Source organism: Dokdonella sp., from assembly GCF_019634845.1.
In the GTDB taxonomy this organism is placed as follows: domain Bacteria; phylum Pseudomonadota; class Gammaproteobacteria; order Xanthomonadales; family Rhodanobacteraceae; genus Dokdonella_A.
Window position 1 is genome coordinate 1 of the sequence record NZ_JAHCAQ010000010.1, and the last position, 56,328, is coordinate 56,328.

The following is a 56,328-nucleotide window of genomic DNA, read 5'->3' on the forward strand; positions in this document are numbered from 1 at the left end:
GCGCTGAGCGAGATTGCCGTGGCCTACACCGGCGAACAGTGGCGGCTCGGCACAGCAGGCCGCAGCGACCGGCTCGACTTCCAGTACAGCCTGAATGCAACGTCGCTGACCGACAACAACGCGACCTGGATCAATGTCGACGCACTCGACTTCAGTTCGCCCGTGACCAGCGGCACGATCGGCGCGCTCAATGGCAACGCCAGCGCCAACCGCGCGCTCGTGAGTGGCTCGATCACGGGCCTCAATCTCGCGCCGGGGGCATCGTTGTGGGTGCGCTGGTACGACTACAACGCGACCGGGGCCGACGATGGACTCGCGATCGACGATGCCTCGTTCGCGGTGGCCGGCGGGCCGCCGGTCGACAATCCGCCACAGCTGCTGTCGACGACCCCGGCCTCGGGCGCCGTGCAGGTCGCCCTCAACGCGACGCTCGCCGCCGTGTTCAACGAAGCGGTCACGCTCGGCAGCGGCTGGTACAACCTCGCCTGCACCGTCTCGGGCGTGCACACACTCGGCGCCAGCAGCGGTCCGGCCAGCTACAGCTTCAGCGTCACGCCGGCCTTCGCCCAGGCCGAAAGCTGCACCTGGACGCTGTACGCCGCGGCGATCACCGACCTCGACGGCACGCCCGACGCGCTCGCCGGTGGCGACGCCACGATCACGTTCACGACGTTCGATCCGAGCAACCTCCCGCCGCCGACCGTGCTGTCGACGATCCCGGCCAATGGCGCCAGCAACGTGCCGCGCGGCTCCGACATCCGCATCACGTTCAGCGAAGCAGTGGTCACCGAGGCCGGTGCCTTCGCCCTTGCCTGCGGCGGCAGTTCGCGCTCACTCATCGAAAGCGGCAGTGGTGCCAACCGCACGCTCACGCCCGACCAACTGCTGCCGGCCGGCGCCAGCTGCACGTTCACGCTCGACGGCGCCCACGTGCACAACGGCAGCGGCATCGCGCTGGCCGGCGTGCTCACGCTCGACTTCACGGTGGCCGACAGCAGTTCGCTCGACACCTACTACCAGCATGTCAACACTTCTTCGCCCGCGCAGCTGCGCTGCTCGCTGCACGAGACGATCAAGGGCCACACCGTGTACCCGTACAGCGGCGGCAGCCAGAACGTGTGGACGATCCTCGAGATCGCGCAGCAGGTACCCGGCAACCCGAGCAAGATCATTGACGTGTACCGCAACCGCGCCTACAACGCGGTCAGCGATCGTGCCGGCACCGGCAGCGGCATCACCTACAACCGCGAGCACACCTGGCCCAACTCGCTCGGCTTCGCCAACAACAGCCTCGCCGCCTACACCGACACCCACATGCTGTGGCTGTCGGACACCGCGCAGAACGCCTCGCGCGGCAACAAGCCCTACGGCAACTGCGGCAGCGGTTGCACCGAGCTGCCGACCGAGGTCAATCAGGGCGTCGGCGGCCCGGGCCAGTCCAACTGGGTCAAGACGCCCGACGGCAACGCCGGCACCTTCGAGGTCTGGAACCACCGCAAGGGCGAGATGGCGCGCGCGATGTTCTACATGGCGATCCGCTACGAGGGCATCGCCGCCGAGGACGCGCACGACGGCAACATCCCCGATCTCGAGCTGACCGACAATCGCAGCCTGATCGTCATCACGAGCAACACCGCGGCCAAGGCCTACATGGGCCTGCTCACCGACTTGCTGGCCTGGCACCTGGCCGATCCGCCCGACGCCGAGGAAGTCGCGCGCAACAGCGTCATCCAGACCTTCCAGGGCAACCGCAATCCATTCGTCGACCATCCCGAGTGGGTGTCGCGCGCGTTGTTCGAGTCGAGCCAGCCCGCCACCTGCGAACTCGCTCAACCCAGTGACGTGATCTTCGAGAACGGCTTCGATATCAACTGAGGACTCGTCGCCAGCGCCACCGCCCGGCCGCGAGCAGGCCGGGCGGCAGCGCTGCCGGCGGGACAGCGCGATTGGGCGCAGCGCCAGGCCCGTTCCGCTGCCTGCCCTTGGTGAAGCACCTGGCGACGGCGGGCGCTCCGTCGTCGATCGACGCCGCGCCGCATGCCCTGCGTGCCGGCGGTGCCGTTGGCAGCACGCGCATTGGCCCGACCCCGCGCCGATGTGCGACCATGCCGGGTTGTTCCGATCGGCTGCCAGTCCCATGTCTGCCCTGCTCGTGCATTGCACCTGTCCCGACGCGGCGAGCGCGCGGCACATCGCCGAAGTGCTCGTGGCCGAGAAATTGGCCGCCTGCGTGCAGGTGCTGCCCGAGATGCTGTCGATCTACCGCTGGCACGGCGAGGTGCAGCACGATCGTGAACACCTGCTGCTGATCAAGACCGCTGCCGACCACTGGCCGGCGCTGGCCGCGCGTATCCCGCAACTGCATCCCTACGACACGCCCGAATTGCTGGCATTTGCGGCAGTGGACGGCAGCGCGGGCTATCTGGCTTGGCTCGCCGACCAGGTTCAGGAACGGTGAACATCGTGCAAGTTGTGTGGTCAAAGCGCGGTCTTGGGTGGCCATCACCCCGTTTTCCGGAGCATCGCCGCATGTTGAAGTGGCTGGGAGCCTGCGCGACCGCATTGTTGTTTGCGGGTGTCGCCGGCGCGCAATCGCAGGACGACCTGCTGCCGGTCGAGCAGGCATTCCAGGTCAAGGCCAGCCTCGCCGAGCCGGGCCGCATCGCGCTGCGGATCGACATCGCGCCCGACTATTACCTCTATCGCGGCCGCATCAAGGCCAAAACGGCGCAGGATGGGCTCGAGCTGGGCACGCTCGACCTGCCGCCCGGCATTCCCGAGCACGACGAATTCCAGGGCGACGTCGAGATCTACCGCGGCAGCGTCGCGGCCAGCCTGCCCTACACGCTCGCGCAGGCCACCAGCAGCGCCAGCGTCACGCTCACGGTGCAGGGCTGCCACGAGGTCGACCCCAAGATCTGCTACCCGCCGCACCCGACCACATTCACGCTCGATCTGCCGGCCAGCGCCACGCCTGCGGCGGCGGCCGCAGGGGCTGCGCCACCCGCCAGCGGACTGGTCAATCTCGGCGGCGCAGGCGGACTCGTGCAGGGCAGCGCGCCGCTGCCGCCCGAGCAGGCCTTCGTGTTCGAGGCGATCGCGCTGTCGCCGACGCGCGTGCTCGCGCGCTGGAGCATGCCCAAGGGCTATTACCTGTACCGCGACAAGAGTGACGTCGCGATCGCGCAGGGCGATGGCGTGGTGCTGGGCGCACCGCAGTGGCCCAAGGGCACCGACCACACCGATGAGCACTTCGGCACCGTGCCGGTGTATTTCGGCGAGGTCGAACTGCCGCTCGACCTCGCGCGTGACAACGGAGCGGCGCAGGCGATCACGCTGCATGCCGAGTACCAGGGTTGCCAGGATGACGGCCTGTGCTATCCGGTGCTGCAAAAGGACGTGGTGGTCAATCTGCCGCCCGCGAACGCGGCCGAGCTGGCCGCGGCGAAGGCCAGTCTCGCCGCGCCAGCGGCGGCGCCGCGTCGCGCCGTGGCCGACGCCGCGCCAGCGACTGCAGCCACCGCGCCGGCGTCGCCGGCTGGGCTCGCCTTCGCATTGCTGCTCGCGCTGCTCGGCGGCGTGATCCTCAACCTCATGCCCTGCGTGCTGCCGGTACTGTCGCTCAAGGTGCTGGGCCTGGCGCAGAGCGGCGAGAGTGCCGGCACGGCGCGCCGCCATGCGCTCATCTACAGCGCCGGCGTGCTGGTGTCGTTCGCGGCGGTCGGGCTGGCGGTGGTCGGCCTGCGCGCTGCCGGTCATGCCCTGGGCTGGGGCTTCCAGCTGCAGCAGCCACTGTTCGTGGCCGTGCTCGTGTACGTGATGTTCGCGATCGGCCTGAGCCTGTCGGGCGTGTTCAATCTCGGCGCCGGTCTGGCCGGTGTCGGCAGCGGGCTGGCCAGCCGCAGCGGCGCGGCCGGCGATTTCTTCACCGGCGTGCTCGCGGTGGTGGTGGCCAGTCCGTGCACGGTGCCGTTCATGGGCTCGGCGCTTGCCTACGCATTCACGGCCTCGCCGTGGGCGGCACTGCTGATCTTCCTGGCGCTGGGCCTTGGCCTGGCGCTGCCGTTCCTCGTCATCGGCTACGTGCCGGCCCTTGCGCGGCGCCTGCCGCGGCCGGGTGCATGGATGGAAACGCTCAAGCAGTTCCTCGCGTTTCCGATGTACCTGACCGCCGCATGGCTGGCCTGGGTGCTCGGCAACCAGCGCGGCATCGACGCGGTCGGCTACGTGCTGGTCGGCGCGATCGTTCTCGCGCTGGGCCTGTGGTTGCGCGAACACGGGCGCTCGCGCGGACTGGCCGTGCGCGCACTGGCCGCGCTCGTGCTGCTGGCCGCACTGGTGCCGCTCACGCGCATCGACGCACTCGCGCCGGCGAGCAGCACGACAGCCAGCCGTGCCGAGCCCTACTCGGCGCAGCGGCTGGCCGAACTGCGCGCGCAGGGACGCGGCGTATTCGTCGACATGGGCGCCGACTGGTGCGTGACCTGCAAGGTCAACGAGCGCGCGGTGCTGCACACCGATGCGTTCCGCGACCTGCTCGCGCGCAGCAACAGCGTGCTGATGACCGGCGACTGGACCAATGCCGACCCAGCGATCAGCGCCTTCCTCAAGGAGTACAAGGCTGTCGGCGTGCCGCTGTACGTGGTGTTCCGACCGGCCGAGGATGGGCCGGGGCAGGTGCTGCCGACCCTGCTTACGCACCGCATCGTCGCCGATGCGCTGGCGCCGCGCTGAGCTGGTCCGATGCGACGTTCACCCGGTTGGATCGTCGTCCTCGCCCTGCTCGGCGCCACCGCCGGCATGCTGGCCGGGCGCTGGTTCAAGCCCTCGGGCGGCGGCGAAGGCTACAGCCAGGTCGGTGCGCCACGCGCGGCCTTCGTGCGCCCCGATCCCGAGGGCAAGCCGCACGACATCGCCGCCTGGGACGGCAAGCTCATCGTGCTCAACTTCTGGGCGAGCTGGTGCGCGCCCTGCCGCGCCGAAATGCCCGCGCTCGATCGCATCGCGCAGCGCCATGCCGGACATGGCGTCAGCGTCATCGGCGTGGCCGTCGACGAGGCCGCGGCGACACGCGACTTCCTGCGCGAACATCCTGTCGGCTATCCGATCCTGGTCGATGACCCACAAACGAGCGGCGAACTGTCGACAAGTTACGGCAACGAGCGCAAAGTGTTGCCCTACACGGTGCTGATCGGGCGTGACGGGCGCATCCTTGCCCAACATTTCGGCAGTTTCGACGAAACGGCGCTCGACAACTGGCTACGACTACATTTGTAGCCAATCTCGGCAAAATCCCCTCGAACATCGCCGAACTGGACAGGCCGGGCAGGCTGGTCCAGACTAGCCGCCCCGCTTTGGCAGCACCGGCTCCGTGGCACATATCCTCGTCCTGCACGGCCCCAACCTGAACCTGCTCGGCAACCGCGAGCCGCAGACCTATGGCCACGCCACGCTGGCCGAGATCGATGCCGGCCTCGTCGAACGCGCCACCGCCGCCGGCTGGCAGCTCGACAGTTTTCAGTCCAACGCCGAGCACGAGCTGATCGAGCGCGTGCAGCGCACGCGCGGCGACGGCACCGCCTTCGTCATCATCAATCCGGCCGCGCTCACCCACACCAGCATCGCGCTGCGCGACGCCTTCGCGGCGGTCGGGACGCCATTCATCGAGGTGCACCTGTCCAACATCCACGCCCGCGAGCCGTTCCGCCAGCACAGCTACCTCAGCGACCTCGCCAGCGGCGTGATCGTGGGCCTCGGCCCGCTCGGCTACACCCTGGCACTCGACGCCGCGATCGCGCGGCTCGGCCACCCGACCTGACCCCGCGCACCGGCCTGCGCCGGCGCCCACACGAGAGACTTCCATGGATCTGCGCAAGATCAAGAAACTCATCGACCTGCTCGAGGAATCCAACCTCGCCGAGCTCGAAATCAAGGAAGGCGAGGAAATCGTGCGCCTGTCGCGCCTGCCCAAGGGCATGATCGCCGCAGCGCCCGCGCCCGTGCAGCAGGTCCGCATGGACGCACCGGCAAGCGCCGCCGCGGTGGCTGCGCCGGTTGCGAGCGCGGCGCCGGCACCCGGCGGCAAGACGTTGCCCGAAGGCACCGTGGTCAAGTCGCCGATGGTCGGCACCTTCTACGTCTCGGCCAATCCCGATGCACCGCCGTTCGTCAAGGTCGGCCAGAGCGTCAAGCCGGGCGATACGCTCGGCATCATCGAGGCGATGAAGATGTTCAACCAGATCGAAGCCGAAGTGGCCGGTGAAGTGGTTGCGGTGCTGGTCCAGAACGGCCAGCCCGTGGAGTTCGACGAGCCACTGTTCGTGATCCGTCAGGGCTGAGCGACGCACGCCAGCGCGCCGCCTCGGCTGCCTCACCGCTCCCGCCACCCAATCCTTCGCTCTCTCCAACGACCGCAGCCCATGCTGGAAAAAATCGTCATCGCCAACCGTGGTGAAATCGCGCTGCGCGTCCTGCGTGCCTGCCACACGCTCGGCATCCGCACCGTGGCCGTGCACTCCACCGTCGATCGCAACCTCAAGCACGTCGGCATGGCCGACGAGGCGATCTGCATCGGGCCGGCCGCGTCGGCCGACAGCTATCTCAACATCCCGCGCATCATCGCGGCGGCCGAAGTGACCGATGCGCAGGCGATCCATCCCGGCTATGGCTTCCTGTCCGAGAACGCCGATTTTGCCGAGCGCGTGGAAAAATCCGGCTTCATCTTCATTGGCCCGACCGCCGACGTGATCCGCCTCATGGGCGACAAGGTCGAGGCGATCAAGGCGATGAAGGCCGCCGGCGTGCCCTGCGTGCCCGGCTCGGGCGGGCCGCTCGGCGACGATGTGGTGGCCAACACCAAGATTGCGCGCGAGATCGGTTACCCCGTGATCATCAAGGCGGCCGGCGGCGGCGGCGGGCGCGGCATGCGCGTGGTGCACACCGAGGGTCACCTGTCGAGCGCGATCCAGATGACCAAGTCCGAAGCCAAGGCCGCCTTCGGCAATGGCGAGGTCTACATGGAGAAGTACCTGGAAAATCCGCGCCACGTGGAAATCCAGGTGCTCGCCGATGGCCAGGGCAATGCGATCCACCTCGGCGAGCGCGACTGCTCGATGCAGCGCCGCCACCAGAAGGTGGTCGAAGAAGCACCGGCACCCGGCATCACGCCCGAACAGCGCGCGGCGATCGGCAAGGTGTGCGTGGAGGCCTGCAAGCGCATCGGCTACCGCGGCGCCGGCACCTTCGAGTTCCTGTACGAAGATGGCCGCTTCTACTTCATCGAGATGAACACGCGCATCCAGGTCGAGCACCCCGTGACCGAGCTCGTGACCGGCGTCGACCTCGTGCGCGAGCAGCTGCTGATCGCCTCGGGCCAGAAGCTGTCGCTGCGCCAGGAGGACATCGTGCTCGATGGCCACGCGATCGAGTGCCGCATCAACGCGGAGGATCCCGACACGTTCCTGCCCTGCCCCGGCACGATCAAGCGCTTCGAGGCGCCCGGCGGCCCGGGCGTGCGGGTGGACACCCACATTTACGACGGCTACCGCATCCCGCCCAACTACGATTCGATGATCGGCAAGCTCATCGTGCACGGCCGCGACCGCGACACCGCGATCGCGCGCATGCGCATCGCGCTGTCGGAGCTCGTCATCGAAGGCATCAAGACCAACGTGCCGCTGCAGCAGCGCATCATGGCTGATGGCGGCTTCCGGCACGGTGGGCAGAACATCCACTATCTCGAGAAGCGCATGGCCGAGATGCGCGAAAAGGCGATCGGGATCGCCTGACCTCGTCGCGCGCGGCGTCACGCTGCGCGCGGTGGCCGGCATCGACGCGCCCGGCCGCAACCGCGGCGCCATCGGCGCCGATCGCATGCCGCCCGCGCCGCGCACTTGCCAACACCCATTGCCCGCTTCCATCCTCACCGCCATGCCCTTCCTCGAACTGTCGCTCGCGATCGCGCACCATGAGCAGGAACGCATCGAGCTCGCGCTCGAAGAGGCCGGCGCGCTGGCGGTGACGCTGCTCGATGCCGAGGTCGACACGCCCAACGAACAGGCGATCCTCGAACCGGGCGTGGGCGAGACGCCACTGTGGCAGCGCATCGTGCTCAGCGCGCTGTTCGCCGCCGACGCCGATCGCGTCGGCCTGCTCGCGCTGCTGGCCGAACTGCTGCCAGATCTCGCCCCCGAGGCGATCACCATGCGCGAGGTGGCCGACCAGGACTGGACGCGGGCGTGGATGGACGACTTCAAGCCGATGCGCTTCGGGCGCCGGCTGTGGATCTATCCGTGGAACATCGAGCCGCCCGCCGACGCGGGCGATGCGGTGGTGGTACGGCTCGACCCGGGTCTGGCCTTCGGCACCGGCACGCACCCGACCACGGCGCTGTGCCTGGAATGGCTCGATGGCCTCGACCTCGCCGGCAAGCACGTCATCGACTACGGCTGCGGCTCGGGCGTGCTCGCGATCGCGGCGCTCAAGCTCGGCGCCGCGCGCGTGAGTGGCGTCGACAACGACCCGCAGGCGCTGCTCGCGAGCCACGACAACGCGCAGCGCAACGGCGTCGCGCAGGGCCTGCAGCTGTTCACGCCCGAGGCGTTCACCGCCACGCCGGCCGATGCATTCGTCGCCAACATCCTCGCCGGTCCGCTGGCGCAGCTCGCCGAGCGCTTTGCCGCCTGCACCAGCCCCGGCGCACCAATCGCGCTGTCGGGCATCCTCGCTGGCCAGGAGGACGAGTTGCTGGCGATCTATGCGCCGTGGTTCGACGGGCTCGTGGTTAGCCACAGCGGTGACTGGCTGCGCATCAGCGGGCGACGCCGCAGATGACCGGCTGCCGTCAGCGCGATCGGCGCGCGTAGAATGCAGCCCTGCCGCCTGTCGACGAGGTGTTCGTGAATCCGCTCGCGTGGCTCGGCCACCGACTCGCACGCTACCTGTCCAGGCCGCGCGACCGCGACTCGATCCGCACCAGCCGCTCGGGCCTGCTGGCGGCGACCCTGCACAAGGGCGACGTGCTGCTGGTCGACGGCACCAGCCGCTTCGCCGGCGCCGTGCGCTACATCACGCAGTCGACCTGGTCGCACGCCGCGCTCTACGTCGGTGACGCCCTGTTGGCCCGCCAGGGCAGTGCGCAGATGCTGATCGAGGCCGATGTCAGCGAAGGCGTGCGCGCCGTGCCGGTGGCGCGCTATGCGCACGTGCACACGCGCATCTGCCGCCCGGTCGGCCTGCAACCGTCCGAGATCGACGCGCTGGTCGACTATGCGATCGGCCGTCTCGGCCAGCGCTACGACCTGCGCAACATCTTCGACCTGGCGCGCTACCTCATCACCGCACCGCCGGTACCGCTGCGCTATCGGCGCCGCCTGCTGGCGCTCGGCGGCGGCGACCCGACACGCGCGATCTGCTCGTCGCTGATCGCGGCCGCATTCGAGTCGGTGCGCTACCCGATCCTGCCCGACATCGAGGTGATCCAGGTGCAGGGCGAGGCCGGCGAGGCGTATGCGCGCGAGATGCTGCACATCCGCGATTCGCGCCTGTTCGCGCCGCGCGACTTCGACGTGTCGCCCTACTTCCGCATCGTCAAGCCCACCCTTGAACACGGCTTCAATCCGCACGCGCTGCTGTGGGCCGATCACGCCGATCTGCCGCACGACAACGGCGCGGCCCGGACGGCGGGCATGTAACATCGCCACGACATCCGCCACGACCGCCTGCCATGTACACGCAATGCCCGCAATGCCTGACCATCTACCGGGTCGAGGAAAAGGACCTCGCCGCCGCCCATGGTCACGGCCGCTGCAACCATTGCGACAGCGTGTTCGACATGCTGGCGACCTTGACCTCGCAATTGCCGCTGGAGTCGATCGAGCACCTGCCGGCGCATGTCGCGCAGGCAGACCCGCCAGTGCTCGGCGCACCGGTGTTGCGGCCACAGTCGGCTCGTGGCGAGCTGCCTGCCGCCGCCGCATCGACACCGCGCGGCGCCCGCCGCGGCACGCTGCCAACCTTTGCCCGCAGCCACCGCACACCGTCGCGTGGCAGCCGCGGCTGGCTCGTGGCCAGCGCCGTGCTGCTGCTCACGCTCGGCGCGCAGATCGCCTGGTCGCAACGCGCGAACTGGATCGACGACGGGCGCGTGCGCAACCTGCTCGAACCGCTGTGCGCAAAACTGCACTGCCAGTTGCCGCTGCGCCACGACATCGCCTCGCTTGAGCTGCTCTCGCGTGACATCCAACCCCACCCCTCGGTCCACGACGCGCTGATCATCTCGGCGACGCTGCGCAACGATGCGCCGTTCGCACAGGCCTGGCCCACGGTCGAAGTCGCCTTGTCGGACCTCGACGACAAACCGATCGCGATGCGTCGCTTCCTGCCGCGCGACTACCTGGCCGATGCGCGCGCGATCAACCAGGGCATCGCCGCCGGCGCCAGCAGTTCGCTCGTATTCGAGGTCGTCGACCCTGGTCACAACGCCGTCGCCTTCGAGTTCCGCTTCGAATAGACCCTGCATTGACAAGTGCTTGCGCGCACTGTCGCCGATGTGCGTGAGCACACGCGCGCAAGTGCCCGCAATGCAAGCATTCGTCACGATCGGTTTCGCGCGACGCCGATGCCACTTACCAAGACCGGCAGTGGCCGCTAAGATGACTGTCCAGCGTGCTTGCGTCCTGCGTTGGCCCGCATCAGGGAAGCACAATCAATTCAGGGGCTCGTCGATCGTGAATGCCGCCATCTCCTTGCGCGCCAGTGCGCCGCAGGAACCCTTACTGCAACCGGCACTGAGCGACTGCGTCACGCGCGCGGTGCGTCGTTACCTGGCCGATGTCGAGGCACGCCCCGGCGAAGGGCTGCACGCGCTCGTGATGCAGGAAGTCGAGCTGCCGCTGCTGCGCGAAGTGATGGCCTGCTATGGCGGCAACCAGAGCCGCGCGGCCGAGGCACTGGGCATCACGCGCGCGACCTTGCGCCGCAAGCTGCAGCACTACGGGCTCAACGACTAGTCCCCGGGGCGCGCCATAGCCTGCGCGGAGCGGCCAAAAACGCGCAAATTTGCCCGGTTTGGCGCCCACGGACCGCGCCGCGGCCCTATACTTCGGCAGTTTCCCGGCTCCGATTCCACCATGTCCGATTCCCGCAAGGTAGCGGTACACCGCGCACTGCTCAGCGTGTCCGACAAGAGCGGCATCGTCGACCTCGCGCGCGGCCTCGATGCACTGGGCGTGATGCTCATCTCCACCGGCGGCACCGCGCGCACGCTGCGCGAGGCGGGCCTGCCGGTCAGCGACGTCAGCCAGATCACCGGCTTCCCCGAGATCATGGATGGCCGCGTCAAGACGCTGCATCCTTCGGTGCATGGCGCGCTGCTGGGCCGGCGCGGTGTCGACGACGCCGTGATGGCCGAATACGGCATCGCCCCGATCGACCTGCTGGTGGTGAACCTGTATCCGTTCGAGCGCGTCGCCAACGCGCCCGACAGCACGCTCGACGACGCGATCGAAAACATCGACATCGGCGGCCCGGCAATGCTGCGCGCCGCCGCCAAGAACCATGAGCGTGTCGCGGTGGCGGTCGACCCGGCCGACTACGCCGAGCTGCTGTTTGCACTCGCCCATGGCGGCACCTCGCTGGCGTTGCGGCGGCGGCTGGCGGCAGCGGCCTACGCGCATACCGCGCGCTACGACGGCCTCATCGCCAACTGGCTCGGTACCCACGCCGACGCCGACAAGCCCCAGGCCTTCCCGGCCGCGTTGCGATTGGCCTTCGAGCGACGGCAGCCGCTGCGCTATGGCGAAAACCCGCACCAGGAGGCCGCCCTCTACGTCGAACGCGGCGGGCCGCGCGGCACGGTCGCCAGCGCGCAAGTGCTGGCCGGCAAGGAGCTGTCCTACAACAATCTCGTCGATGCCGACGCCGCCATCGAATGCGTCAAGGCCTTCCGCAAGACGCCGGCCTGCGTGATCGTCAAGCACGCCAATCCCTGCGGCGTGGCGCTCGGCGCCAATCTCGGCGAGGCCTACGAACGTGCCTATGCCTGCGATCCGGTATCGGCCTTCGGCGGCATCATCGCGTTCAACCACGCCGTCGACGCGGGCGTGGCGCAAGCGATCCTCGCCCGCCAGTTCGTCGAGGTGATCGCCGCGCCGGCGTTCGATGCCGCCGCCATCGACGTGTTGGCGGGCAAGCCCAACGTGCGCGTGCTCGCCATCGGCGAATGGGACGAACAGGCCGCACCGGCGGTGGACTACAAGCGCATCGCCGGCGGCCTGCTGGTGCAGGACGCCGACCGCGATACGCTGCTGCTGAGCGACCTCAAGGTGGTGTCGCAACGCGTACCCGACGCCGCCGAACTGCACGACCTGCTGTTTGCCTGGCATGTGGCGATGTACGTCAAGTCCAACGCGATCGTCTACGCGCGCGGCAGCCGCACGATCGGCATCGGCGCGGGGCAGATGAGCCGCGTGGTGAGCGCGCGCATCGCGGCGATGAAGGCGGCCGATGCCAAACTCGAAGTGCCCGGCAGCGTGATGGCGTCCGATGCGTTCTTCCCGTTCCGTGACGGCATCGACGCCGCGGCCGCGGTCGGCATCCGTGCGGTGATCCAACCCGGCGGCTCGCTGCGCGACAAGGAAGTGATCGCCGCCGCCGATGAACACGGCATGGCGATGGTGTTCACGGGCATCAGGCACTTTCGGCATTGATGCCGCTGCGCGGCATCAATCCCAAAGTTTGCGGAGCAAACTTCGGGCCCCGGCCTGGCCTTTCCACACCCCCATTCGCGCCTGCGGCGCGAATCGCCCCCTGACTCAGGGGGCCAAACCGCACCGGACGCCGCACGATGTCGTCACCGTCACCGAAATCCCGATGCCGCCGCGCGGCATCAATCCCAAAGTTTGCGGAGCAAACTTCGGGCCCCGGCCTGGCCTTTCCACACCCCCATTCGCGCCGTGAGTGAGCGCCTCATCCGACAGGAACCTGCCTCATGAAGATTCTCGTCATCGGTTCGGGCGCGCGCGAACACGCGATCGCCTGGAAGATCGCCCAATCGCGGCGCGTGACCGAAGTGATCGTGGCGCCCGGCAATGCCGGTACCGCGCGCGAGCCGCGCATGCGCAACCTGCGCATCGCTGCGACCGACGTCGAGGGTTTGCTCGCGCTGGCGCGCGTGGAAAAGATCGACCTGGCCGTGGTCGGTCCCGAAGCCGCACTGGCCGCCGGCGTGAGCGACCAGTTCCGCGCCACCGGCATCCGCTGCTTCGGCGCCAGCCGCATCGCCGCGCAACTGGAGAGTTCCAAGGCCTTCGCCAAGGATTTTCTCGTCCGCCGCAACATCCCGACCGCAGGTCATGCCACCTTCGACGACCTCAACCGTGCACTCGCCCATGTGCGCCGGCACGGCGCGCCGATCGTGATCAAGGCCGACGGCCTGGCCGCGGGCAAGGGCGTCATCGTCGCACTGACCCTGGCCGACGCCGAGCAGGCGCTGCACGACATGCTTGGCGCGCACAGCCTCGGCGCGGCCAGTGCGCGCGTGGTGATCGAGGAGTTCCTCGAAGGCGAGGAAGCCAGCTACATCGTGATGAGTGACGGCCACAACGTCTTGCCGCTGGCCACCAGCCAGGACCACAAGCGCCGCGACGAGGGTGACCTCGGGCCCAACACCGGCGGCATGGGCGCCTATTCGCCGGCGCCGGTGGTCACGGCTGCGGTCGAGCAGCGCATCCTGAACGAGATCGTGCGCCCGACCATCGCCGGCATGGCCGCCGAGGGCGCGCCGTTCATTGGCTTCCTCTATGTCGGATTGATGATCGATGCGCACGGCAATCCACGTGTCATCGAGTTCAACGCGCGGCTGGGTGATCCGGAAACCCAGCCGATCCTGATGCGCCTGAAGTCGGATCTCGTCGACCTCATCGAGGACGCCTTCGACGGTCGCCTCGATCGCAGTGTGGCGCAGTGGGATCCGCGTCCGGCGATCGGCGTGGTGATGGCCGCCAGCGGCTATCCAGGCAAGCCGCGCACGGGCGATGTCATCCATGGCCTCGACGCCCGCCACGAGGCCGACATCGCGGTGTTCCACGCCGCCACCGCGGTCGACGCGCAAGGGCGCGTGGTCAGTGCCGGTGGCCGCGTGCTGACCGTATGCGCGCGCGGCGAGGACATCGCCGATGCGCGCGAGCGGGTGTACGCCGCGATCGGACACATCGGTTTCGACGGCGCGTTCTGGCGCCGCGACATCGGCCACCGCGCGCTCGCGCGGGGCTGATGCGCGCAGCGCATCTAGCGGGCGCTCGAGTCGGCCGCGCCGGCCCCGAGCGTCCGCAGCCACGTCAAGCCAGGCAGCAAGCCGATGCGCGCAAATGCCAGCGTTGGGACGACCGCGTGCGGCCAGTGCCCTGCGGCGCAAGCCAAGGCGTTCGACACCGGCACCAGGAACGGCCTGGCAGCGGCACTCGGTTCCGTTACCGTGCGCCTTGACCGGCGCCCGCCGGCACCTTGTCGACCTGCGCGCGCGGCGGGTTGAACAGCTCCGATTGCGCCGGCCATGGCAGCGTCGGCAGCTTGTGCGCACGGAACTGTTCGAGGAAGTCCTTGTAGGGCGGCAGCGCCTGCTGACCCTCGTTGCGCAGGACCACGAACATCGCGCCCTGCTGCGTGGTGACGGCATCGTCCCACTTGCCGTTGGCGGCCAGCGCCAATGCATAGGCCTCGGCCACGACCGGCATCTCGGTCGAGCGGTACAGCTTGACGCCATAATCGAATGCCATGCGCTTTTCCTGCGCGCCGGCGGCGGTGCAGGTACTGGCGCTGCGCACGAACAACTGCAACAGGAAGCCTTCGTTGGGCGTCTTGCGCAGCGCATCGTTGAGCGCCTTGAGCGTGTCGGCGCAGCGGCCGGCGATGGCCTGTGCCGCCACCAGGCGCGACCACGCCTCGTCGTTGCCCGGCTCGTTGCGCACGACCGCGCGATACTCGTCGGCCGCCGCATCGTAGCGCTTGGCGCGCAGGTGGACGGCGGCCAGCGCGAAGTGTCCCGCAGCGAGCCCGGGCTGCACCTGGATCGCCTTTTCGTAGGCCGCGCGTGCCGCCACGTCGTCGCCTTGCATCTCCTTGACCAGTCCCTCACCCACATGCGCCATGCCATTGGCCGGGTCGGCGCGCAGCGCCATCGCCAGCCGGGTTTGCGCCATCGGCAGGTGCCCCGAGGCCGCTTCTACATGGCCATACAGCGCGAGCAGCATGGAGTCGTTGGGCGAGGCCCGCAGTGCTTCATCGAGCGTGCGGCGTGCCGCGTCGTAGTCGCGCGACTTGAGTTGTGCGAGCACCTTGACGATGGCCTGCTCGCGTGGCGCCAGCGCCGGCGCCTGCGCTGCGCCGGTCGCGGCGCCATCACCGAGCACCTGTTGCGCGATCGGGTCGTACAGCGTGGGCAATACGTCACCAGCCTTGGCGCGCGCCTGCGCCGCGGCGCCCGCATCACCGGCGGCGGTGTAGGCCGTCGCCAGCTGTGCGTTGAGGCGCGTCGCCTCGGGCGCGATCGCGAGCGCGCGCTTGAACAGCTCGACCGCATCGGCGGCGCGACGCTGCTTGAGTGCGATGTCGCCGAGCAGCGCAAGCGGCACGGCTTCGCGACCTTGCGCCAGTGGCTCGAGCACCTTGCGCGCTCCGTCGAGGTCACCGGCCTGGATCCGGTTGTTGGCCACCGCAACGCGGATCGGCAGGTAGTTCGGATCGAGTTTGAGTGCAGCCTCGAAGTCACCGCGCGCCGCGGCATCCTGCTTGTTCAGGCTCCGCAGCACGCCACGCATGTACAGCCAGCGTCCGTTGCGCGGCGCAAGCGCGATGGCGTTGGCGAGCGCGACTGCTGCCGCGTCGGGGAAGCCGTTGCGCGCATAGGCCGCGCCAAGCAGCGCGTAGGTTTCGGCCAGCGGATCGCCGATCAGCACACTCTTGCTGTTTTCGAAGCTGGCGCGCTGGGCGCGCAGTTCGCTCGCACGCGCGGCCGGCAGTCGCGACAGATCAGGCGAGGGAACCGCTTGCAGCGTCGGTGTGCCATCGGCAGCGGCAACGGGAAACGCGGCGCCTGCGGACAGGCACAGTGCGGTGGCAAGCAGCAGGATTCGAATCGACATGGGCGCGGCGCGGGCGAGGTTCGGGATCGCCTAGTGTAATGGCCATGGCTGAACCGCCGGCGGGCCGGCGCAGGCGACAGCCTGGCGCCGCGCCTGCTAGATTCCGTCGGCCACTGCCGCGCGCCCAAGGGACTGTGCATGTCCGATTCGAGCCAATTCCGCCTGCTCGGCACCCGCCGTTTCGCACCGTTCTTCGCCACCCAGTCGCTCGGCGCGTTCAACGACAACGCATTCCGCAATGCGCTGGTGGTGCTGGTCGGCTACCACATGGGACTGGATGACGATGCCGTGGGGTTTTACTCCAACATCGCGCCGGCGCTGTTCATCCTGCCGTTCTTCCTGTTCTCGGCCAGTGCCGGACAACTGGCCGAGAAGCGCGAGAAGGCGCAGATCATCCGCTGGGTCAAGCTGTTCGAGATCGCGGTGATGCTGCTGGCCGCGGTCGGCTTCTGGCTCAAGTCGATCCCGTTGCTGCTTGGCGTGCTGTTCCTCATGGGTCTGCACTCGACCGTGTTCGGTCCGATCAAGTACGCGATCCTGCCGCAGGCGCTGCGCACCGAGGAGCTGGTGGGCGGCAACGCGCTGGTCGAGACCGGCACGTCGCTCGCGGTGCTGCTCGGCATGGTCGCCGGTGGCGCGGCGATGAGTCACAGCCCGCTGCTCGCCTCGCTGCTCGTGGTCGGGGTGGCGCTGATCGGCTGGTTCAGCAGCCGCGCGATCCCGGCCGCGCCCGCCACCGCGCCCGACCTTGTCTTCAACTGGAACCCGCTCACCGAGACCTGGCGCGTGCTGGGCTTCGTGGCCAAGGACCGCACGATCTTCAATTCGGTGCTCGGCATCTCGTGGTTCTGGTTCTTCGGCGGCGTGTTCACGATGCAGCTGCCCAACTACACCAAGCTGTTCCTCGGCGGCAACGAGGGCGTGCAGATCCTCGTGCTGGCGCTGTTTTCGCTCGGCGTGGGCGCCGGCTCGCTGCTGTGCGAACGGCTGTCGGGGCACAAGGTCGAGATTGGACTCGTGCCGCTGGGCTCGATCGGCATCACGCTGTTCGGCCTCGATCTGTATTTCGCCCGGCCCGCCGCCGCCAGCCTGCACGACCTCGGTGCGCTGGCCTTCCTGGCCGCACCCGGCAGCTGGCGCATCATCGCCGACTTCGTCCTCGTCGGCCTGTTCGCCGGCTTCTACATCGTGCCGCTGTTCGCGCTGGTGCAGAGCCGCGCCGAGCGCAGCGAGCTGTCGCGCGTCATCGCCGGCAACAACATCATCAACGCGCTGTTCATCGTCGGTGCGGCCGCGTTCGGCATGGGCCTGGCGGCGGCCGGGCTGACGATCCCGCAGATCTTCCTCGCGGTGGCCGTGCTCAATGCCGTGGTGGCGATCTACATCTACACGCTGGTGCCCGAATTCCTGATGCGGTTCCTGACCTGGATCCTCATCAACACGCTCTACCGCGTCGACGCGCGCGGCCTCGACAACGTGCCCGAGCATGGGCCGGCACTCATCGTCTGCAACCACGTGAGCTTCGTCGACGCGCTCATCGTCGGCGGCTGCGTGCGGCGACCGATCCGCTTCGTGATGTACTACAAGATCTTCCGCATCCCGGTGCTGAGCTTCATCTTCCGCACCGCCAAGGCGATCCCGATCGCCGGCCACAAGGAAGACCCGGCCTTGCTCGAGCGGGCGTTCGAAGCGATCGACGCCGCGTTGCAGGAAGGCCACGTGGTCTGCGTGTTCCCCGAAGGCGGCCTCACCAGCGACGGCAGCATGGCGCCATTCCGCCCCGGCGTGGAGCGCATGCTGGCGCGGCGCCCGGTGCCGGTGGTGCCGTGCGCGCTGCGCGGCCTGTGGGGTTCGGTGTTCAGCCGTCGCGACAGCCTGCTCGGTCGCGCGCGCCTGCCACGGCGCTTCCGCGCCCATATCGAGCTCGTGGTCGGTGCACCGGTCGCACCGGCCGACGCCAGTGCGGCGCGGCTGGAAGCGGCCGTGCGCGAGCTGCGCGGCGATCTGGCCTGAGGCGCGGCTATTTGTCGACGAAGGCGCGCTCGACCACGTAGTCGCCCGGCGTGCCGATGCGCGGCGAAATCGCAAAGCCGCGCGCATCGAGCAGGCTGCGCAGGTCCTTGAGCATGGCCGGGCTGCCACACAGCATGAAGCGATCCTGCGCCGGATCGAGCGGACCCAGGCCGCAGTCGCGCTGCAGGTCGCCGCTTTCGAGCAGCGCGGTCAGCCGGCCACGATGGCGGAACGGCTCACGCGTGACCGCCGGGTAGTAGATGAGCCGGTCGCGCATGAGTTCACCGAGGAACTCGTGCCGCGGCAGCTCATTGCTGATGAAGTCGCCATACGCCAGATCGGCGATCGTGCGCACGCCGTGGGCGAGCACGATGCGCTCGAAACGCGTGTAGATCTCCGGGTCCTGGATCAGGCTCAGGAACGGCGCCAGGCCGGTGCCGGTGCCGAGCAGGTACAGGTGCTTGCCGGGCTTGAGGTCGTGCAGCGTGAGCGTGCCGATCGCCTTGCGGCTGACAAGCACCTCGTCGCCGATCTTGAGATGCTGCAGGCGCGAGGTCAGCGGCCCGTTGGCGACCTTGATGCTGAAGAACTCCAGATGCTCTTCCCAGTGCGGACTGGTGATGCTGTACGCGCGCACCAGCGGCCGGCCATCGACCACGAGGCCGAGCATGATGAAGTGGCCGCTCTCGAAGCGCAGGCTGTCGCTGCGCGTGGTGCGGAAGCTGAAGAGGTCGTCGTTCCAGTGGTGGACGGCCAGGACGCGTTCGGTCGTGTAGGGGGTCATGCGGCGGTATTGTGCGGATATCGATCGGGCGCGATGGGCGGCAATGCGTCGCGGTCATGCGCGCGGCCGCCGTCGGCATGCAAGGGCTTCACAGATGGGTGCGCGGGCGCGCCATTCAATGCGTCACGATGAGCACCGCGGCCAGCGCCAGCACGGCCAGCCAGGCCACCAGCACGCGGCGCAGCACGCGCCGCGCGTCGGCCAGCTCCGCCAGCGGATCGGCGACATCCTGCGCGTAGCCATCACCGGCCTCGACATCGGCGTTGACTCCGGCGCGGGCCAGCACAGCCAGGAATCCGAGGTCGAGCGTGAACACGCCCCGTCCCGGCGCGGCATGGTAGTCGCGCCAGGTGCCGATCACGGCATCGAAGTCCGACACCAGCGCCAGGGTAAGCGCGACGAGGTGCGCCGGTGCCCAGTCGAGCAGGCGCGCGGTGCGTTCGAGCACTTCGTTCTGCGCATCGCCCATCAGCGGCCGCAGCGCCGCGTGGCGCGCCAGCAACTGCACCAGGCGATACCCGAGCGCTCCCGCCGGGCCCAGCACCACGAACCAGAACAACACGCCAAACCAGCGCGACAGCGCCGAGGCGAACGTCGCTTCGACGAGCGCCGCCGACTCCAGCGGCAGCGTCTGCAATGCCGGATCGGGTCGCAGCGCCTGCGCCGCCGCCAGGCGGCGTTCGCCATCGGGCGCCTTGAGCACGCCGTCGACGTCGGCGTCGAGATCGCGCGGACCCCAGCAGTAGTACAGCACGAGCACCGCGAACACGAACCCCGGCAGTCCGAACAGCACGCGCGCCAGCGCCATCTGCAGCAGTGCGCAGGCGACGACGAGCAGCAGCACCAGGGCCGCGAGGCGATAGCTCGACGAACGCTCGTGCGCAGGGCCCATCCAGCGCTGCGTGGCCGCCTGCAACCAGCCAAAGTCGCGCCAGCGTGCGAGGTCGGGCGCCGCATGCGCGGCGACCAAGGCGAGAACGATGGCGAGGAAGGTCGGAGCCATGGGCGCTGGCACTGCCGTGTTCGGGCGATCGCACCATTCTAGCGGACACGGCAGCGCGCCGCGGTGACCGTGACCGGGCGGGCGCTGCGCTGCGCGCGGCAGGCGCCGGCGGCAAACCGGATCGCCAGGCGCCGCACGTTCAACTCGCGGCGCGCAGCGTGTGCTCCAGCGCGTCGAGGTCGACACCGCGACCGCGCAGCCAGTGCGCGATGAGCGCACGCGACACCGACACGCGCGGCGGCAGGCTCAATGAACCCGCGCGCAAGCCGTCCACGAGTTCGCCGGCGCTGAACCAGCGCGCGTCGGCCAGCTCGTGGCCGACGCGGATCGAGGGATCGTCGGCCTGCGCCACGAAGCCGAGCATGAGTGCGGCCGGAAACGGCCATGGCTGCGAGGAATGATAGGCGCAGGCGCCGACCCGCACGCCGGCTTCCTCGTGCACTTCGCGCCGCACCGCATCCTCGATCGATTCGCCGGGCTCGACGAAACCGGCCAGCGTCGACCAGCGCCCGACCTGCCAGCTTGCCTGGCGGCCAAGCAGGCAGCGATCCTGCCAACCGACGATGACGATGATCGCCGGGTCCAGCCGCGGAAAATGGTCGATGCCGCAGCCGGGATTGCTGCAATGGGCGCGATGGCCCAACGCCACCAGCAGCAGCGGCGCGCCGCAGGCGCCGCAGAAGCGCGCCCGTGAATGCCAGTGCGCGAGTGCGCGCGCATAGGCGAACAGGCCGCTGTCGAAAGCCGGCAGGCGCAGCCCGGCGCTGCGCAGGTCGAGATCGGTGGCCGCCAGCCGCGCCGCCAGCGCGAGGCCATCGGCTGCACTCACGCACAGCGCAAACAACGGACCGTGTGCATCCTCGCCAAGATAGGTCGCGGCGACCTGCGGCAGCAGCGCGCGCCGCTCGCGACTGTCGAGCAGGCGCAGCACCGTATCCGGCGCGGCGCCGACGAGGGCGCGAAAGCCATCGCGCGCATCCTCGCGCAGCAACAGGTAGCGGCCACGCGGATCGGCCGCCTGCGCCAGTGCCCACGCGGCGTCTTCGCGCTCCTCGGCCCGGCGATCGAGCGCGAGGCCAGCGAAGGCGTGGACGGGGTCGATCAAGGGCCGATCAGACGGTGAACGAGGAACCGCAGCCGCAGGTCGTGCGCGCGTTGGGATTGCGGATCACGAACTGCGCGCCGGACAACGACTCGGTGTAATCGACCTCGGCGCCGGCCAGGTACTGCAAGCTCAGCGGGTCGATCAGCAGCGTGACGCCGTCGCGGTCGAGTGCGAGATCGTCCTCGGCACGCTCCTCGTCGAAGCTGAATCCGTACTGGAAGCCCGAGCAGCCGCCGCCGCTGATGTACACGCGCAGCTTGAGATCGGGATTGCCTTCCTCGGCGATGAGCTCGCGCACCTTCTGCGCGGCCGCGCCCGTGAACACGAGTGGCGCGGCGCCGCTGTCGAGGTAGGTCGGGGTGGCAGTGTCGTTCATGACATCAACTTCATCGGTCGCTCGCGCCAGCGGGCGCTGGGTACATTCTAGGCCGATGCGACTTCGGCCGCGCCAAGCGCAGCCTCGGTGCCGGTCGGGCCGGTCAGGCGGCGCTGGCCGCCATCCTCGTAATTCATGCTGCCGTTGACCTGTGCGCCAGCGGCCATTTCCAGCACCTTGTAGTAGACATTGCCGTTGATGCGCGCGCTGGTCCCCAGTTCGAGGCGCTCGGCCACATGCAGGTCGCCTTCGATGGTGCCGTTGATGACCGCGCTCGACACCCGCACCTCGCCGTGGACGCGGCCCTTTTCGCTGAGCGTGAGCACAGCGCCGGCGCCGTCGGCGGCGACGGTGCCCTTGACCATGCCATCCAGATGCAGGCCGCCGTCGAAACGGACGTCACCCTCGATCGTGGTGCCATCGGCAATCAGGGTGCTGATCGAGGCGATGACGCGGTCGCGCTTGTCATTGCGGAACATTTTCGTACTCCTGGCCCTTGGTCGCGTCGGCCCATGCGAAGGACTGCTCGGCGCGCGCGCCATCGCCTTCGGCGCGCACGACCACGCGATTGGGCGCAAAGCCGTCGGGGAGCATCATGGTACCGCGCACCTGCGCGAAATACTTGAACGTGTACGCAGTTCCAGCCGCGTTGGGATCCTGCACGAGAGTCTTCCAGTCGAGCGTTTCGAGGCGGCCGTCGAGCACGCCTTCCACGCTCAGCGCGACGCGCCCGCTGGTTTCATCGCCGCGCTTGAAGTTCTGGGTCAGCGTGGCGATGAAGTTCCATGCCCGCGAGCCCGCCACCGGCGTCACGCGCAATGCCTGCACCGTCAGTCCTTCGCGCTTGCCACCGAGCAGGCGCCCGTAGAACGCCAGGTCGGCGCGCAGGCTGTCGAGCTCCTCGTCGCGGTCGCGCAGGGAAGCCTGCAGGTCGCCCAGCGCCGCCTTGGCCACCTGTTCGGAACGCGACAGTTGCGCGATGCGGGCATCGAGGGCGAGGTTGCGCTCCTGCGCCGCGCGCAACGCGGCAGCGCTGCCGGCGTCGGAGCGCTGGCGCATCAGCGCCGCAGCGGCCACCGCCATCAGCAGCAGCGAGGCGAGCCAGATGAGCGCCAGCAACCAGCGTCGGCGTCGCTCCTGGCCCGGATCGGTACTGCGCACGACATAGGTGGGCAAACTGGGCATGCGGACACCGCGCCGGCCGATGGGAACCGCGAGTTATAGGTGGCGCGGCCCGCTGCGGTCAACGCGCGCCGCAGCAGCGCCGTCGCGGTACTCCGGCGCAGGTACAATCGGCGCTTTGTCCGGCGATGCCTGTCATGCTCTGGCTCAAGGCCTTCCACATCATCTTCGTCGTCACCTGGTTCGCCGGCCTGTTCTACCTGCCGCGGCTGTTCGTCTACCACGCCGAAGCGCGCGAACCTGCGCTGCACGAGCGCTTCAAGATCATGGAGCGGCGCCTGCTCGGCATCACCCACATCGGCGGCGTGCTGGCGGTCGGCCTCGGCCTGGCGACGATGGCGGCGTTTGCCTGGCACAACCTCGCCTACCTGCGGCAGGGCTGGCTGCATGCCAAGATCGCGCTGGTGCTGCTGCTGATCGGCTACCACCTCATGCTGGCGCGCATGGTCGGCCAGTTCGCGCGTGACGCCAACACGCGCAGCAGCCGCTGGCTGCGCGTGTTCAACGAGATTCCGGCACTGCTGCTGATCGCGATCGTGCTGCTGGTCGTGCTCAAGCCCTGGTAACACGGCGGCATCCGCCGCGGGCGGTTGACGCGCCCTTCAGTCGCGCAGCTTGTCCTGCAGGTAGAGGTTTTCGCCCAGCCGCTCGATGAGGCCGAGCTGGGTCTCGAGCCAATCGATGTGCTCTTCTTCCGATTCGAGGATGCGCCCGAGCAGTTCGCGGCTGACGTAGTCGCCCAGCGCCTCGCAATCGGCGATGCCGGCCTTGAGGTCGGGCACCGCCGCCATCTCCAGCTGCAGGTCGCAGGCCAGCGCCTCGCGCGGGGTCTCGCCGATGCGCAGCTTACCCAGCGCCTGCAGGTTGGGCAGGCCATCGAGGAACAGGATGCGCTCGATCAGCATGTCGGCATGCTTCATCTCGTCGATCGATTCCTTGTATTCGTGCTCGGCCAGCTCCCGGTAACCCCAGTTGCGGAACATGCGCGAGTGGAGGAAATACTGGTTGATCGAGGTGAGCTCGTTGAACAGTGCCTTGTTGAGGTGCGCGATGATCTTCGGATCGCCTTTCATGATGAGTCCCGATGACAGGCGCGCGCCGGCCAGTCCAACGCGCCAATGAATCGGCCTGACTATACGAGCGTGCCGCAGGCACGGCAAAGCCGCGCGCATGCGGCGCGGCGATCAGGCATCGAGGGAACGCGGCTCAGGCCGCGTGAGCGAAGCTCGGCAGACCCAGCGGACGGGACCGCGCGGTCACCGCTTCGTCGAACACCGAGCGGGCGACGTCCTCGCAGTTGCCGCAGCAGTTCGAGCAGCCCGTGGCATCGCGCAGGCTCGCGAACGAGTCGGTGCCATCGGCCACGGCGGCATGGATGTCACGGTCGGTGAGGGCATTGCAGATGCAGACGTACATGGCATGGCCGGAATGCGGGTCCACGCCATTCAAATGCAAACGCGAATGATTGTCAACACCGATCAGAAAACTCAGCCCGCCTGCGCCGTCGGCTGCGGCCATTGCTGCTGCCGCAGCGACAGCGCGCAGTTCGCCTCGGCCAGGGTCACCAGATGGCGCAGGGCCTGCTCGTACACGCGGCGCTTGAACGTGACCACATGCGCGGCCGGGTACCAGAAATCGACCCAGCGCCACAGATCGAACTCGGGTTCGTCATGCGCATCGAGCCGCACCGCCGAGTCGTCCCCGAGCAGGCGCAGCAGGAACCACACCTGCTTCTGGCCGATGCATACCGGGCGATGATGCCGGCGCACGAAGCGCTGCGGCAGCCGATAGCGCAACCAGCCGGGCGTCGCGCCCAGCACCTCGACATGGTGCGGCTGCAGGCCGGTCTCCTCCGCCAGTTCGCGATACATCGCCTCCAGCGGCGTCTCGTCGCTGTTCATGCCGCCCTGCGGGAACTGCCAGCCATCGCGCCCGACGCGGCGCGCCCAGAACACGCTGCCTTGCGCATTCATGAGGATGATGCCGACGTTCGGTCGATAGCCATCGGGATCAATCATGTCCAAACAACGTTGCAAGTACTTGATCCGATTCTTCCACACGGCTCCGGCACACGGCAAGCCAAGCCGGCCATCGGCGACTTGACAGCCTGCGGCAAGCCACTAGAATCGCTCGCCCCGCGCCGGACGCATGGTCCGCTGCAGTGCGTACCGACCGCGCCGGGGCGCATCCCACCCAAGCCGGATCAGGCCGCGCCCCATGCGAGGCGTCCCGGCACGGTACAATGCGACGCGATGGCTATGTAGCTCAGCCGGTTAGAGCACAGCACTCATAATGCTGGGGTCGGTGGTTCGAGTCCACCCATAGCCACCAGAATGTCAATATAAAACAATCTGTTGCATAGAAAGAGGCCCACCATCGAGTGGGCTTTTTTGTGCCCAAAATCCGGATGGGCGAAATCTAGGGGGCATGTCAGACCACCCCGTCGCCGAGCAATCGCTGCCAGTAGAAGACCCGCGTCAAGACATCTCGACGTCGTCGAACACGACCAGTTGCGAGCGCAGGTAGACGCATTCAACGCAGTCGCCCCGAGACAAGCACGGCATATCCGCAACCCCGGATCCAGATGACATCGGGAATGTCGTTGTTCTCGTCGTTTTCTTCAAGACGGAACCTGATGACAGCACTCACCGTTAGTGCGTTGTTCGGTCCGCCGGCAGACGCCGGACTGGAACCGGGGGGAGGCGGTATCAGCGGAGCATTGACTGCCGCGCCGTCGGGCATGCAACGCATTTCCGGCAGCATCATCTGTCGCGCTCATTCCGCTTCCCGCTTTCTGCGAAGCAGCGTCATTGCCACCAATCCGGCCAACAACGCCGCACAGGCGATCGCGAACGCATCGCCGATACGCGAATACGCTGTAACGCGCGCCGCCATTTGCAGGCGCGCGGAAGCAATGCCGCCGGGATGGGCGAAGGAATCCGACTGCGCCAGCACGTTTCCGGTGGCGTCCGCCACCAGCGACAGCCCGTTGCTGGTGGCGCGCACCACCGCCAACCCGTTCTCGATCGCACGGAAGCGCGCCATCTGGCCGTGCAGCGGGGTGATGGCGCGCCAGTCGTTGGCCGGTATCGCCAGCACGTCGACGCCGCTGCGCCTGGCCTTGCGGACCAGCGCGGGGAAGTCGGCATCGAAGCAGATGACCACGCCGAGCCGGCCGAACGGCGTGGTGACCGAATGCACTTGCCCGTCCCCGGCGACGATGGGCTCGCCCGGCACCGGGATCGCCTTGTGGTAGTCGAAGGCGAGGCGCCCGGCGGGATCGAACACGAGCGCCTTATTCGCCATCGGCGCGTTCGGCTCCGGCGCGACTTGGGCGGCGCCGGCCACGAGGTAAACGCCATGCCGGCGGGCGAACGCGCCGGCGCGCGCCATGAACTCCGGTTCCAGTGCGGCGTCGTATTGCGCACCCGCTTCCGGCCACACGACCAGCGCCGCACCCGACCGAACTGCCGCCTCGGCGCTGGCGAACAGGGCGTCGAACCGCTTGCGCGCGCCGGCATCGCGGCAGGCGTGGTCGTCGCGTGAAGCGCAGCCTTCGAAGAACCGATCGGGCAGGCCGGCGGGCGTCGCCAGCGCCGCGACCCGCACCGGCGCGGCGGCCGGCGGCGCATTGCTGGCGCGCACGATGCCGTATCCCAACGTCAGTGCGAAACAGACCGCGAATGCCGCGGATGCCATCCACGCACCCGTCTTCTGCGGCTCGAACAACTGCTGCGCCGCGCTGGCGAACCAGAACACGAAAAACGTCACGCCCCAGACGCCCGCCACCGAGGCGAACTGCGCGAGCGGCGCGAAGCCGGCCTGCACGTAGCCATCCACGCCCCACGTCCCGAACGGACTGGCCGCCGACAGCGCATGCAGCAGCGCCACGCCCGCGGCGGGAAAGACCAGCGATGCGGCTAGCGGTCGCAGGCGCGGCGCAAGCAGGCGATGGAGCAGATAAGGCAGCGCGCCGAGCAGGCCCGACACCACGCAGGTGACGACGAATTCCGCCTGGGGTGCCGGGATGACCCCGCGCATGGTGACGAAAGAGGCGATGCCCAGCGCCAGCGAGAGCAGCAGGGTGCCCGGCAAGGCGCGCGTGCCGGTGGCGAAGCGCAGCAGCAGCAGCGGCGCGATCCAGGCGACCGCGGCATGCGCGGTCACGCCGTTCGAGAAGCAGGCCGCCAGCGTGCCGAGCAGCAGGCATCCCCATTGCAAGGGGGCGGAGCGTGCGGAAAGGGAAATCGGCATCGGGCAATTTGGTATGCAACCAGGTGCATATAAGCCATCACCCGGACTTTTGCTAGTATAAATAGAGTGCATAAGGGCGTTCCGATGTCATTGAGAATGCTGATTCTGGCGATCGTCGAAGCCAAGCCGAGTACTGGCTACGCGATCACCAAGGAGTTCGACGCGGTGGCCGGCTTCTTCTGGCGCGCCAGCCACCAGCAGGTCTATCGCGAGCTGGCCGCGCTGGCCGACGAAGGGCTGGTACGCTTCAAGGACGTAGCCCAGGAAGGCCGCCCGGACAAGAAGGTCCATGCGATCACCGTCGCGGGCCGGCGCGCGTTCGCCGAATGGTACGCGCAGCCGCAGGATATTCCCCGACTCAACGATCCGCTGATGGTGAAGGTGTTCACGGGCGAACTGGGCGGCGTCGACAACCTCATCGAACAGCTGTCCGCGGCGCGCGCGCAGCATCTCGACAAGCTGGCCATGCTCGAAGCGATTCAGCGCGAGCACTACCCGGAAGCCCCGGCCGACATGCCGCGCTGGAAGCAGCTGGTGTACCTGACGCTGTGCTGGGGGCTGGCGCGCGAGCGGGCGTGGCTGCAATGGGCGGAGCAGAGCGAGGCGTTGTTGCGGGGATGAGCCTGTCCTCCGGCGAGGTTCTTTCGCACGGCTCGAACCGGCATCGACCTATTCTGAATCTGCCAAAAGTTCTTGAGCTTGCGGCTGTCTGTGAGATTTTCGATTGCTCGCGCTTCGCCATCACGACCGTTAGGGATGGTCTGATCAATCGCCACCGAGCTGCCTCCGCGTGCGATTGGGCCCTGCGCCGGTGAAGACACCCATTTGGGCGGCGCAATACCGCCCCATGTGCACCGCAGTGAACCCTTTCGGGCCACTGCGGACGCAGTCACCCCATGCCGGTTGCAACAAGCGCTTGCGCGCCATCCACAGATTGACCAGCGCAAGCAGCGTCGTCACCTGCGCGCCGTTCTTCGCCAGCCCTTGTAGCGCGCCTTCACGTAGGCGAACTGCCGATTGAGCACGCGGAAGGGATGCTCCACCGCCGCGCGGATCGAGGCCTTGGCGTGCTCCAGTTGCTCGGTGATCTCACGCAGCATCGGGGCGTCGACACCCTTCACCGCGCTGCGCTTTGCCGCGATCCAGAACCTTCGGCCACGCTTGGCCGCACGTTTCTCTGATCCGATGTAGCCGGCATCGCCGAAGACGTGCTGCTCCTTGCCGTGCAGCAGATCCGCCGCCATGGTCACATCGGCCACGTTCGCCGCCGTGCTCACCACGGTGTGCACTAGGCCCGACCCCTCGCCCACGCCGATATGCGCCTTCATGCCGAAGTACCACGGTTGGCCCTTCTTCGTCTGGTGCATGTCCGGGCCGCGTGCCTTGGCATTGTTCTTCGTCGACGGCGCCGCCGCAATGATCGTGGCGTCCACGATGGTGCCTTGCGACAGCTTCATGCCGTGCCGCTTCAGGTGCTCGCTCACCGCGGCCAACAACGATTCGGCCAGGCCGTGCTTCTCCAGCAGGTGGCGGAACTTGGACACCATCGACTCGTCCGGCGCGCTTTCCTGGCCCAGGTCGATGCCCACGAAGCGGCGCATCGCGGCCGAGTCGTACAGCGATTCTTCCACGCCCGGATCGGACAGCGCGTACCACTGCTGCAGAAAATGGATGCGCAGAATGCGCTCCAGCCCGACCGCGCGCCGGCGACCCACGCCGGGCTCCGGAGCCTTCGGATAGCGCGGCGCGATGACCGCACACGGCTCCGCCCACGGCACCACCTGATCCATCTCCGCCAGGAACACGTCACGCCGCGTCGGCTTGCGGTGCCACTCGAAACCGGCGTCGTGCTGCATCGACAGGCTCATCTGCTTGGTCGTCATCGGGCACGATCCGGCTACAGGTCGGGGCTTCGGCCGCGGGGCAAAATCAGAGTTTCCCTAATGTTCTCTGACCCGTTTTCCCGACCTGTTTTCCCGTGCTCCGCATAGCGACCGGATGACATCAACATTCCGTGCTCTCAACGACGACCTTCGACGTTCAAATCACACCGCCAGGACGCATGGTCCGTGATCGGGATGCGATATCCGAATGCTGCGATGCCAGACCTGACCCCTGTGGAGGTGTTGATGGCAGTGGATGCCATTTCCAGCGCGAAGGCCACGGAGCCATGTCACTGGCGACATGGCGGCCACCCAAGTAGTGGATGCACACAGCAGGAAGGGCGAGAAAGCAAGCTGATTGCTTGGCCGTTGCCGAAAGAGCGGGCGCCAACGTCAATTGGTGCCGCTGCAGGTTGCAATCCGCAAGCCCACGACGCCGTGCGCCTTCATGCCCTCACCCCCGGCCAGTTCCGCAATTCTTCCACCGCATCCAGCGCCTCGCGCAGCTCGCCGCCGACCTCCCGTTTCCACAATGCGGCGGCCTGCGCCCTGCCGCCCCGACGCAGGGATTCGCACAGTGCATCACGCGTGGCCTGTGGCAATGCCATCCACCGCCGCAGGGTGAGCGAACCCGGCGCGCCATGACGATTCGCGGGATCGCGCGCGGCGAAGCAGGGATACAACGCGGGCAGACGCGCATGGACGTCGCCGCCCTCCCGTGCGCAGTGCAGTTGAGGCATCACCGATTCGGGCAGGTCCCAGCCCAGGGCCATGGTCGGCGTGTCGAGCAGTTGCGCGACATTGGCGGCCATCAACACCTGCGCCGAGCGCACCACGGCGGTCAGGTCGTGCGGATCGACGCCGGCCGCCAGCAAGCGCTCCAGCGCCGGCAGATCGATGAACGGGAACCCGCTCGGCCCCGCTTGCCGCCAGCGTGCAATCCATTGCGGCTCGGGCTGTGTTTCGTCCACCACGTCGGCCCACAGGCCGCGCAGCAGCAGTTCCTGCAGCAACAGGCGCGCATCGCCGGCGGCCAGCGCACGCAAGGCGTCGTCCGCGCACCCGGCATCGACGCCCGCATCGGTTAACCGCATGCGCAGCAAGGCGAGGTCAGCGGTGGTGGGCGGGCCTGCCGCATCGAATCTTGCCGGTCGCCCCGCCACCAGCGTTTCGCATTGCCAAACCGGGAGGATGGATTGGGCGGGCGGCGCGGCTTGCGGCAGGCGCGACAATTCGTCGCGCAGGGCCTGCGGCGAAAGCCAGCGCAGTTCCCCATCCGCGCCCTGCATCGGGTCGTTCGCGACCAGTGCCCGCAGCCTTGCGCCCGCGGCGCAATCCAGTGCGATGGCGGTGCGCTCGATATCCAGGCGTACGATGCGCACGTCGTCCCCGGCGCTCCAGCGCGGCGCGTCGGCGCATTCGCCGCCCAGCGCGCGCAGCAGCATGGCGCAGGCGAAGTCGGCGAAGCTGGCGTGCGCTTCCGTGCACGGCCCGCCGGCATGCGGCAGCCGCAGCACCTGCGGCTCGGCGTCGGGCCGCGCCAGCAGGCACCAGACATCGCCGCCGCCGTCCTCGGCGAACGGCAGGAAACGCAGACCTTGCTGGCAGTCCGGGCGCAGCCATTCTTCGATGTGGATGGCGCTGGCATCGGCGCCGATCCATTCGAAATCGCGGCAAGCGATCAAGGCGGGCGGATCGCGCAGGTAGCGTTCGCGCGAGTCGGCCGCCCAAGCGGGGCCGTACTCGGTGCGTCCGGCGGCGAGCAGGCGCCGCAACGCCGCCGGCAGCGTGATTCCGACCCGCCGCGCCAGCGCCTCGTAGCCTGCTGCTACGTCAGTCATGCGCCCGCCTCCCCCGCGATCTGCGCACGCACGCGCTCCAACTCGGCCTCTTCCGCCTCCGTATCGGCATCGACTTCGGTCACCAGCAGGCGGATCCCGGGATGCGCGGCGAACGCGCCTTCATGCTCCAGCCGCGCCAGCACGCGGCGCAAGCGGTCGAGGAAAGCGTCGGCGATTCCGGGGTGGGCAGCGCATGCGTCTTCGTAGCGAACGCGCAATGGTTCGTAGCGCCGGTGCCAAAGTTCGGTCAGCGCCGGCAATTCGTCCTCCACTGCCTCATGCTCCCAGTCGGGCGGCTCCATCGCCGCGCGCTCGGGCAGGAAGGTCAGGCTGATACTCAGGAAGCCATGGGCGGAGCTGCAGTTGTAGGCGAAGCCGGCAATGCGCGGCTGCGTTGGCCAGGCTTCGCGCGCGGCGTCCAGTGCGCGCAGGGTCAGTTCGCGCACCAGCGGTTCGAAACCGGCGGCGGACAACATGTCAGTGTCCATCGGCATTCTCCTTGTCGTCGCTGTCCACGATGCACGCCTGCCCGGCCGCGGCCATCCGCGCAAGTTGCGCCGCGGCCTGCGCGTGCAGCGCCGGCTGCGCATGGAAGTTGAAGCGGATGCGCTCGGACAACGCCAGCGCCTGCGCACCCGCCGGCGACAGCGCAAGTTCGATGGCCATCGCGCCGATCCGCAGTGCGCGCACTTCGCCGCTGCAGGCCAGGTCCTGGTCGGTGCGCTCCAGGTACAGCGCGTCGCAAGCGGCATCGCCGGTCGCCTGCTGACCGCAGGCGATGTGCAGCACGTCGAGTGGATCGTGTTCGGATACGAAACCCAGACTGAGCCACTGCAGGCCATCGCCCTCGCCGCTGTGCACTTCGACCACGTCGATGTCACCCTCCAAGGTCGGGTTCATAGCTCAACCCTCCGCACAGATTTCGTCGAGCCGTCCATCGATCAGGCGAAGGCTCGCGCACTGCTCGTCCCACGGGATTTCGTAGTGGATCGAGCAGGCGTTCGCGTCGTCACCACCGTGCACCTCGATCCAGCACGGGTCGAGATGCGACCACAGGTTGGCGTCGCACAGCGCGATCTCGTCCGGCACGACCTCGCACTCCCGCAGGTAGGCGACCAGCGCCGGTGTCGCCTGCGCGCGGATGCGCTCGCCATCGGCCAGCACGCGCGCGAAGGCGGCTACCTGTTCTGGCATCGGCCCCTCGCGCCGGCCATGCACGCGCAGGGCGAAACCCACGCCCAAGTGCGGCAGGTCGATCGTGCCTTCCCAGACGCTGCTCTGGCCCTGCGCGGTGAGCCTGCCGAAAGGCGGGCAGTCGAGGTGACGGTCAAAGATTCCCATGCGGGGCTCCACTGGCCTTCAGGATTTCGGGATTGCGAACACCGTTGCCTGGCATCGCGGCGTCATGCTGCGTGCTTCCCCACAAGCGGCCGCGAGTTGCCGCAGGCATCGACGTAATAGCGCCCGGCCCGGTCGCGCTGCAGGTACAGCAGATAGCGACCGCCGACCTCCATCGGAAAGCGCGCACTGGTGTTTTCGCTGGTCAGGTCGAATGTCGCAGGCGCCCGCCCGCCGAGGAGGCGCAACCGCGCCACCCGGTAGCGGATGGCGCTGATGCCGTCTGGATCGTCCGCATCTTCATGCAGTGGCGTGGCGGACAGCACGCGCACCAGCAGCACCCCGGTCGCGGTGGCGGCCTCCCGCGCATGCGTTGGCGCACGACCATCCAGACACAGGGCATGAACCGGTGCCACCCAGGCAATGGCCAGCGCCATCGCGGTGAAGCGGTGCAGGGTCAGCATCATGCCGCCATCCGGGCTTCATCGACGCTCACGGCTTGGCTTCCGGTTCCAGTTCAATGCGGTAGTCGTCCTGCAAGGCGCGGCCGCTGCGATGGTGCGGCCACTGGAACAGGTAGCGGGCTTCTTCCAGTTTCCCGCGCAGGCGGTAGCGGGCTTTCAACCGCAGCGTCGGGCGGCCCTTGCCGACCTGTTCAACGCGGCCGATCTGCACGGCATCGGCGGGACTGTCTGCGGTGAAATCGGTATGCGCCATCACTCGACCGTCGCGCAGCACCAGCAGCAGATGGGTGTGCTGGTAGATGCCGAGGAACGGCGACTCGGCGTGGATCAGCCGGGCGATGCCGTCCATCTGCGGACGCGCGGTGTTCCGCATCAGGCCGAGCAGGCTATGGCTGACGATGACGGTGTTGCGCAGGCGTGCGTGCAGCAGCGCACGGTTGTCGGCGATGCAGTCGGCCAGCCGGCGCACCTCCGCCGCATCGGCGAGCGACGGCGGCAGGTAGAGGGTGTCGCCGCGTTCGTGGTCGCCGAATGTCGACAGGCCCGTTGTATCGAGATCGAGGCCGAAGTTGTAGCTGCGCGCGGGATCGCGCAGGCGGTACCCGTCCAGGTTGCGGTAATAGCCCTCGAAGTGAACCGCATCCAGCGCTTGCCCGCGGTAGCGGTAGCGCAGTTCCAGCATCGAGCCGCCGGCCTCGTTGCGGTTGTAGGGGCGCGCATCGATCGTCAGCGCGCCATCCGGGCAGGCCAGCTGCACCACGGGTTGCCAGCCGGCGGCCATCAGCGGGCTCCACGCCAGCAGCATGGACAGTGCGGCCAACGGCCAGAGGCGGGACTTGCGTGGAGGGTTACGGCTCGGCATCGGTGATTCATCGGTGGGTGATGTAGTACCAACGGCCTTTGCCGTCGGATTCGCTCATGGCGTCCGTGCGCATGTCGCCGCGCGCCTTGGCGTCGAACGCCCGTGGATCGGCGTCGCCACCGACCCACAGATAACCGGCGTAGTGGTCCAGCAGGCCGCGATCCGTATAGAAAAACACGTAGTCCTGACCCCGATGGTGCTCGACCACCACCTCGTTGCCGCCCGCGGAGACCTGCGGAGTGCCATGCAATGCGATCAGGTCCGGATTGTGCGCGACGTTCGGCACCAATCGCCCGGCCTGCACCGCCGCGATCACCGTCTTGCGTGCTGCCAGTCGGCCATGGAAGTCGGCCCACAACCACCAGCGCTCGAAAGGCGCCAGCAGGGAGAAGGCCATCGCGGCGACGCAGGCCAACGCCGGCAACCATGCGCGCCAAGGTCGGCGCCACGCATGCCGCACGGCCAACATCAGCGCACCCAGCATCAGCAGCCAGACCAGCGCGAACCACGGCCCCAGCAGGAACGGCGTCAGCCAGTCCAGCAGCGACCATTCCAGCGCATGACTGGCCAGCAAGACCAGACTGGCGACGCCGATGGTCACCCACAGGCGGGCCGCGCGCGGGCGTGGGGACGGATCGGTCATGAGAGAGGCGAATGGGGTGGCGGGGGTCGGAAACAACAACGATTCTCGGCGTCCGATCCGCTCGTATTATCCCCGATGAGCGAAACAGATATCGAACCACGTACAATCCATCGTCCCAACAACAAGGCCACGCGCGGCGGCGGAGTTCCGTTCATACCGGAATGGGCCGCGGATGCGCGTCGGCAGGCATTCAACAACAATCGGAGCATCCATGGCATCGTGCGGAGCATGCGGCACCACCATCCTGTTCGGCGGACGGGACTATGCGGGGATGCGTTTTTGCAGCGAGAAATGCGCGGCCAACGGCCGTGTCGCCATCGCCGCGCAGCGTGTACCCGATGCGGAAGCGCTGCTGCTGGCATCGCAAATCCATGCAGAAAAATGCCCGAAATGCGCGGGACCCGGCCCGGTGGACATGCGGGCTTCGTACAAGGTGTGGTCGGCCGTGTTCATGACCCGCTGGGCCAGCGCCAGCCAGGTGGCATGCCGCCGTTGCGGGATCCGGAAGCAGTCGCTGTCGGCGCTCGGCAGCCTGATCTTCGGCTGGTGGGGCTTCCCGTGGGGATTGATCATGACCCCGGTGCAGCTGTTCCGAAACATCGCCGCCATCGTCAAGCCGCACGACCCGGCCCGGCCATCGCCGCAGCTCATCCAGCACTCCCGGCTGCTGCTGGCGGACCGGATGCTCGAATCGCAGGTCTAACCTCCGCATGAAACTGCTCCGCGCATCCAGCAGCCTGGCGTTCGTCCACTCCCTCCGCATTGCCTTGGAGGGTGAAGACATCGAAACCTACTGCTCCGACGCCGAAACCACCAGCCTTCCCAGCATCGCCGGCGCGATTGGCAGCTCGAACAGGGTGTGCGTGCTCCACGAGAAAGACTAGGGGCGTGCCCTCGGCACCATGAACAGGTTGTCCGGCCCCGCAACGGAACGCGCGGTTCCGGCATCCGCGAAACCCCCGTTGCCGCTCTGGCTGGTGGTTGGCGCTTCCGCGCTGTTGGTTGCGGTGTTGGCGGGCATGCTGGGGGCATCCGCATGAATCCAGACGAATCCGGAAAACGCCGCAATGCGAAGCGGCACGATCCGATACGGAAATCGGGCAGGTAGTGCGCGCCATGAAGCCGCCTTTTCTTGCCTTTTCGAAACGACGACCGCCGTTTCATGACGGCGCGAACGAAGCACACGCGCGCATCGCGTTCGATTGCCGCGTGTGCAATGCGACGATCGAGGAGAACGCACTGGCCTGCCTGTCCGCAGGCGCGGACGGGTACGCCGGCCTGGCGGAAGGCGCGCGCAGCCACATCGCACGCGCCTGCGGCATGCAGGACGCCCGTTTCCCGAACGGCCGCTGCGCCACGTTCTGCACCACGGCCTGTCCGCAGTGCCGGGCGCGCTACGTCCTTGCCATCGACTTCCATGAACAGCAGCCGGCGCGCTACATCGGCGTACTGCAGGCATTGGCCGGTTTCCCGGCCGACGACGTTTGCGCATCCCCCCCCACGATCCGGCGTGACCACCTTTCCCCCAAACCACGGTACCCAATATGCAGCTTCCCCCAACCGTCCCCTTGCGCACACTGCTGCAACAGGCAGCGCATGCCGATCCCGAAGGCTGGCTGTACCTGCGCAAGGTGCCGGACGCACTGGACGATGTCGGCTTCATCCATGTGGACATTCCCGACGAGCCGGCCGCCGTGCAGAACGCGCGCGCCCTCGCCTGGGCCGAGACGGACTGGCTGCCCTACCTGCCAGTGGAGGATTTGCAGGCACTGCTGCGCGAGCGCATCGCGCCGGACGCGGACGACGCGGCCCAGTTGGAGGCGCTGCGCGCATATCTGCTGGACGAAGCCGCGTTCTACCGCGCGCAGCTCGACCCGCGCATCGACCCTGATGCAGGCGATGACGATGACGACGACGAAAGCGACGGCTCGCCCGGCTGGGACGCCATCGACGCCGCCTGCGCGCGCCTGTATCCGGACCAGGAGCCGCGTCATTTCGGCACCCTCGTCAAGAGCTGGATGGGCGGCCACGACCCACTGGACGGCATCAGCGCCTACAAGCGCCTCGATCCGCAGCCGCATTGGCATTTCGTCACCTACGGTCTGTCCGACCTGTACCAGAACTCGCACGATGGCGCGCACAGCGGCTGGGGGCTGGAACTGAGTTTCCGACTGGCCTGTGCCGCCGACGCCATCGAGCCGCCAAACTGGGCCTTGAACTTCCTGCAGAATCTGGCGCGTTACGTCAACGACAGCAGCAACGTGTTCCGCGATGGCGACTGGATGAGCGCCAACGGTCCGATCGCGTTGGAGACAGACACCCTGCTGCGTTCGATGGGCTTCGTGCTGGATCCGGAACTGGGCACCATCGATACACCCAATGGCAGTGTGGCGTTCCTGCAGGTGGTGGGCCTGACCGCTGCGGAAGAAGCAGCGGCCCGTCGCTGGAAAACGCGCAATTTGCTGGACGTGCTGCAACCCGCCATGCCGCTGTGGATCACCGACCTGTCGCGCCCCTGCCTGCTGCAGCGCGAAGACCTGCGCCGCCAGGTCCAGGCCGGTTGCGAACGCGAGGGTTCTTCCAGCGGCATCCTGCACACCGATGTGCTGGACTGGCGCCAGCAAAAGCGCCTGCTGCGCACGCCGCTGACCGAGATCGTGCTGGGCGCGCGCCAGGCCGGCGACCTGGCCGAACTGCTGCCGCTGCGCCTGCCGTTTGGACGCGAGTTCGCGCTGAGCGGAAATAACCGCATGGTGATGCTCCAACCGGCGCAGTCGGACAAGATCACCGTTGCCGGTGACACCCTTGTCCTGCATCTCACCGATGCGACCGTGCGCGGTCTGGCCACCACCTTGCGCACGCAGGCCGGGCGCTATGTGACACCGGGCCTTCCGCAGCTGTGCTGGCAGGTCGAACCCACGCAGATCCGCGACCACGAAGGCCGCGTGGTGGAGACCATCGGATGAGTGCGCATCACGGGTTTTCGCAGTCGCACGTGGACGAACTGCGCGCACACGGCATCGAACTGTTCGCCGGGCGGGTGATCTTCGACGCGCAACCGCCGCTGTCCGAGGCGGACATCGCGGCGGTGCAGGCGACGTGCAGAGGGCCGCTGCCCGCGGGCCTGCTCGCCCTGTGGCGGCAGACCGCCGGCGGGCGGCTGGCCTACGACCTCGATCTCGAAATCGAAACCGCCGAAGGCCGGCGCATCGAGGCAATCAGCTGGACCGAACTGTTCTACCCAGACAGCGGACGCTATCGCGATCTGTGGGGCTGGATCGAACACGAACAGGAACAGGCGCTGGAAATTGCCGAGGACGCCGGCCTCGACCACGACGGCAAGCTGGACTATCTGCCGTTCGGCGGCTTCGAATACTGCGACCGCATTTACGCGGTGACCGCAGCCGACGCGCCCGACTGCGGCGGAGTATTGGCCTGGAAGATGGGCCTGCCGCCGGCGTGGGCACCGGCCCTGACCGAAGATGCGGTGACGAGCTTCGCGCCCGATCTGCACGCCGCGTTCGCGCAGCTGGCCTTGCACCAGGACCCGCTGGCACCGCACGAGGATTACCACGCCGGCACGGAACTGCTGGAGTACCTGGACGAGCGTCGCGCGCAGGGCTTGCCGGCGGAACTGGCCGATGCCCTGCTGGCGTTCTACCGCCGCGCCTTGATCGACTGGCGCGGCCTGCTGGAAACCGGCACGCTGGCCGCGCACCCGCGCGCCTTGCGGCTGGCGCTGGCGCATGCGGTGGAACAGGACGATGCCGGCCTGCTGCGACGCCTTGCTGCCGCCGGCTGCCCACTGGACGGCCTGGTGCGGGGCAGCGACGACGCGCTGGCCCATGCGCGCTTCCTGAAGAAGCCGGCGGCGGTCGAAACGCTCACCGTGCTGACCCGCCGCTGAGGTTGCCCCCCGAATGATCCAGCGCCCCCTCCACACGCCCTCCGTAACCACACCAGATGTGGGCTCCCAGATTGCGCGAGTCATGCGCGGCGTCGCTCTGGCGCCATGGTTTGCCGCAGCCGCGTGCGTACTGCTGGCTGTACCAGGCACGGCCGATGCCGGCCAGTCTGCCATCGCCCACGTTGCCGCCTGCGGCCTGGAGTTCGATCTGCCCGCGGGCTACAAGATCACCCGGCCAAAACGCATGGTGGATGCGCGCGATGGCGCGTCGTGCAGCTTCGACATCGTCAAGGCCAGACCCGATCCACCGCAACAGGGCGAATGCAAGGATGAGGAAGACAGCGGCCAGCCACCGTTCGATGTGTGCGACTGGATGATCGACGGCGGCCCCGCCTCGCCCAGCGTGCTGGTGGTGCGCGTGCGTCCGGGTGGCCGGCCGCTGCTGGATGATTTCGTGTTGGACGATTCAGGCCGCTGGAACGTGACCAATGCGCAGGCTGGCGGCCAGCCCGCCCAAGCCATCGACTTCTTCGGCAAACCGGCGTGGACAGGCGAAGCCATCGTGCGGATGTACTGGTATCGCGCGCGCACCAAGAATTTCACCGGCATCTACGCCGGTTCCGGCGGCAGCGACGTCACGCTGGTGCAGTTCGCATCCGATCTGTTCGTGGAATTGCACGACCCGCCGCAGGATGCAAACGGCGAATGCACGACGTTCTGCGCCAGCTTGCATCTGGGCGCACGCACGCAAGACCTGCCATGACTCCCGCCGAGCGCATCGACACCCTGATCGCACGCCTACACGCATTGGCGCAGCGCGACGAAGACATCGACATCTCCTGGGCCGGCCCCGGCACCGAGCAGGCCCTCACCGCCGTCGAGCAGGCATTGGGCGTGCGCATTGCGGGCTCGTTCCGCGATTTCATCCTGCGCACCGGTGGCGGCGGGCTGGACTTGTTCCCGATTTCCGCCATCCCCGCCGACGCGCCCCTGGGCGGCTACCACACCGTGTACGGCGACACCCTGTATTGGCGTCACGATACGGGCGGCACGCCGCTGCCGCAGCACTTGGTGGTCATCCAGCGCGATCTGGACGACAACGAACCGTTCTGCCTCGACACCTCGCGCGTGGTGAACGGCGAAAACCCGGTCGTGCTGTTCTATCCCGGCTCTCGCAGTGGACACGTGGATCGCATCGCGCCCGCCTTCCTCGACTTCTACGAAGCCTACCTCGCGCCGCATTTCGAACAGTGAGGAAGCCGATCTTGCGATCATTCATCGTTGACAGCCATGCGCGTCGTTCGTCAGGGCTCGCTGCTTGAACTGCGCGCTGAAGCGGGCGCGCCGCGCCTTCTGTCCTGCCGCCTTCCTCGTTGTCATGATGTCCACCTCGGGTTGCGATAGTGAATCGCTTAACCATGTGTCCGTCGAGCGGGAGCCAGATCAGTCGCCCACGGCACCGCAACCGTCATGACCCCGTGCTCGGCACGGCGCACGCGGGGAACCTCCGCGTCGAGCACCGTCGTGAACTGTCACGCATCCAGATGCCGCCACTTGCGCCGCCGACGGTCATCGCCGGGCGAAGGGGCTCCGCACGTCGGGCACGTAAACGTTGCATCCGCCGAGGCGGCGACCTCGACAGTCACCGCGCCGGCAGCTGGATCCAGATCAACTTGAACCACCTTCCATGGGCCGCGCAGGCCAGGAATCTGGGCATGAAGGTCGCCATCTCTCATCCCGCAGGGACCAAGACACCCACCTCAAGCGGTCAAGCTGGAGCCGCCAGGCATGCCGATCGCCCGTTGCGCTCCGCCGACGTCGCCCGCCCCACTAGAATCGTGACAAGCCGATGTCGTTGCGTCGGCGCAGGGGTGGTCATGGCAGCAACCGCATCAGTTTCGGCAAGGCTCAAGAAGCAGTTCCGCGCCTGCATCGAGCAGCACGACGAGTCCGCGCGCGTGCGCTTGCATCGGGCCATCAGTTGGCTCGCGCGTGCCGAAGCCGAAGACGACGACAATGATGCGCGGTTCGTGTTCCTGTGGATCGCGTTCAACGCCGCCTATGCGCGCGAGTTCGCGCTTGAGGGCAGTGCCCGCGAGCAACTCAACGGCTTTTTCGAGCACTTGCTGCGGCTTGATGCAGGCAAGCGCATTGCGGCCCTGCTGCTGCAACACTTTTCCGGTCCGATTCGCACCATGGTGGCGAACCGATATGTCTTCGAACCGTTCTGGCGCGCCTTGCGCAGCCACGATTCGAGTGGGCGCTGGGAGACAAGCCTGGCGGCCGGCACCAAGGCCGCGACACGGGCCATGCTCGACAACCGTGTCGACATCGTCCTCTCTGTCGTGTTCGATCGCCTTTACGTCCTGCGCAACCAGCTCGTGCACGGTGGTGCAACCTGGAACAGCAAGGTCAACCGCGCGCAGGTGCGCGACGGCGCCCACATCCTGATGGCATTGGTTCCGCTCGTGATCGAGCTCATGGTCGAACACCCGGAGGCAGACTTCGGCGAGATACTTTTCCCCGTGCTGCCGCCCCATTGAGACGGCCGCTCATGCCCTGCGCAACGGGCGCCGGGTCGTTGCGGCAGCCGACGCCATCAACCGACTGCACAAGGCCAAGGTCAGCCAGCGGCAGTCCTGGCGCAACCGCAAGGCCGTGGCGATGGCCACGCCCGAGTCGGTGCAGCGGGCCGATCACCGACAACCGCCGCGATCGATCGCCAACACCACCCAGCAGCGGGCACCGTGGCGGCCTGCCGTTGGCGACCGGCGGCGTTGGGCAAGGCACGCATGCCTCGAGCAACGCCGCCTGCGCAGCGCACGGAATCGTTCACGGCGCTCGCTCAGCGGTCAACTAGGCAAGGAACCCGATGCGGCGACTGCGGGCTGTCGGCTTCATCGCAACTTCCTGCGCAAGCAGTTGCACCACACGTCGCGCCGCAGCGGGTTCGCCAGTCACGCGCAGCTGCCGCAGCACATTCGCGAAGTCTCCCGGCACAAGCTGATCGAGGCTTTCCAGGACCGGAAAGGCCGCATCGACATCAGCGCCGTTGCCACAAATGCGCGTCAGCATCGCGCGGCGTTGCTCGCGCGTGAGCCAGTCGAACTTGACCTTGAAGTCGAAGCGTCGCAGCGATGCCGCATCGAGCGTATCGACGAGATTGGTCGACGCCACGAAGATGCCGTCGAACGCCTCCATCTGCGTCAGCAACTCGTTGACTTGCGTGACCTCCCATGACCTGGCCGCGCCGGCGCGATCGCGCAAAAAGCCGTCGGCCTCGTCGATCACGAGGATCGCGCGCTCATCGCTCGCGCGCCGGAAAGCATCGGCGATGTTGCGTTCGGTCCCGCCCACCCATGAACTCATCAGGTCCGAGCCGCGCTTCACCAGCACGCTGCGGTCGATGACTTGGCCAAGGTGATGGGCGAATGCGGTCTTGCCGGTGCCGGGCGGTCCGTACAAGCACAGCCGGGCGCCGCCGTTGTTGCGCCGCAACCCATCCACCAGCGTGCCGAGATCGCGGTCCGTGTTGAGGAAGGCCGCGTCGTAGTGTTCGGGCAGCGCGAACGCGGCTGCCCTGACGCGGTGCCCAGCCGCCTTGAGCATCGAGGTCACGTGGCGCTCAACCTCGGCGTCGCGCACGCGCAGATCCCTGCATCGCAGCGATTTCGCCACACGCGCAGCCTTCTCCACGAAGGCTGGCACGAGCGCTTCGACCGCAGCCAGCCGCTCGACACACTGCGCCGACAGCTCGCCATCCTTGAAGTAGCGGCGCACGATGCGCCGACGTGCAGAAGCCGGCGGCGACGCCAACTCCAACACAAGGTCGAAGCGCCGCAGGTAGGCGTGATCGATGGCACCGATCGAATTGCAGACCCAGAAAGCCGGCACCGGGTTCTGCTCAAGCATCTGGTTGATCCAGCTCTTGCGCAACTCTTCCGAGTCGCGTCCCGAAAACCTGCCGCCAAGCGTTGCTGCCAGGGCGCCGTCGCTGCCGAACACATCTTCCACTTCGTCGAACAGCAGCAACTGCTTGGGTCTGCTCGCGAGCAGGTTTTGGCAAAGGCCGTATGCACTGAAACGCCGGCGGCCTGAGATGGAGTCGCCGGCGGAGTCCTCATTGGGAACTTCGTGCAGATCGGCGCCGAGCTTGCCGGCAATCGCGCGGACCAATTCGGTCTTGCCGGTCCCCGGTTCTCCGTGGATCAGCACATTCACACCGCGCCGCGTGCGACGCACGCTGTCGGCGATGTACTGCAATATCGTCGGCAGTTCCGCCACATGCGAATAGTCATCGATCGACAGCGTGGCCGGCGGCGACGGCTTGACGAGGCTGCGTAGCAGCTGCGTCTCATCGAGATTGGGCGATGACAGTACGTTCATGACCTCCTGCGACAACTCCAGCGGATTGGACGAATAGCCATCGTTCCGCCAGTCGGCAAGAAGACCACTGCGCAGCAGGAACGAACCCGGTGCACAGGCCGTCGCTACCGCGCGCGGCCGCAGGCCCGTTGCGGAATGGATGGCGCGCAGCGCATCCTCGGGCGAGCAGATCACGATGCTGATCAAATCACGGAAATGGCGCGATTGGGTCGCGACCGCAGCCAAGCGGAGGATTTCGCGCTCCGCCGTGTTGAGTTTGAACGCGTTGCCGAGGTGCGCAATGTTGCGGTCGAGCGCGCGCTCCTTCGAGCGAAAGCGGGCCTCCAGTTGCCTGCGTCGCGCCCCGAGGGCTTCGCGGAACTCGCCCGGGGTGATCCTGCCGTCATGCGCCGGGCTGCTTTCCAGCCCGACCAGAGTCAGCACATCGTCGTCGCGCACGCGATTTTGCCGCAGCAAGCGAGCATGCCAATCCTGGTCATCGATCATGCGCAGCGCATAGACGGCGGCCTCCAACTCGCCGCGCGAGCCTAACGGGATCGCCACGAAGGGCGACGATCGCCGTCGTGAGGGCGGCGCGAGCGGCGCTGCGTCGTCGACGAGAAAATCATCAAAGCCGTAGTCCTGCGTCATCGTCGTAGTCTCCGTGCCAAGTGCCTCCATGGTTGGGCATACTCACGACATATGGCGTCGCATGCGGCAGCGCACTTGACATGGGACGACGCACTGGGAGGGTGAGCGAATGAAGAGGAACCAGCAATCCATCGAGACGGCCAAGCGCTACATCGCGATGCTCGGCTACATCCCGCGCCGCCCCCACAAGATCACCACCAGCGAGCTGTCAGCGAAGCTGGAGGCCGCCGGGCTGCGAATCGATGTCCGCAGCATCCAGCGCGACCTCAACAAGCTGTCCACGAACTTCCCGCTGGTCAGCGACGAGGCGCGCCCGGCGGGTTGGTCGTGGCGGGAGGAAGGGCCCCAACTGAGCATTCCGCACATGGATCTCTCCACGGCGCTGACGTTCGAACTGCTGTCGCGCTACCTTTCGCCCATCCTGCCCCGCAAACTCCATGCGCACCTGCGGCCCAATTTCGCCGAGGCGCGGCATGTACTCGACCAGATGGGCGCATTGCCGTTGGCGCGATGGTCAAAGAGGATCGCGGTCGTTCCTGCATGGCAACCGCTTCTTCCGCCGGAGGTCAGCGGACCGGTGCTCGATGTGGTCTACGAGGCACTGTTGTCCGCAGTACGCTTCGAGGCCGACTACCTTGCACTGGGCTCCGACAAGGCCAAACGCTACGTCTTCAACCCACACGGGCTTGTCTATCGGCAAGGCGTGATCTACCTCGTCGCAAGCCTGTTCGACTGGGACAACCCCATGCTGTTCGCGCTGCACCGGATGTCGGGTGTCGTGCTTCTGGGCGATGCCGCGCGCAACCTCAAAGACTTCGACCTCGACCGCTACATCAACGAAGAGCATGCGTTCGAGATCCCATCGGGCGCCACGCTCCGCATCGAGCTGCGGCTCGCTGCGTGGCTGGCGCGCCACCTCGGCGAGTCGCGCCTGTCGAAAGACCAGACCATTGCACCCATTCGTGGCAGCGATCAATTCCGACTCGTTGCAACCGTGGCGGACACGGCACAGTTGCACTGGTGGCTTCGCGGCCTGGGGCCGGACGTCGAGATCCTGAAGCCGGCCGCGCTGCGCAGGAAGATCAAGGCCGACGTGGCTGAACTGGCGTCGATGTACCGCTGATCGTCGTTGCTGCGGTTGCCTGCGACGCTACCTGTCGCACTACTGATACACAATGCAGGCCATGAACGCTACAGTCCGCCGCACCAAGCCAGCCGCGCCTGGCAACAAGCCGAAACCGGCCACGCCACGGCTGTCCAAATCCCGCATCCAGTCGGGTCGACAGTGCCACAAGCGCCTGTGGCTCGAGATACACCAACCCGACGCCATCCAGTGGGATGACTCGGCCCAGGCACGCCTGGACCAAGGCACGGCGTTCGGCGAGCTCGCCCGTGACCTGCTCGGCGGCGGGTTGCTGATCGAAGCCGACCACCGGCACTTCGACCAAGCGCTCGCACAGACGCGCGACGCGCTGTCCTGCAGCCGTTCGCGACTGCCGCGCCTGTTCGAGGCAGCCTTCGAGTTCCAGGGCGTGCGCGTGCGCGTCGACGCGCTCGAGCGCGGTCGCAACAGCGATACCCTGATCGAAGTGAAGTCCTCGACCGGGGTCAAGGACGAATATCTGTGGGACTGCGCAATCCAGGCGTGGGTGCTGCGTGGTGCTGGCCGGCCGCTGCGCCAGATCGCTCTGGCGCACGTCAACAATCAATTCGTCTACACCCGCGAAGGCGACTACGACGGCCTGCTCGCGATCGAGGACATCACGGCGGAAGTCGAGGCCCTGCTGCCGAGCATCCCGGCGCTCGTTGCAGAACTGAAGCGTGTCGCCAAGGGCGACCTGCCGCGGATTTCGACTGGCGCGCATTGCCACACGCCCTACGAGTGCCCGCTGCTCGCATACTGCCAGGCCCGCGAGCCCAAATTGCCGGACTATCCGGTCGATGTCCTGCCGCGAGGTCACGCGCTCATCGCGCAGTTGCGCGCGCAAGGCCATGTCGACATCCGCACCGTGCCCGACCACTTGCTGACGCGCGACACCCACAAGCGCATCGCGGCCGCAACCCGTGACAACAAGCCATTCGTGTCCGACGAGTTCGCCTCGATTCTCGATGCAATCGCGTATCCACGTTTCCATCTCGATTTCGAAACGATCCAGTACGTCGTCCCACGCTGGCTCGGGACACGCCCATTCGAACAGTTGCCGTTCCAGTTCTCGTGCCATGTCGAGGATCGCGGCGGCACTCTGCGGCAGGAAGCGTTCCTCGATGTTTCCGGCCACCCACCCCTTGCCGCGCTCGTCGATCGCCTGATCGAAGTGGTCGGCAAGTCCGGGCCGATTCTGGTCTGGAACCAGGGTTTCGAGGGCCGTTGCATTCGTGAGCTGGCCGCACGATTTCCGGAGAAGCGCAAAGCGCTGCTGCGCATCGTCGACCGCCTGGTCGACCTCCTGCCGATCTTCCGCGAGCATTACTACCACCGCGACATGCTCGGGTCGTGGTCGATCAAGGCCGTGCTGCCGACCATCGCGCCCGACCTCGATTACGGCGATCTCGACATCGGCGACGGCGGCGCCGTGCAACTGGCGTACCTGGAAGCGATTGCGCCCGATACGACGGCGCGCCGGCGCGAGGAACTGCGCAGCCAGATGCTCGCCTATTGCGAGCGCGATACGCTGGCCATGGTCAGGTTGTCCCAGTGGCGACCGGCAGCCGCGGTCCGCCGCGCCAATCGCGGGGGCCGCGCGAAAGCCTCATGACGGTGGTGCGGCCGGCGCCCTGTTCCGCCTGCCGTAACCGGCGCGCAGCCACGGTGCCCAGCCGTCAGGCGCGGTAGCGCAGCGCTTCGAGCACCAGCGCGAAGGCCGGTGAAGGCTGGCGACGGCTCGGGTAGTACAGGTGATAGCCGGGGAACGGCGGGCACCAGGCCTCGAGCACGCGGACGAGGCGGCCGTCGGCGAGTTCCGCGCCAACCTCGTCCTCGGGCATGAACGCGATGCCGAGGCCAGCGAGCGCCGCCTGGATGGCCGGCGGCGTCGTGTTGAAGATCAACTGGCCTTCGACATGCACGTTCTGCGGACGGCCGGCACGTTCGAACTCCCACGCATACAGCCCGCCGTAGGTCGGCAGGCGCAGATTGATGCAGTTGTGCGCGAGCAGGTCTTGCGGCTTCTTCGGCGGCGGATTGGCGGCGAAGTAGGCCGGCGATGCCACCGTCACCATGCGCAGCCTCGGTCCGATCGGCACCGCGATCATGTCCCTGTCGATGCTGTCGCTCATGCGCACGCCGGCATCGAAGCGGTCGGCGACGATGTCGCGAAACCCGTAGCTGACGTCGAACTCGATCTTGATGTCCGGATACTCGCGCAGCAGCGGCGCGAGCTTGGGCAGCAGGATCGAGCGCAGCACGCGGTCGCCGCAGGTGATCCGCACGGTACCGCCCGGCTTGTCGCGCATCGCGGTCAGCGCGTCCAGCTCGGTTTCGATCTCGTCGAAGCGATGGCCGATCGCGTGCAGCAGGCGCTCGCCGGCGGGCGTGGGCGACACGCTGCGCGTGGTGCGCGTGAGCAAGCGGATTTGCAGCCGCGCCTCAAGGCCGCTGATGGCCTGGCTGATCGCCGACTGGCTGATGCCGAGCAAGGCGCCGGCGCGGGTGAAACTGCCCTCGCGCGCGACGGTGACGAAGTACAGCAGCTCGTTGAGGTTGCGTCTGGCCATGCGTCTGGCGCGCCACGACAGGCAGTGGTCGACCTTATAGCTGCTCCGAGGGCGGGTTCGCCAGTCGTCGCCGATCGCGACTGCAACGGCTCGCGGTGGCCGGTTTCGCTCCACGCCGCAGCGCGCCCCGGCAGCGGCGTCGATGCTCGCGCGTCGCGCGCGGCGCCGAGGTCACGGTGTCCACGACGACGCCGGGCGCGCGCGGCCACGCAACGCCTGCCGGCGGCAACGACCTTGCTGGCCAGCGCCGCTGCGGCGCGCGATCATCGGCCTCGTCGGCGCCGGGTCCGCGCACGAGGTTGATCGATCATGCAGGCCTTCATCGTCCATCGCTACGGGGACCCGACCGCGCGGCGCATCGGCGAAGTGCCGCTGCCGGAGCCCGCCAGCGACGAGGTGCTGGTCAAGGTGCATGCGGCGGGCATCAATCCGCTCGACAGCAAGCTCGCGGCGGGCGCCTACAAGGCCGTGCTGCCGTACCGGACGCCGTTCATCCTCGGCCACGATCTGGCCGGCGTGGTGGAGCGGATCGGCCGCGGCGTCACGCGCTTCCAGCCCGGCGATGCCGTCTTTGCGCGCCCGCGCGACGGCCGCATCGGCACGCTCGCCGCGTTCATCGCGGTCAACGAGGCCGACCTTGCGCGCAAGCCGGCCAACCTGACGATGGAGCAAGCCGCGTCGCTGCCACTGGTCGGCCTCACCGCCTGGCAGATCCTCGTCGAACGCGCCCATGTCGAGGCCGGCCAGAAGGTGCTGATCCATGCCGGCTCCGGCGGCTTCGGCACGATCGCGATCCAGCTTGCGAAGCATCTCGGCGCCCACGTCGCGACGACCACGGGCCCCGCCAATCTGGCACTGGTGCAACGGCTCGGCGCCGCCGTGGCCGTGAACTACCGAAGCGAGCGATTCGAGGACCGGCTCGAAGGCTATGACCTCGTGATCAACACCCAGGACAAGGCCACGCTCGAAAGATCGATCGGCGTCCTCAAGCCCGGCGGACAACTGATCTCGCTGTCAGGCCCGCCCGATGCCGAGTTCGCCAGGGAAGCCGGACTCAACCCGCTGCTGCGACTCGTGGTCGGCGCCATGAGCGCCGCCATCCGGCGCAAGGCGCGGCGTCACGCCGTGCGCTACGCCTTCCACCTCATGCGCGCGAGCGGCGCGCAACTGGAGCGGCTGACGCCGCTGCTGGAAAACGGCACGATCCAACCCGTCGTCGACCGCATCTACCCGTTCGCGCAGATCGCCGAGGCCTTCGCGCATCTCGAATCGGGACACGCGCGCGGCAAGCTGGTGGTTCGCATCGACTGACCTGCGTCATCGCTGCGCGGGGCTGCGCGATCGCGGCCCGCGTTTCGCACGGGTTCGCCCGGCTCGGCGCACGCGTGGGAGTCGATCTGAACCGGCGTGACACTCTCAAGCTCGCAGCGACAACGCGCACAGGCGGCACCGCGATCCGCGTGTGCCTGGCCACCGAAGCGGCTCGAAGCATCGTCGTTGAACGCCGCGCCATCGACATGACCTTCAACAACGCCGGCATCCAGGTGCCGCCGAACGATGCAGCCGACGAGCCGATCGAGAATTTCCGGCGCATCGTCGCGGTCAAGTCGTTCGGCGTATGGGCCAGAATGGAGCACGAACTGCGCGTGATGCGCGCGCAAGGATCGGGCGCGATCGTCCACGATTCCTCGCTCGGTGGCCTGATTGGCCTGCCCGGACGCGCGGCTCACCACGGCACCAAGCACGCCGCGCCCGGCATGACCAAGAGCGCCGGCGTGGAATACGCGCCGCGCGGCATCCGTGTCAACGCGGTGTGCCCCGGTGACCTGCCAGTCTATGTCGGCTTCACCGAGCACTGATTCAAGACCAGGATTTCGCTGTCATGGCGTCGGCGTTTCGGGGAAGGACGCGCCGCATGGCCTTGGCGACGCGCACGCCCGCCACCGGGCAGGCTGATAAAGTGCGGCTTTCCGAATCACGCCGACGCCATGCCGCCACAACCCTTGCTGCCGGAACCTTGCCGTGGGCACTGAACCCTGGCAATCGGTGGCGCAGCTCGCCGCGCATCTGGGCGTCACCCGCGACTCCATCAGCTGCCGCATCGAGCGCAAGCACCTGCCGGCGCATCGCGTCGGACGGCTGTGGAAGTCCAAGGTCTCCGAGGTGGATGACTGGGTGCGCGGCGGTGGCGCCGACGACAACAACATGAACGACTCGACAGGACAGCAACGATGACCAGCGCCCAGCAACGCGCCGAACTGCAACGCCAGATCTGGGCCATCGCCAACGACGTGCGCGGCGCGGTGGATGGCTGGGACTTCAAGCAGTACGTGCTGGGCACCTTGTTCTACCGCTTCATCAGCGAAAACTTCGCCAGCTACATCGAAGCCGGTGACGACAGCGTGCGCTACGCCGACATGCCCGACAGCGTCATCACCACCGCCATCAAGGACGATGCGGTCAAGACCAAGGGCTTCTTCCTCTATCCCAGCCAGCTGTTCGCCAACGTCGCGGCCAGGGCCCACGGCAACGACAGCCTCAACACCGACCTCGCGGCCATCTTTGCCGCCATCGAAGCCTCCGCCAACGGCTACCCGTCCGAGCACGACATCAAGGGCCTGTTTGCCGACTTCGACACCACCAGCAACCGCCTGGGCAACACCGTCAAGGACAAGAACACGCGCCTGGCCGCGGTGCTCAAGGGCGTGGCCGGGCTGGATTTCGGCCATGATTTTTATGAAAAGGGCGACGCCAGCCACATCGACCTGTTCGGCGATGCCTACGAATTTCTCATCTCCAACTACGCCGCCAACGCCGGCAAATCCGGCGGCGAGTTCTTCACCCCGCAGCATGTCTCGCGCCTGATCGCGCAGCTGGCCATGCACGGCCAGGCCAGCGTCAACAAGATCTACGACCCCGCCTGCGGCTCCGGCTCGCTGCTGCTGCAGGCCAAGAAGCACTTCGACGCCCACCTCATCGAAGACGGCTTCTACGGGCAGGAAATCAACCACACCACGTACAACCTGGCGCGGATGAACATGTTCCTGCACAACATCAACTACGACAAATTCGACATCCAGCTCGGCAACACCCTGCTCAATCCGCACTTCGGCGATGAAAAGCCGTTTGACGCCATCGTCTCCAACCCGCCGTATTCGGTGAAGTGGCTCGGCAGCGACGATCCCACCCTGATCAACGACGAACGCTTTGCCCCCGCCGGCGTGCTGGCGCCCAAGTCCAAGGCCGATTTCGCCTTCGTGCTGCACGCGCTGCACTACCTCTCCGGCCGTGGCCGCGCGGCCATCGTCTGCTTTCCGGGCATCTTCTACCGCGGCGGCGCCGAGCAGAAGATCCGCCAGTACCTGGTGGACAACAACTTTGTGGAAACGGTGATCGCACTGGCGCCCAATCTGTTCTACGGCACCACCATCGCCGTGAACATCCTGGTGCTGTCCAAACACAAGACCGACACCGCCACCCAGTTCATCGACGCCAGCGAATTGTTCAAGAAGGAAACCAACAACAACGTGCTGCTGGCCGAGCACATCGAACGCATCATGACCGTGTTCGCCAGCAAGGAAGACGTGCCGCACTTCGCCCGCTGCGTGCCGCACGCGCAGGTGGCCGCCAACGACTACAACCTGTCGGTGAGCAGCCATGTGGAGGCGAAAGACACCCGCGAAGTGGTGGACATCGCGCAGCTCAACGCCGAAATCAAGACCACCGTGACCCGCATCGACCAGCTGCGCCGCGAGATCGACGCCATCGTGGCGGAGATCGAGGGCGGGGAGAACGAGGCATGAGCCGCGTGGCGTTTCTGGAGAAGCTGCTCGATGGGGCGGAGGTGGAGTGGAAGGCGCTGGGGGATGTGGGCGACTTCATTCGCGGAAACGGGATGCAGAAGAAGGACTTTGTTGAGGAAGGATTCCCCGCCATCCATTACGGGCAGCTCTATACCCGCTATGGGCTTTCGGCAGAACGAACCTTCACATATGTGCCCGAGAAACTGGCAAGCCAGTTAAGGCGAGCTCAAAACAATGATCTTCTCCTTGCCACAACGTCAGAAAACGATGAAGACGTCGTGAAACCGCTCGCTTGGCTTGGTGGTGAAGTGGCGATATCAGGTGACATGATGCTGTTCAGGCATGCGCAGAACGTGAAATATCTTGCGCATTACTTTCAAACCATTGCGTTTCAGGATCAGAAAAAAAAGTACATCACCGGCGCTAAGGTTCGCCGAGTATCAAGCGGCGATCTTGCCAAGCTAGTCGTCCCAATCCCCTGCCCCAACAACCCGAACAAATCGCTGGAAATTCAGTCCGAAATCGTCCGCATTCTGGACGCATTTACCGCGGTGACCAGCGAGCTGACCAGCGAGCTTAGCGCACGCCGGAAGCAATACAACCACTACCGCGACAAGCTGCTGCGTTTTGAAGACGGGGAAGTGGAGTGGAAGACGTTGGGGGGCGTGGCGACAATTGGTACCGGTAGTCACGATACTCAGGATTCAATTGCTGATGGCAAGCATATTTTTTTCGCACGCGGTCGTGAGCCTTTACGCCTAAACGAGTTTGATTTTGACGAAACTGCAATCATCACGGCGGGAGATGGCGCGGGGGTGGGCAAAGTATTTCACTATGTCCAAGGAAAATATGCGCTACATCAGCGGGCATACCGCATAGTTCCTTGCGCAACTATCAATCCGCGATTCGTATATCACTGCATAAAATCTCATTTTTACACGTATATACAAAAGGCATCGGTGAGTTCATCTGTGACCTCACTGCGTAGGCCGATGTTCTTAAACTTCCCGATACCAGTTCCACCCCTCGCCGAACAAGCCCGCATCGTCGCCATCCTCGACAAATTCGACGCCCTCACGAATTCGCTGAGCGAAGGCCTGCCGCGCGAAATCGAGCTGCGCCGCAAGCAGTACGAACACTACCGCGATCTGCTCTTGAGCTTTTCTCGCACCCACGGAGCCAGTGCATGATTCTGGAAAACAAACTCAACATCGACAATCAGGTCGAGCTCGCCAGGGCCGAAGAGAAACTCAGCAAACAAAAAGCCAAGCGGCTATTTGACTCGGGCGACATCCACAAGGCAGAGGTCGGCACTTTCAGCGACCTGTCGTTCATCCACGCCTATTTGTTCGGCGATATTTATCACTTCGCAGGCAAGATCCGTGAGGTCAATATCGCCAAAGGTGATTTCCGGTTCGCGCCCGTGCTTTACCTCGATGCCGCCTTGAAGCGCATCGATGCCATGCCGCAAAACACATTCGATGACATCATCGAACAATATGTGGAGATGAACGTCGCCCACCCGTTCCGCGAGGGCAATGGCCGCGCCACCCGTATCTGGCTGGATCTGATGCTCAAGAAGGCAATCCGGCAGATAGTGGATTGGAATGGGGTGGACAAAGCCGAATACCTCTCGGCGATGCAGCGCAGCGTGGTGAAGGATCTGGAAATCAAGGCGCTGCTCAAACAAGCCCTCACCGACAAAGTTGATGACCGGGCCTTGTTCATGAAAGGCATCGATGTGAGCTATTACTACGAAGGCTATGACGAATTCAAAACCGACGAACTGTAACGCGCAGCCTGCAGGGAAAATGCGGTTCCAATCAAGGCAAGAACAAGCCCCATGATCGACTACAAGCCCATCGCCGAATCCAACAGCTTCATCGTCCTCGACCGCTATACCAAGACATGGCAGGTCGCCGAGGGCTACCAGAGCGAGGATGCGCTGGAGCGCGAGTTCATCGAGGACTTGCGTAGCCAGGGCTACGAATACCTGCCCGGCTTGAACACGCCCGAAGCTCTGCTGGCCAATGTGCGCACGCAGTTGCAGGCGCTCAACGACGTGCAGTTCTCCGACAGCGAATGGGCGCGCTTCGTGGAAACCTTCCTGGACAAGCCCAGCGACGGCATTGTCGAGAAGACCCGCAAGATCCACGACGACTACATCCACGACTTCACCTTCGACGATGGCCGCATCCAGAACATCTACCTGCTGGACAAGCAGCACATCGCCCGCAACAAGGTGCAGGTGATCCGCCAGTTCGAGCAGGGCGGCAGCGCCGCCAACCGCTACGACGTAACCATCCTGGTCAACGGGCTGCCGCTGGTGCAGGTGGAACTGAAAAAGCGCGGCGTGGCCATCCGCGAGGCCTTCAACCAGGTGCACCGCTACAGCAAGGAGAGCTTCAACAGCGAACACTCGCTGTACAAGTATTTGCAGCTGTTCGTGATCTCCAACGGCACCGATACCCGCTACTTCGCCAACACCACGGCGCGCAACAAGCACAGCTTCGACTTCACCATGCACTGGGCCAAGGCCGACAACAGCCCGCTGCGCGACCTGAAAGACTTCACCGCCACCTTCTTCCAGAAGCTCACCCTGCTCAAGGTGCTGCTGACTTATTCGGTGTTCGACGTCAGCGACACGCTGCTGGTGATGCGTCCCTACCAGATCGCCGCCACCGAACGCATTTTGTGGAAGATCGCCAGCAGCCATCAGGCGAAAAACTGGAGCGACGTGGAAAGCGGCGGCTACGTCTGGCACACCACGGGCAGCGGCAAGACGCTGACCAGCTTCAAGGCGGCGCGGCTGGCCACGGAGCTTGCTTTCATCGACAAGGTGTTCTTCGTGGTGGACCGCAAGGATCTGGATTACCAGACCATGAAGGAATACCAGCGCTTCTCGCCCGACAGCGTGAATGGCTCGGACAGCACGGCGGGCCTGAAGCGCAACCTGGAGAAGGACGACAACAAGATCGTCGTCACCACATTGCAGAAGCTCAACAACCTGATGAAGGCCGAGCGCGACCTGCCCATCTACGGCAAGCCGGTGGTGTTCATCTTCGACGAGTGCCACCGCAGCCAGTTCGGCGAGGCGCAGAAAAACCTGAAAAAGCGCTTCAAGAAGTTCTGCCAGTTCGGCTTCACCGGCACGCCGATCTTTCCCGAGAACGCGCTGGGCGCGGACACCACCGCCAGCGTGTTCGGGCGCCAGCTGCATTCGTATGTGATCACCGATGCCATCCGCGACGAGAAGGTGCTCAAGTTCAAGGTGGACTACAACGATGTCCGCCCGCAGTTCCGCGCCATCGAGCGCGAGCAGGACGACAGGAAACTGAGCGCGGCGGAAAACCGGCAGGCCCTGCTGCACCCACAGCGCATCGACGAGATCACGCAGTACATCCTGACCCACTTCCGGCAGAAGACCCATCGCCTGCAGGCCGGCGCGCGCGGCTTCAATGCCATGTTCGCGGTGGCCAGCGTGGATGCGGCCAAGCTGTACTACGACGCCTTCAAGCGCCTGCAGCAGGGCAGCGACAAGCCCCTGCGCGTGGCGACGATTTTCTCGTTCGCCGCCAACGAGGAGCAGGACGCGGTGGGCGACATCGCCGACGAGAGCTTCGAGGTGTCGGCCATGAATTCAAGCGCCAAGGAGTTCCTTGGCGCTGCCATCGGCGACTACAACGCGCAGTTCAAGACCAATTTCGGGGTGGACAGCCACGGCTTCCAGAACTACTACCGCGAGCTGGCCAAGCGCGTGAAGGAACAGGACATCGACCTGCTGATCGTGGTCGGCATGTTCCTGACCGGCTTCGACGCGCCGACGCTCAACACCCTGTTCGTGGACAAGAACCTGCGCTACCACGGCCTGATCCAGGCCTATTCGCGCACCAACCGCATCTTCGACGCCACCAAGACCTTCGGCAACATCGTCACCTTCCGCGATCTGGAACAGGCGACGGTCGATGCCATCACCCTGTTCGGCGACGCCAACACCCGCAACGTGGTGCTGGAGAAAGGCTACAAGGAATACATGGAAGGCTTTACCGACGCGGCCACCGGCGAGGCGCGGCGCGGCTTCATGGCGGTGGTGGCGGAGCTGGAGCAGCGTTTCCCGGACCCTGCCGCCATCGAGAAGGAAGCCGACAAGAAAGCCTTTGCGAAGCTGTTTGGCGAGTATCTGCGGGTCGAGAATGTGCTGCAGAACTACGACGAATTCGCCAGCCTGAAAGCCTTGCAGCGCATCGATACCAGCGACCCGCAGGCGGTGGAAGCGTTCAAGGCGCAGCAGGGTCTTGGCGATGACGATTACGCCGCGCTGCAGGCCATCCGACTGCCTGCCGAGCGCAAGATCCAGGATTACCGCTCCACCTACAACGACATCCGCGACTGGCTGCGCCGCGAGCGCGCCGGCGAAGAAAAAGCCAAGTCCAGCATCGATTGGGATGACGTGGTGTTCGAAATCGACCTGCTCAAGTCGCAGGAGATCAACCTCGATTACATCCTGGAGCTGATCTTCGAGAAGAACCGCAAGGTCAAGGACAAGGCGGCGCTGGTGGAGGATGTGCGCCGGGTGATCCGCGCCAGCCTTGGCAACCGCGCCAAGGAAAGCCTGGTGGTGGACTTCATCAACCGCACCGACCTGGATGCGCTCGGCGACAAGGCCAGCGTGATCGAGGCCTTCTTCACCTTTGCCCAGGCCGAGCAGCAGCGCGAGGCGCAGGAACTGATCGACGCCGAAAGCCTGAATCCGGAGGCGGCCCGGCGTTATCTCGCCACGTCACTCAAGCGCGAATACGCCAGCGAGAACGGCACCGAGCTCAACGCGCTGCTGCCGAAGATGAGCCCGCTCAATCCGCAGTACCTGGGCAAGAAGCAAAGCGTGTTCCGCAAGGTCGCCGCCTTCGTCGAAAAGTTCAAAGGCGTGGGCGGGCAGCTATGAGGAATGCGCGCGGACAAGTGCCGGATCGTCTGCACTGTATCGGCCTTTGCCAACCGCATCGTCAGGCCCGGCTGGCGACCTATGGGTCGCGCGCCGCTGCTGAATGTCGACGAAGCAGGCGGCTGCGCCACGTCGGATCGCGGCACTTCGCGTGGCTTGTCCGCGCATCCCGCACGAGCAATTGAGTAGCTGCGCCAATGCGGCCTTAACCGTTCATCGGCCAATCAAGGCGTCACCACGGGCCGACCATGCCGGCCATGACAACGCCGGCGCACACCAGCGCAGCCACCGCCTCCGCAAGCCGCCGTCCGACGCCAACCCTGGTCGCCGCCAGCACGCGCTGACCGGGTGTCGTTCGCGGCCGTCGATGCATTAGCAACACTAATGACTACATTCAGCGGCAATCAGCTAGTCGCGCAGGTGACGGACGCCCACAATGGCTCCCATGGACACCCCGACACCGATCGCCGACAGGCCGGCGCGGCATCGTCCGCACCGACCGCGCCCTGCAGGCGCGCCGCGCCGCTCGCCATTCACGCGCAAGCATCCGCTCGCAGCGGCGCTGGCCTGCCTCGCGCTGGCCGCGTGCACCACCACTGACAGGAGCCATACCATGTCGACTGCATCCACCCACGCGCCGGCGCCCGCGAGCGTCGAGTCGGTTTCGCCCGCCCTCGCCCACTACACGCGGACCGCGCTGTTCGATGGTGTGTGGAAGCGCCCGGGCCTGTCGCCGCGCGACCGCAGCCTGGTCACGCTGGCGGCGCTCGTTGCGCTCGACCAGACGCGCGAGCTGCCCGACTACGTCAAGCTCGCGCTCGACAACGGCGTGAAGCCGGCCGAGATCTCCGAGGCGCTGCTCCAGCTCGCGTTCTATTCGGGCTGGCAGAACGCCGTCGATGCGGCGCTCGCGACGCAACCGGTGTTCGCGGCGCGCGGCATCCAACCCGATCAGCTCGCCGCGGTGTCGCCGAGGCTGCTGCCGCTCGATGCAGCCGGCGAGGCCAAGCGCGCGCGCAATGTCTCGCAGCAGTTCGATGCGGTATCGCCGGGCGTGGT

Annotated in this window: 55 protein-coding genes, 1 tRNA gene and 1 pseudogene (1 of these 57 only partly in view); 35 read left to right on the plus strand and 22 right to left on the minus strand. The window is 66.8% G+C overall.

Annotated features, from left to right (window positions below; genetic code table 11):
* The 13 genes from KF903_RS08655 to purD all read left to right on the plus strand — a co-directional run.
* On the plus strand, positions 1 to 1,875 hold a 1,875-nt coding region (locus KF903_RS08655), incomplete at its 5' end, for an endonuclease (RefSeq protein ID WP_291213688.1).
* 262 nt (positions 1,876 to 2,137) lie between these two features.
* Positions 2,138 to 2,458, plus strand: a complete 321-nt coding sequence (gene cutA / locus KF903_RS08660; RefSeq protein WP_291213690.1) for a divalent-cation tolerance protein CutA — start codon at positions 2,138 to 2,140, stop codon at positions 2,456 to 2,458.
* Between the two features lie 71 nt (positions 2,459 to 2,529).
* Complete coding sequence (locus tag KF903_RS08665) at positions 2,530 to 4,734, plus strand: protein-disulfide reductase DsbD (protein ID WP_291213692.1); 2,205 nt, start codon at positions 2,530 to 2,532, stop codon at positions 4,732 to 4,734.
* Positions 4,735 to 4,743: 9 nt separating this feature from the next.
* Positions 4,744 to 5,277, plus strand: coding sequence for a TlpA disulfide reductase family protein (locus KF903_RS08670; RefSeq protein WP_291213694.1), 534 nt, complete (start codon positions 4,744 to 4,746; stop codon positions 5,275 to 5,277).
* Between the two features lie 94 nt (positions 5,278 to 5,371).
* Entirely contained in the window at positions 5,372 to 5,818 is a 447-nt protein-coding gene (aroQ, locus tag KF903_RS08675) for a type II 3-dehydroquinate dehydratase (protein WP_291213696.1), read from the plus strand.
* A gap of 43 nt (positions 5,819 to 5,861) precedes the next feature.
* Positions 5,862 to 6,338 carry an acetyl-CoA carboxylase biotin carboxyl carrier protein gene (gene accB, locus KF903_RS08680; RefSeq protein WP_291213697.1) on the plus strand — a complete coding sequence of 159 codons (477 nt, stop codon included), beginning with the start codon at positions 5,862 to 5,864 and terminating at the stop codon, positions 6,336 to 6,338.
* Positions 6,339 to 6,419: 81 nt separating this feature from the next.
* Entirely contained in the window at positions 6,420 to 7,787 is a 1,368-nt protein-coding gene (gene accC / locus KF903_RS08685) for an acetyl-CoA carboxylase biotin carboxylase subunit (RefSeq protein WP_291213699.1), read from the plus strand.
* A gap of 142 nt (positions 7,788 to 7,929) precedes the next feature.
* Positions 7,930 to 8,832: a 50S ribosomal protein L11 methyltransferase gene (gene prmA / locus KF903_RS08690; RefSeq protein ID WP_291213701.1), complete on the plus strand. Its 903-nt coding sequence runs from the start codon at positions 7,930 to 7,932 to the stop codon at positions 8,830 to 8,832.
* A 65-nt stretch (positions 8,833 to 8,897) separates the two neighbouring features.
* Entirely contained in the window at positions 8,898 to 9,692 is a 795-nt protein-coding gene (locus tag KF903_RS08695) for a YiiX/YebB-like N1pC/P60 family cysteine hydrolase (RefSeq protein WP_291213703.1), read from the plus strand.
* Positions 9,693 to 9,724: 32 nt separating this feature from the next.
* Positions 9,725 to 10,510 carry a zinc-ribbon and DUF3426 domain-containing protein gene (locus KF903_RS08700; RefSeq protein ID WP_291213705.1) on the plus strand — a complete coding sequence of 262 codons (786 nt, stop codon included), beginning with the start codon at positions 9,725 to 9,727 and terminating at the stop codon, positions 10,508 to 10,510.
* Between the two features lie 217 nt (positions 10,511 to 10,727).
* Complete coding sequence (locus tag KF903_RS08705) at positions 10,728 to 11,009, plus strand: helix-turn-helix domain-containing protein (RefSeq protein WP_291213706.1); 282 nt, start codon at positions 10,728 to 10,730, stop codon at positions 11,007 to 11,009.
* Between the two features lie 120 nt (positions 11,010 to 11,129).
* On the plus strand, positions 11,130 to 12,707 hold the full coding sequence (gene purH, locus KF903_RS08710; RefSeq protein WP_291213708.1) for a bifunctional phosphoribosylaminoimidazolecarboxamide formyltransferase/IMP cyclohydrolase: 1,578 nt from the start codon (positions 11,130 to 11,132) through the stop codon (positions 12,705 to 12,707).
* 281 nt (positions 12,708 to 12,988) lie between these two features.
* Positions 12,989 to 14,272 carry a phosphoribosylamine--glycine ligase gene (gene purD / locus KF903_RS08715; protein WP_291213710.1) on the plus strand — a complete coding sequence of 428 codons (1,284 nt, stop codon included), beginning with the start codon at positions 12,989 to 12,991 and terminating at the stop codon, positions 14,270 to 14,272.
* A 196-nt stretch (positions 14,273 to 14,468) separates the two neighbouring features.
* Here purD and KF903_RS08720 read toward each other — a convergent pair whose 3' ends face one another.
* Complete coding sequence (locus KF903_RS08720; protein WP_291213712.1) at positions 14,469 to 16,139, minus strand: tetratricopeptide repeat protein; 1,671 nt, start codon at positions 16,137 to 16,139, stop codon at positions 14,469 to 14,471.
* Between the two features lie 138 nt (positions 16,140 to 16,277).
* On the opposite strand from KF903_RS08720, the gene KF903_RS08725 reads away from it, so the two are divergent.
* Entirely contained in the window at positions 16,278 to 18,152 is a 1,875-nt protein-coding gene (locus tag KF903_RS08725; RefSeq protein WP_291213714.1) for an MFS transporter, read from the plus strand.
* Between the two features lie 7 nt (positions 18,153 to 18,159).
* On the opposite strand, the gene KF903_RS08730 is transcribed toward KF903_RS08725, so the two are convergent.
* From KF903_RS08730 to KF903_RS08755, 6 genes are all read right to left on the minus strand, one after another.
* Entirely contained in the window at positions 18,160 to 18,936 is a 777-nt protein-coding gene (locus KF903_RS08730; RefSeq protein ID WP_291213716.1) for a ferredoxin--NADP reductase, read from the minus strand.
* A 115-nt stretch (positions 18,937 to 19,051) separates the two neighbouring features.
* Positions 19,052 to 19,939, minus strand: coding sequence for a regulatory signaling modulator protein AmpE (gene ampE / locus KF903_RS08735; RefSeq protein WP_291213718.1), 888 nt, complete (start codon positions 19,937 to 19,939; stop codon positions 19,052 to 19,054).
* Positions 19,940 to 20,078: 139 nt separating this feature from the next.
* The gene (nudC, locus tag KF903_RS08740) at positions 20,079 to 21,044 is read right to left on the minus strand and encodes an NAD(+) diphosphatase (RefSeq protein ID WP_291213720.1); all 966 of its coding nucleotides are present in this window, start codon (positions 21,042 to 21,044) and stop codon (positions 20,079 to 20,081) included.
* A 7-nt stretch (positions 21,045 to 21,051) separates the two neighbouring features.
* The gene (gene erpA / locus KF903_RS08745; protein WP_291213722.1) at positions 21,052 to 21,420 is read right to left on the minus strand and encodes an iron-sulfur cluster insertion protein ErpA; all 369 of its coding nucleotides are present in this window, start codon (positions 21,418 to 21,420) and stop codon (positions 21,052 to 21,054) included.
* Positions 21,421 to 21,467: 47 nt separating this feature from the next.
* Positions 21,468 to 21,899, minus strand: coding sequence for a polymer-forming cytoskeletal protein (locus KF903_RS08750; protein ID WP_291213724.1), 432 nt, complete (start codon positions 21,897 to 21,899; stop codon positions 21,468 to 21,470).
* The gene (locus KF903_RS08755) at positions 21,886 to 22,605 is read right to left on the minus strand and encodes a DUF6776 family protein (RefSeq protein WP_291213726.1); all 720 of its coding nucleotides are present in this window, start codon (positions 22,603 to 22,605) and stop codon (positions 21,886 to 21,888) included. Before KF903_RS08755 ends, KF903_RS08750 begins: the two co-directional genes overlap by 14 nt.
* A 125-nt stretch (positions 22,606 to 22,730) precedes the next feature.
* On the opposite strand from KF903_RS08755, the gene KF903_RS08760 reads away from it, so the two are divergent.
* Entirely contained in the window at positions 22,731 to 23,168 is a 438-nt protein-coding gene (locus KF903_RS08760; RefSeq protein WP_291213728.1) for a CopD family protein, read from the plus strand.
* 36 nt (positions 23,169 to 23,204) lie between these two features.
* On the opposite strand, the gene bfr is transcribed toward KF903_RS08760, so the two are convergent.
* The 3 genes from bfr to KF903_RS08775 form a co-directional block, all read right to left on the minus strand.
* Complete coding sequence (gene bfr, locus KF903_RS08765; RefSeq protein WP_291213730.1) at positions 23,205 to 23,675, minus strand: bacterioferritin; 471 nt, start codon at positions 23,673 to 23,675, stop codon at positions 23,205 to 23,207.
* Between the two features lie 133 nt (positions 23,676 to 23,808).
* On the minus strand, positions 23,809 to 24,120 hold the full coding sequence (locus KF903_RS08770) for a (2Fe-2S)-binding protein (RefSeq protein WP_291213732.1): 312 nt from the start codon (positions 24,118 to 24,120) through the stop codon (positions 23,809 to 23,811).
* A complete protein-coding gene (locus KF903_RS08775) occupies positions 24,090 to 24,620 on the minus strand; it encodes an RNA pyrophosphohydrolase (RefSeq protein WP_345777753.1) in 531 nt (176 codons plus the stop codon). Before KF903_RS08775 ends, KF903_RS08770 begins: the two co-directional genes overlap by 31 nt.
* A 236-nt stretch (positions 24,621 to 24,856) precedes the next feature.
* On the opposite strand from KF903_RS08775, the gene KF903_RS08780 reads away from it, so the two are divergent.
* A tRNA-Met gene (locus KF903_RS08780) sits at positions 24,857 to 24,933 on the plus strand.
* 201 nt (positions 24,934 to 25,134) lie between these two features.
* Here KF903_RS08780 and KF903_RS08785 read toward each other — a convergent pair.
* Positions 25,135 to 25,368 (minus strand): hypothetical protein, encoded by a 234-nt coding sequence (locus tag KF903_RS08785; RefSeq protein ID WP_291213734.1) that lies wholly within the window; start codon positions 25,366 to 25,368, stop codon positions 25,135 to 25,137.
* Positions 25,369 to 25,377: 9 nt separating this feature from the next.
* The gene (locus KF903_RS08790; RefSeq protein WP_291213736.1) at positions 25,378 to 26,361 is read right to left on the minus strand and encodes a nitrilase-related carbon-nitrogen hydrolase; all 984 of its coding nucleotides are present in this window, start codon (positions 26,359 to 26,361) and stop codon (positions 25,378 to 25,380) included.
* Positions 26,362 to 26,629: 268 nt separating this feature from the next.
* On the opposite strand from KF903_RS08790, the gene KF903_RS08795 reads away from it, so the two are divergent.
* Together KF903_RS08795 and KF903_RS08800 are read left to right on the plus strand one after the other, a co-directional pair.
* Positions 26,630 to 26,917: a hypothetical protein gene (locus KF903_RS08795; protein ID WP_291213738.1), complete on the plus strand. Its 288-nt coding sequence runs from the start codon at positions 26,630 to 26,632 to the stop codon at positions 26,915 to 26,917.
* 35 nt (positions 26,918 to 26,952) lie between these two features.
* On the plus strand, positions 26,953 to 27,477 hold the full coding sequence (locus KF903_RS08800) for a PadR family transcriptional regulator (RefSeq protein ID WP_291213740.1): 525 nt from the start codon (positions 26,953 to 26,955) through the stop codon (positions 27,475 to 27,477).
* A gap of 279 nt (positions 27,478 to 27,756) precedes the next feature.
* Here KF903_RS08800 and KF903_RS08805 read toward each other — a convergent pair.
* The 8 genes and pseudogenes from KF903_RS08805 to KF903_RS08840 all read right to left on the minus strand — a co-directional run.
* Positions 27,757 to 28,724: pseudogene (locus KF903_RS08805) on the minus strand (IS5 family transposase); the annotation flags it as partial.
* A 461-nt stretch (positions 28,725 to 29,185) separates the two neighbouring features.
* The gene (locus KF903_RS08810; RefSeq protein WP_343214984.1) at positions 29,186 to 30,580 is read right to left on the minus strand and encodes an SMI1/KNR4 family protein; all 1,395 of its coding nucleotides are present in this window, start codon (positions 30,578 to 30,580) and stop codon (positions 29,186 to 29,188) included.
* Positions 30,577 to 31,068, minus strand: a complete 492-nt coding sequence (locus KF903_RS08815) for a hypothetical protein (protein ID WP_291213744.1) — start codon at positions 31,066 to 31,068, stop codon at positions 30,577 to 30,579. The genes KF903_RS08810 and KF903_RS08815 overlap by 4 nt, the downstream gene beginning before the upstream one ends.
* A complete protein-coding gene (locus tag KF903_RS08820; RefSeq protein WP_291213746.1) occupies positions 31,058 to 31,480 on the minus strand; it encodes a hypothetical protein in 423 nt (140 codons plus the stop codon). The genes KF903_RS08815 and KF903_RS08820 overlap by 11 nt, the downstream gene beginning before the upstream one ends.
* Positions 31,481 to 31,483: 3 nt before the next feature.
* A complete protein-coding gene (locus tag KF903_RS08825; RefSeq protein WP_291213747.1) occupies positions 31,484 to 31,921 on the minus strand; it encodes a hypothetical protein in 438 nt (145 codons plus the stop codon).
* A 62-nt stretch (positions 31,922 to 31,983) separates the two neighbouring features.
* On the minus strand, positions 31,984 to 32,385 hold the full coding sequence (locus KF903_RS08830; protein ID WP_291213749.1) for a hypothetical protein: 402 nt from the start codon (positions 32,383 to 32,385) through the stop codon (positions 31,984 to 31,986).
* A gap of 25 nt (positions 32,386 to 32,410) precedes the next feature.
* Positions 32,411 to 33,187 carry a hypothetical protein gene (locus KF903_RS08835; RefSeq protein WP_291213751.1) on the minus strand — a complete coding sequence of 259 codons (777 nt, stop codon included), beginning with the start codon at positions 33,185 to 33,187 and terminating at the stop codon, positions 32,411 to 32,413.
* Between the two features lie 64 nt (positions 33,188 to 33,251).
* Positions 33,252 to 33,887 (minus strand): hypothetical protein, encoded by a 636-nt coding sequence (locus tag KF903_RS08840; protein ID WP_291213753.1) that lies wholly within the window; start codon positions 33,885 to 33,887, stop codon positions 33,252 to 33,254.
* Positions 33,888 to 34,098: 211 nt separating this feature from the next.
* On the opposite strand from KF903_RS08840, the gene KF903_RS08845 reads away from it, so the two are divergent.
* The 7 genes from KF903_RS08845 to KF903_RS08875 all read left to right on the plus strand — a co-directional run bounded on the left by KF903_RS08845 (position 34,099) and on the right by KF903_RS08875 (position 40,337).
* Positions 34,099 to 34,590, plus strand: coding sequence for a hypothetical protein (locus tag KF903_RS08845; protein ID WP_291213755.1), 492 nt, complete (start codon positions 34,099 to 34,101; stop codon positions 34,588 to 34,590).
* 7 nt (positions 34,591 to 34,597) lie between these two features.
* Complete coding sequence (locus KF903_RS08850; RefSeq protein ID WP_291213757.1) at positions 34,598 to 34,771, plus strand: hypothetical protein; 174 nt, start codon at positions 34,598 to 34,600, stop codon at positions 34,769 to 34,771.
* A gap of 660 nt (positions 34,772 to 35,431) precedes the next feature.
* Positions 35,432 to 36,853: a suppressor of fused domain protein gene (locus tag KF903_RS08855; protein WP_291213759.1), complete on the plus strand. Its 1,422-nt coding sequence runs from the start codon at positions 35,432 to 35,434 to the stop codon at positions 36,851 to 36,853.
* Complete coding sequence (locus KF903_RS08860) at positions 36,850 to 37,794, plus strand: SMI1/KNR4 family protein (RefSeq protein WP_291213761.1); 945 nt, start codon at positions 36,850 to 36,852, stop codon at positions 37,792 to 37,794. The genes KF903_RS08855 and KF903_RS08860 overlap by 4 nt, the downstream gene beginning before the upstream one ends.
* A 13-nt stretch (positions 37,795 to 37,807) precedes the next feature.
* Complete coding sequence (locus KF903_RS08865; protein WP_291213763.1) at positions 37,808 to 38,557, plus strand: hypothetical protein; 750 nt, start codon at positions 37,808 to 37,810, stop codon at positions 38,555 to 38,557.
* Entirely contained in the window at positions 38,554 to 39,048 is a 495-nt protein-coding gene (locus KF903_RS08870; RefSeq protein ID WP_291213765.1) for an SMI1/KNR4 family protein, read from the plus strand. The genes KF903_RS08865 and KF903_RS08870 overlap by 4 nt, the downstream gene beginning before the upstream one ends.
* A 461-nt stretch (positions 39,049 to 39,509) precedes the next feature.
* Complete coding sequence (locus tag KF903_RS08875; protein ID WP_291213767.1) at positions 39,510 to 40,337, plus strand: HEPN domain-containing protein; 828 nt, start codon at positions 39,510 to 39,512, stop codon at positions 40,335 to 40,337.
* A gap of 313 nt (positions 40,338 to 40,650) precedes the next feature.
* On the opposite strand, the gene KF903_RS08880 is transcribed toward KF903_RS08875, so the two are convergent.
* Positions 40,651 to 42,810 (minus strand): ATP-binding protein, encoded by a 2,160-nt coding sequence (locus KF903_RS08880; RefSeq protein ID WP_291213770.1) that lies wholly within the window; start codon positions 42,808 to 42,810, stop codon positions 40,651 to 40,653.
* Between the two features lie 109 nt (positions 42,811 to 42,919).
* On the opposite strand from KF903_RS08880, the gene KF903_RS08885 reads away from it, so the two are divergent.
* Together KF903_RS08885 and KF903_RS08890 are read left to right on the plus strand one after the other, a co-directional pair.
* Entirely contained in the window at positions 42,920 to 43,933 is a 1,014-nt protein-coding gene (locus tag KF903_RS08885; protein ID WP_291213772.1) for a WYL domain-containing protein, read from the plus strand.
* A gap of 61 nt (positions 43,934 to 43,994) precedes the next feature.
* Positions 43,995 to 45,566: a DUF2779 domain-containing protein gene (locus KF903_RS08890; RefSeq protein ID WP_291213774.1), complete on the plus strand. Its 1,572-nt coding sequence runs from the start codon at positions 43,995 to 43,997 to the stop codon at positions 45,564 to 45,566.
* Positions 45,567 to 45,630: 64 nt separating this feature from the next.
* Here KF903_RS08890 and KF903_RS08895 read toward each other — a convergent pair whose 3' ends face one another.
* Complete coding sequence (locus tag KF903_RS08895; RefSeq protein ID WP_291213776.1) at positions 45,631 to 46,524, minus strand: LysR family transcriptional regulator; 894 nt, start codon at positions 46,522 to 46,524, stop codon at positions 45,631 to 45,633.
* A gap of 309 nt (positions 46,525 to 46,833) precedes the next feature.
* Here KF903_RS08895 and KF903_RS08900 point away from each other — a divergent pair, with 309 nt between their 5' ends.
* From KF903_RS08900 to KF903_RS08935, 8 genes are all read left to right on the plus strand, one after another.
* Positions 46,834 to 47,835 carry an NADP-dependent oxidoreductase gene (locus KF903_RS08900; RefSeq protein WP_291213778.1) on the plus strand — a complete coding sequence of 334 codons (1,002 nt, stop codon included), beginning with the start codon at positions 46,834 to 46,836 and terminating at the stop codon, positions 47,833 to 47,835.
* A gap of 8 nt (positions 47,836 to 47,843) precedes the next feature.
* On the plus strand, positions 47,844 to 48,383 hold the full coding sequence (locus KF903_RS08905) for an SDR family oxidoreductase (protein WP_291213928.1): 540 nt from the start codon (positions 47,844 to 47,846) through the stop codon (positions 48,381 to 48,383).
* Positions 48,384 to 48,546: 163 nt separating this feature from the next.
* The gene (locus KF903_RS08910) at positions 48,547 to 48,759 is read left to right on the plus strand and encodes an excisionase family DNA-binding protein (RefSeq protein ID WP_291213780.1); all 213 of its coding nucleotides are present in this window, start codon (positions 48,547 to 48,549) and stop codon (positions 48,757 to 48,759) included.
* Complete coding sequence (locus KF903_RS08915; RefSeq protein ID WP_291213782.1) at positions 48,756 to 50,327, plus strand: type I restriction-modification system subunit M; 1,572 nt, start codon at positions 48,756 to 48,758, stop codon at positions 50,325 to 50,327. The genes KF903_RS08910 and KF903_RS08915 overlap by 4 nt, the downstream gene beginning before the upstream one ends.
* Positions 50,324 to 51,517, plus strand: a complete 1,194-nt coding sequence (locus KF903_RS08920; RefSeq protein ID WP_291213784.1) for a restriction endonuclease subunit S — start codon at positions 50,324 to 50,326, stop codon at positions 51,515 to 51,517. Before KF903_RS08915 ends, KF903_RS08920 begins: the two co-directional genes overlap by 4 nt.
* Positions 51,514 to 52,119, plus strand: a complete 606-nt coding sequence (locus tag KF903_RS08925) for a Fic family protein (RefSeq protein WP_291213786.1) — start codon at positions 51,514 to 51,516, stop codon at positions 52,117 to 52,119. Before KF903_RS08920 ends, KF903_RS08925 begins: the two co-directional genes overlap by 4 nt.
* A 51-nt stretch (positions 52,120 to 52,170) precedes the next feature.
* Complete coding sequence (locus KF903_RS08930) at positions 52,171 to 55,269, plus strand: type I restriction endonuclease subunit R (RefSeq protein WP_291213788.1); 3,099 nt, start codon at positions 52,171 to 52,173, stop codon at positions 55,267 to 55,269.
* 613 nt (positions 55,270 to 55,882) lie between these two features.
* On the plus strand, positions 55,883 to 56,328 hold the 5' portion of the coding sequence (locus KF903_RS08935; protein ID WP_291213790.1) for a carboxymuconolactone decarboxylase family protein. The gene runs 277 nt beyond the window's last position; the window shows 446 of its 723 coding nt (coding positions 1–446); it begins with the start codon at positions 55,883 to 55,885; the stop codon falls past the right edge of the window.

Excerpts from the sequence above, each read along its gene's own strand:
- KF903_RS08900 (WP_291213778.1), top strand. The coding sequence starts at position 46,834 with ATGCAGGCCTTCATCGTCCATCGCTACGGGGACCCGACCGCGCGGCGC.
- KF903_RS08770 (WP_291213732.1), bottom strand. The coding sequence starts at position 24,120 with ATGGCCGCAGCCGACGGCGCAGGCGGGCTGAGTTTTCTGATCGGTGTT.
- accC (WP_291213699.1), top strand. The coding sequence starts at position 6,420 with ATGCTGGAAAAAATCGTCATCGCCAACCGTGGTGAAATCGCGCTGCGC.
- KF903_RS08860 (WP_291213761.1), top strand. The coding sequence starts at position 36,850 with ATGAGTGCGCATCACGGGTTTTCGCAGTCGCACGTGGACGAACTGCGC.
- KF903_RS08800 (WP_291213740.1), top strand. The coding sequence starts at position 26,953 with ATGCTGATTCTGGCGATCGTCGAAGCCAAGCCGAGTACTGGCTACGCG.
- KF903_RS08820 (WP_291213746.1), bottom strand. The coding sequence starts at position 31,480 with ATGAACCCGACCTTGGAGGGTGACATCGACGTGGTCGAAGTGCACAGC.
- KF903_RS08925 (WP_291213786.1), top strand. The coding sequence starts at position 51,514 with ATGATTCTGGAAAACAAACTCAACATCGACAATCAGGTCGAGCTCGCC.
- KF903_RS08795 (WP_291213738.1), top strand. The coding sequence starts at position 26,630 with ATGACCCCGCGCATGGTGACGAAAGAGGCGATGCCCAGCGCCAGCGAG.
- purD (WP_291213710.1), top strand. The coding sequence starts at position 12,989 with ATGAAGATTCTCGTCATCGGTTCGGGCGCGCGCGAACACGCGATCGCC.
- KF903_RS08875 (WP_291213767.1), top strand. The coding sequence starts at position 39,510 with ATGAAGGTCGCCATCTCTCATCCCGCAGGGACCAAGACACCCACCTCA.
- KF903_RS08725 (WP_291213714.1), top strand. The coding sequence starts at position 16,278 with ATGTCCGATTCGAGCCAATTCCGCCTGCTCGGCACCCGCCGTTTCGCA.
- KF903_RS08825 (WP_291213747.1), bottom strand. The coding sequence starts at position 31,921 with ATGGGAATCTTTGACCGTCACCTCGACTGCCCGCCTTTCGGCAGGCTC.
- KF903_RS08775 (WP_345777753.1), bottom strand. The coding sequence starts at position 24,620 with ATGATTGATCCCGATGGCTATCGACCGAACGTCGGCATCATCCTCATG.
- KF903_RS08915 (WP_291213782.1), top strand. The coding sequence starts at position 48,756 with ATGACCAGCGCCCAGCAACGCGCCGAACTGCAACGCCAGATCTGGGCC.
- KF903_RS08750 (WP_291213724.1), bottom strand. The coding sequence starts at position 21,899 with ATGTTCCGCAATGACAAGCGCGACCGCGTCATCGCCTCGATCAGCACC.
- accB (WP_291213697.1), top strand. The coding sequence starts at position 5,862 with ATGGATCTGCGCAAGATCAAGAAACTCATCGACCTGCTCGAGGAATCC.
- KF903_RS08840 (WP_291213753.1), bottom strand. The coding sequence starts at position 33,887 with ATGACCGATCCGTCCCCACGCCCGCGCGCGGCCCGCCTGTGGGTGACC.
- KF903_RS08865 (WP_291213763.1), top strand. The coding sequence starts at position 37,808 with ATGATCCAGCGCCCCCTCCACACGCCCTCCGTAACCACACCAGATGTG.
- KF903_RS08815 (WP_291213744.1), bottom strand. The coding sequence starts at position 31,068 with ATGGACACTGACATGTTGTCCGCCGCCGGTTTCGAACCGCTGGTGCGC.
- KF903_RS08885 (WP_291213772.1), top strand. The coding sequence starts at position 42,920 with ATGAAGAGGAACCAGCAATCCATCGAGACGGCCAAGCGCTACATCGCG.
- KF903_RS08850 (WP_291213757.1), top strand. The coding sequence starts at position 34,598 with ATGAAACTGCTCCGCGCATCCAGCAGCCTGGCGTTCGTCCACTCCCTC.
- KF903_RS08835 (WP_291213751.1), bottom strand. The coding sequence starts at position 33,187 with ATGCTGCTGGCGTGGAGCCCGCTGATGGCCGCCGGCTGGCAACCCGTG.
- KF903_RS08845 (WP_291213755.1), top strand. The coding sequence starts at position 34,099 with ATGGCATCGTGCGGAGCATGCGGCACCACCATCCTGTTCGGCGGACGG.
- purH (WP_291213708.1), top strand. The coding sequence starts at position 11,130 with ATGTCCGATTCCCGCAAGGTAGCGGTACACCGCGCACTGCTCAGCGTG.
- KF903_RS08930 (WP_291213788.1), top strand. The coding sequence starts at position 52,171 with ATGATCGACTACAAGCCCATCGCCGAATCCAACAGCTTCATCGTCCTC.
- KF903_RS08670 (WP_291213694.1), top strand. The coding sequence starts at position 4,744 with ATGCGACGTTCACCCGGTTGGATCGTCGTCCTCGCCCTGCTCGGCGCC.
- KF903_RS08920 (WP_291213784.1), top strand. The coding sequence starts at position 50,324 with ATGAGCCGCGTGGCGTTTCTGGAGAAGCTGCTCGATGGGGCGGAGGTG.
- KF903_RS08665 (WP_291213692.1), top strand. The coding sequence starts at position 2,530 with ATGTTGAAGTGGCTGGGAGCCTGCGCGACCGCATTGTTGTTTGCGGGT.
- KF903_RS08755 (WP_291213726.1), bottom strand. The coding sequence starts at position 22,605 with ATGCCCAGTTTGCCCACCTATGTCGTGCGCAGTACCGATCCGGGCCAG.
- erpA (WP_291213722.1), bottom strand. The coding sequence starts at position 21,420 with ATGAACGACACTGCCACCCCGACCTACCTCGACAGCGGCGCCGCGCCA.
- KF903_RS08720 (WP_291213712.1), bottom strand. The coding sequence starts at position 16,139 with ATGTCGATTCGAATCCTGCTGCTTGCCACCGCACTGTGCCTGTCCGCA.
- KF903_RS08880 (WP_291213770.1), bottom strand. The coding sequence starts at position 42,810 with ATGACGCAGGACTACGGCTTTGATGATTTTCTCGTCGACGACGCAGCG.
- KF903_RS08895 (WP_291213776.1), bottom strand. The coding sequence starts at position 46,524 with ATGGCCAGACGCAACCTCAACGAGCTGCTGTACTTCGTCACCGTCGCG.
- KF903_RS08890 (WP_291213774.1), top strand. The coding sequence starts at position 43,995 with ATGAACGCTACAGTCCGCCGCACCAAGCCAGCCGCGCCTGGCAACAAG.
- prmA (WP_291213701.1), top strand. The coding sequence starts at position 7,930 with ATGCCCTTCCTCGAACTGTCGCTCGCGATCGCGCACCATGAGCAGGAA.
- KF903_RS08700 (WP_291213705.1), top strand. The coding sequence starts at position 9,725 with ATGTACACGCAATGCCCGCAATGCCTGACCATCTACCGGGTCGAGGAA.
- KF903_RS08810 (WP_343214984.1), bottom strand. The coding sequence starts at position 30,580 with ATGACTGACGTAGCAGCAGGCTACGAGGCGCTGGCGCGGCGGGTCGGA.
- cutA (WP_291213690.1), top strand. The coding sequence starts at position 2,138 with ATGTCTGCCCTGCTCGTGCATTGCACCTGTCCCGACGCGGCGAGCGCG.
- KF903_RS08830 (WP_291213749.1), bottom strand. The coding sequence starts at position 32,385 with ATGATGCTGACCCTGCACCGCTTCACCGCGATGGCGCTGGCCATTGCC.
- KF903_RS08870 (WP_291213765.1), top strand. The coding sequence starts at position 38,554 with ATGACTCCCGCCGAGCGCATCGACACCCTGATCGCACGCCTACACGCA.
- KF903_RS08760 (WP_291213728.1), top strand. The coding sequence starts at position 22,731 with ATGCCTGTCATGCTCTGGCTCAAGGCCTTCCACATCATCTTCGTCGTC.
- KF903_RS08785 (WP_291213734.1), bottom strand. The coding sequence starts at position 25,368 with ATGATGCTGCCGGAAATGCGTTGCATGCCCGACGGCGCGGCAGTCAAT.
- KF903_RS08855 (WP_291213759.1), top strand. The coding sequence starts at position 35,432 with ATGCAGCTTCCCCCAACCGTCCCCTTGCGCACACTGCTGCAACAGGCA.
- ampE (WP_291213718.1), bottom strand. The coding sequence starts at position 19,939 with ATGGCTCCGACCTTCCTCGCCATCGTTCTCGCCTTGGTCGCCGCGCAT.
- KF903_RS08730 (WP_291213716.1), bottom strand. The coding sequence starts at position 18,936 with ATGACCCCCTACACGACCGAACGCGTCCTGGCCGTCCACCACTGGAAC.
- bfr (WP_291213730.1), bottom strand. The coding sequence starts at position 23,675 with ATGAAAGGCGATCCGAAGATCATCGCGCACCTCAACAAGGCACTGTTC.